Annotated in this window: 48 protein-coding genes, 4 pseudogenes and 2 CRISPR repeat arrays; of the genes and pseudogenes, 41 read left to right on the plus strand and 11 right to left on the minus strand. The window is 69.3% G+C overall.

The genetic code is table 11. From position 1 onward, the window contains the following. Positions 1-87: 87 nt before the first annotated feature. The 3 genes and pseudogenes from ACFYOH_RS40955 to tcmP form a co-directional block, all read left to right on the plus strand. Positions 88-564 (plus strand): annotated as a pseudogene (locus ACFYOH_RS40955) (transposase); the annotation flags it as partial. A 366-nt stretch (positions 565-930) separates the two neighbouring features. Continuing rightward, positions 931-1,278: a hypothetical protein gene (locus ACFYOH_RS40960; protein ID WP_388636461.1), complete on the plus strand. Its 348-nt coding sequence runs from the start codon at positions 931-933 to the stop codon at positions 1,276-1,278. Positions 1,279-1,540: 262 nt separating this feature from the next. Continuing rightward, positions 1,541-2,311: direct repeats of the CRISPR family, unit length 29 nt; unit sequence CTGCTCCCCGCGCCTGCGGGGATGGTCCC. Between the two features lie 320 nt (positions 2,312-2,631). After that, a CRISPR array of direct repeats spans positions 2,632-3,514; the repeat unit is 29 nt; unit sequence GTGCTCCCCGCGCCCGCGGGGATGGTCCC. A 429-nt stretch (positions 3,515-3,943) separates the two neighbouring features. Then, on the plus strand, positions 3,944-5,128 hold the full coding sequence (gene tcmP / locus ACFYOH_RS40965; protein WP_388636463.1) for a three-Cys-motif partner protein TcmP: 1,185 nt from the start codon (positions 3,944-3,946) through the stop codon (positions 5,126-5,128). Positions 5,129-5,166: 38 nt separating this feature from the next. On the opposite strand, the gene ACFYOH_RS40970 is transcribed toward tcmP, so the two are convergent. From ACFYOH_RS40970 to ACFYOH_RS40990, 5 genes are all read right to left on the minus strand, one after another. Next, entirely contained in the window at positions 5,167-5,913 is a 747-nt protein-coding gene (locus tag ACFYOH_RS40970) for a DUF5131 family protein (RefSeq protein WP_388636465.1), read from the minus strand. Between the two features lie 492 nt (positions 5,914-6,405). Continuing rightward, entirely contained in the window at positions 6,406-8,460 is a 2,055-nt protein-coding gene (locus tag ACFYOH_RS40975; RefSeq protein WP_388636467.1) for a hypothetical protein, read from the minus strand. 1,191 nt (positions 8,461-9,651) lie between these two features. Next, positions 9,652-10,335, minus strand: a complete 684-nt coding sequence (locus ACFYOH_RS40980) for a RibD family protein (protein WP_388636469.1) — start codon at positions 10,333-10,335, stop codon at positions 9,652-9,654. Positions 10,336-10,356: 21 nt separating this feature from the next. Further along, on the minus strand, positions 10,357-11,799 hold the full coding sequence (locus ACFYOH_RS40985) for a helix-turn-helix domain-containing protein (protein ID WP_388636471.1): 1,443 nt from the start codon (positions 11,797-11,799) through the stop codon (positions 10,357-10,359). A gap of 153 nt (positions 11,800-11,952) precedes the next feature. Next, positions 11,953-12,285, minus strand: coding sequence for a GntR family transcriptional regulator (locus tag ACFYOH_RS40990; protein WP_388636473.1), 333 nt, complete (start codon positions 12,283-12,285; stop codon positions 11,953-11,955). 186 nt (positions 12,286-12,471) lie between these two features. Here ACFYOH_RS40990 and ACFYOH_RS40995 point away from each other — a divergent pair, with 186 nt between their 5' ends. The 14 genes from ACFYOH_RS40995 (at position 12,472) to ACFYOH_RS41060 (ending at position 24,280) form a co-directional block, all read left to right on the plus strand. Next, positions 12,472-12,837 carry a hypothetical protein gene (locus ACFYOH_RS40995; RefSeq protein WP_388636475.1) on the plus strand — a complete coding sequence of 122 codons (366 nt, stop codon included), beginning with the start codon at positions 12,472-12,474 and terminating at the stop codon, positions 12,835-12,837. Between the two features lie 460 nt (positions 12,838-13,297). Beyond that, positions 13,298-13,738 (plus strand): hypothetical protein, encoded by a 441-nt coding sequence (locus ACFYOH_RS41000; protein WP_388636477.1) that lies wholly within the window; start codon positions 13,298-13,300, stop codon positions 13,736-13,738. 150 nt (positions 13,739-13,888) lie between these two features. Then, entirely contained in the window at positions 13,889-14,059 is a 171-nt protein-coding gene (locus ACFYOH_RS41005; protein ID WP_388636479.1) for a hypothetical protein, read from the plus strand. An 82-nt stretch (positions 14,060-14,141) separates the two neighbouring features. After that, positions 14,142-14,327 carry a hypothetical protein gene (locus tag ACFYOH_RS41010; RefSeq protein WP_388636481.1) on the plus strand — a complete coding sequence of 62 codons (186 nt, stop codon included), beginning with the start codon at positions 14,142-14,144 and terminating at the stop codon, positions 14,325-14,327. A 166-nt stretch (positions 14,328-14,493) separates the two neighbouring features. Continuing rightward, positions 14,494-14,802, plus strand: coding sequence for a WhiB family transcriptional regulator (locus tag ACFYOH_RS41015; protein ID WP_388636483.1), 309 nt, complete (start codon positions 14,494-14,496; stop codon positions 14,800-14,802). A gap of 100 nt (positions 14,803-14,902) precedes the next feature. Next, positions 14,903-15,148 carry a hypothetical protein gene (locus ACFYOH_RS41020; protein ID WP_388636485.1) on the plus strand — a complete coding sequence of 82 codons (246 nt, stop codon included), beginning with the start codon at positions 14,903-14,905 and terminating at the stop codon, positions 15,146-15,148. Between the two features lie 241 nt (positions 15,149-15,389). Further along, complete coding sequence (locus ACFYOH_RS41025) at positions 15,390-17,069, plus strand: DUF2637 domain-containing protein (RefSeq protein ID WP_388636487.1); 1,680 nt, start codon at positions 15,390-15,392, stop codon at positions 17,067-17,069. A 138-nt stretch (positions 17,070-17,207) separates the two neighbouring features. Next, positions 17,208-17,762: a hypothetical protein gene (locus ACFYOH_RS41030; protein ID WP_388636489.1), complete on the plus strand. Its 555-nt coding sequence runs from the start codon at positions 17,208-17,210 to the stop codon at positions 17,760-17,762. Next, the gene (locus ACFYOH_RS41035; RefSeq protein ID WP_351557744.1) at positions 17,759-17,962 is read left to right on the plus strand and encodes a hypothetical protein; all 204 of its coding nucleotides are present in this window, start codon (positions 17,759-17,761) and stop codon (positions 17,960-17,962) included. The genes ACFYOH_RS41030 and ACFYOH_RS41035 overlap by 4 nt, the downstream gene beginning before the upstream one ends. Positions 17,963-18,085: 123 nt before the next feature. Next, complete coding sequence (locus ACFYOH_RS41040) at positions 18,086-20,611, plus strand: hypothetical protein (protein WP_388636491.1); 2,526 nt, start codon at positions 18,086-18,088, stop codon at positions 20,609-20,611. Positions 20,612-20,622: 11 nt separating this feature from the next. Then, positions 20,623-21,051 (plus strand): conjugal transfer protein TraB, encoded by a 429-nt coding sequence (locus tag ACFYOH_RS41045; RefSeq protein WP_388636493.1) that lies wholly within the window; start codon positions 20,623-20,625, stop codon positions 21,049-21,051. A gap of 84 nt (positions 21,052-21,135) precedes the next feature. Further along, positions 21,136-23,430: a hypothetical protein gene (locus tag ACFYOH_RS41050; RefSeq protein ID WP_388636495.1), complete on the plus strand. Its 2,295-nt coding sequence runs from the start codon at positions 21,136-21,138 to the stop codon at positions 23,428-23,430. 41 nt (positions 23,431-23,471) lie between these two features. Next, positions 23,472-23,666, plus strand: coding sequence for a hypothetical protein (locus ACFYOH_RS41055; RefSeq protein WP_388636497.1), 195 nt, complete (start codon positions 23,472-23,474; stop codon positions 23,664-23,666). Positions 23,667-23,758: 92 nt separating this feature from the next. Further along, positions 23,759-24,280 carry a hypothetical protein gene (locus ACFYOH_RS41060; protein ID WP_388636499.1) on the plus strand — a complete coding sequence of 174 codons (522 nt, stop codon included), beginning with the start codon at positions 23,759-23,761 and terminating at the stop codon, positions 24,278-24,280. Between the two features lie 77 nt (positions 24,281-24,357). Here the strand turns inward: ACFYOH_RS41060 and ACFYOH_RS41065 are convergent, their stop codons facing one another. Continuing rightward, positions 24,358-24,576, minus strand: a complete 219-nt coding sequence (locus ACFYOH_RS41065) for a hypothetical protein (RefSeq protein ID WP_388636501.1) — start codon at positions 24,574-24,576, stop codon at positions 24,358-24,360. Positions 24,577-24,669: 93 nt separating this feature from the next. On the opposite strand from ACFYOH_RS41065, the gene ACFYOH_RS41070 reads away from it, so the two are divergent. The 3 genes from ACFYOH_RS41070 to ACFYOH_RS41080 all read left to right on the plus strand — a co-directional run bounded on the left by ACFYOH_RS41070 (position 24,670) and on the right by ACFYOH_RS41080 (position 26,731). Further along, positions 24,670-25,428 carry a hypothetical protein gene (locus ACFYOH_RS41070; RefSeq protein WP_388636503.1) on the plus strand — a complete coding sequence of 253 codons (759 nt, stop codon included), beginning with the start codon at positions 24,670-24,672 and terminating at the stop codon, positions 25,426-25,428. A gap of 294 nt (positions 25,429-25,722) precedes the next feature. Beyond that, positions 25,723-26,142 (plus strand): RRQRL motif-containing zinc-binding protein, encoded by a 420-nt coding sequence (locus ACFYOH_RS41075; protein ID WP_388636505.1) that lies wholly within the window; start codon positions 25,723-25,725, stop codon positions 26,140-26,142. A 31-nt stretch (positions 26,143-26,173) separates the two neighbouring features. Next, complete coding sequence (locus tag ACFYOH_RS41080) at positions 26,174-26,731, plus strand: hypothetical protein (RefSeq protein ID WP_388636507.1); 558 nt, start codon at positions 26,174-26,176, stop codon at positions 26,729-26,731. 235 nt (positions 26,732-26,966) lie between these two features. On the opposite strand, the gene ACFYOH_RS41085 is transcribed toward ACFYOH_RS41080, so the two are convergent. Continuing rightward, complete coding sequence (locus tag ACFYOH_RS41085; protein ID WP_388636509.1) at positions 26,967-27,734, minus strand: SDR family NAD(P)-dependent oxidoreductase; 768 nt, start codon at positions 27,732-27,734, stop codon at positions 26,967-26,969. Between the two features lie 360 nt (positions 27,735-28,094). Here ACFYOH_RS41085 and ACFYOH_RS41090 point away from each other — a divergent pair. The 17 genes and pseudogenes from ACFYOH_RS41090 to ACFYOH_RS41170 form a co-directional block, all read left to right on the plus strand. After that, positions 28,095-28,344: pseudogene (locus ACFYOH_RS41090) on the plus strand (hypothetical protein). Between the two features lie 113 nt (positions 28,345-28,457). Next, positions 28,458-29,036 carry a hypothetical protein gene (locus tag ACFYOH_RS41095; RefSeq protein ID WP_388636511.1) on the plus strand — a complete coding sequence of 193 codons (579 nt, stop codon included), beginning with the start codon at positions 28,458-28,460 and terminating at the stop codon, positions 29,034-29,036. Then, a complete protein-coding gene (locus tag ACFYOH_RS41100; RefSeq protein WP_388636513.1) occupies positions 29,033-29,374 on the plus strand; it encodes a hypothetical protein in 342 nt (113 codons plus the stop codon). Before ACFYOH_RS41095 ends, ACFYOH_RS41100 begins: the two co-directional genes overlap by 4 nt. Continuing rightward, on the plus strand, positions 29,371-30,312 hold the full coding sequence (locus tag ACFYOH_RS41105; RefSeq protein WP_388636515.1) for an AAA family ATPase: 942 nt from the start codon (positions 29,371-29,373) through the stop codon (positions 30,310-30,312). Before ACFYOH_RS41100 ends, ACFYOH_RS41105 begins: the two co-directional genes overlap by 4 nt. Positions 30,313-30,399: 87 nt before the next feature. After that, positions 30,400-30,579, plus strand: a complete 180-nt coding sequence (locus tag ACFYOH_RS41110; protein ID WP_388636517.1) for a hypothetical protein — start codon at positions 30,400-30,402, stop codon at positions 30,577-30,579. Positions 30,580-30,664: 85 nt separating this feature from the next. Then, entirely contained in the window at positions 30,665-31,054 is a 390-nt protein-coding gene (locus ACFYOH_RS41115) for a hypothetical protein (RefSeq protein WP_388636519.1), read from the plus strand. A 423-nt stretch (positions 31,055-31,477) separates the two neighbouring features. Further along, entirely contained in the window at positions 31,478-31,783 is a 306-nt protein-coding gene (locus ACFYOH_RS41120) for a hypothetical protein (protein ID WP_388636521.1), read from the plus strand. A gap of 104 nt (positions 31,784-31,887) precedes the next feature. Continuing rightward, positions 31,888-32,190: a hypothetical protein gene (locus tag ACFYOH_RS41125; protein WP_388636550.1), complete on the plus strand. Its 303-nt coding sequence runs from the start codon at positions 31,888-31,890 to the stop codon at positions 32,188-32,190. Between the two features lie 90 nt (positions 32,191-32,280). Beyond that, a complete protein-coding gene (locus ACFYOH_RS41130) occupies positions 32,281-32,958 on the plus strand; it encodes a GGDEF domain-containing protein (protein ID WP_388636523.1) in 678 nt (225 codons plus the stop codon). Next, positions 32,955-33,395, plus strand: a complete 441-nt coding sequence (locus ACFYOH_RS41135; protein WP_388636525.1) for a hypothetical protein — start codon at positions 32,955-32,957, stop codon at positions 33,393-33,395. The genes ACFYOH_RS41130 and ACFYOH_RS41135 overlap by 4 nt, the downstream gene beginning before the upstream one ends. After that, the gene (locus tag ACFYOH_RS41140) at positions 33,392-33,670 is read left to right on the plus strand and encodes a hypothetical protein (RefSeq protein WP_388636526.1); all 279 of its coding nucleotides are present in this window, start codon (positions 33,392-33,394) and stop codon (positions 33,668-33,670) included. Before ACFYOH_RS41135 ends, ACFYOH_RS41140 begins: the two co-directional genes overlap by 4 nt. A gap of 21 nt (positions 33,671-33,691) precedes the next feature. After that, positions 33,692-33,868 carry a hypothetical protein gene (locus tag ACFYOH_RS41145; protein ID WP_388636528.1) on the plus strand — a complete coding sequence of 59 codons (177 nt, stop codon included), beginning with the start codon at positions 33,692-33,694 and terminating at the stop codon, positions 33,866-33,868. Then, positions 33,865-34,722: a histone-like nucleoid-structuring protein Lsr2 gene (locus ACFYOH_RS41150; protein WP_388636530.1), complete on the plus strand. Its 858-nt coding sequence runs from the start codon at positions 33,865-33,867 to the stop codon at positions 34,720-34,722. Before ACFYOH_RS41145 ends, ACFYOH_RS41150 begins: the two co-directional genes overlap by 4 nt. Continuing rightward, positions 34,722-35,192, plus strand: coding sequence for a hypothetical protein (locus ACFYOH_RS41155; RefSeq protein WP_388636532.1), 471 nt, complete (start codon positions 34,722-34,724; stop codon positions 35,190-35,192). Before ACFYOH_RS41150 ends, ACFYOH_RS41155 begins: the two co-directional genes overlap by 1 nt. Next, complete coding sequence (locus ACFYOH_RS41160; RefSeq protein WP_388636534.1) at positions 35,189-35,374, plus strand: hypothetical protein; 186 nt, start codon at positions 35,189-35,191, stop codon at positions 35,372-35,374. Before ACFYOH_RS41155 ends, ACFYOH_RS41160 begins: the two co-directional genes overlap by 4 nt. 540 nt (positions 35,375-35,914) lie before the next feature. Next, entirely contained in the window at positions 35,915-36,292 is a 378-nt protein-coding gene (locus tag ACFYOH_RS41165; protein ID WP_384952492.1) for a nuclear transport factor 2 family protein, read from the plus strand. A 161-nt stretch (positions 36,293-36,453) separates the two neighbouring features. Beyond that, a pseudogene (locus ACFYOH_RS41170) lies at positions 36,454-36,759 on the plus strand (transposase); the annotation flags it as partial. On the opposite strand, the gene ACFYOH_RS41175 reads toward ACFYOH_RS41170, so the two are convergent. Further along, positions 36,751-37,074 (minus strand): hypothetical protein, encoded by a 324-nt coding sequence (locus ACFYOH_RS41175; protein WP_388636536.1) that lies wholly within the window; start codon positions 37,072-37,074, stop codon positions 36,751-36,753. The pseudogene ACFYOH_RS41170 and the gene ACFYOH_RS41175 sit on opposite strands and share 9 nt — an antisense overlap. A 542-nt stretch (positions 37,075-37,616) precedes the next feature. On the opposite strand from ACFYOH_RS41175, the gene ACFYOH_RS41180 reads away from it, so the two are divergent. Then, positions 37,617-37,961 (plus strand): hypothetical protein, encoded by a 345-nt coding sequence (locus tag ACFYOH_RS41180; protein WP_388636538.1) that lies wholly within the window; start codon positions 37,617-37,619, stop codon positions 37,959-37,961. Positions 37,962-38,130: 169 nt separating this feature from the next. Here the strand turns inward: ACFYOH_RS41180 and ACFYOH_RS41185 are convergent, their stop codons facing one another. Together ACFYOH_RS41185 and ACFYOH_RS41190 are read right to left on the minus strand one after the other, a co-directional pair. Then, positions 38,131-38,700 (minus strand): S1 RNA-binding domain-containing protein, encoded by a 570-nt coding sequence (locus tag ACFYOH_RS41185; RefSeq protein WP_388636540.1) that lies wholly within the window; start codon positions 38,698-38,700, stop codon positions 38,131-38,133. 50 nt (positions 38,701-38,750) lie between these two features. Next, positions 38,751-39,157 (minus strand): annotated as a pseudogene (locus ACFYOH_RS41190) (transposase); the annotation flags it as partial. Between the two features lie 216 nt (positions 39,158-39,373). On the opposite strand from ACFYOH_RS41190, the gene ACFYOH_RS41195 reads away from it, so the two are divergent. Together ACFYOH_RS41195 and ACFYOH_RS41200 are read left to right on the plus strand one after the other, a co-directional pair. Next, positions 39,374-40,639 (plus strand): ParA family protein, encoded by a 1,266-nt coding sequence (locus ACFYOH_RS41195; protein ID WP_388636542.1) that lies wholly within the window; start codon positions 39,374-39,376, stop codon positions 40,637-40,639. Continuing rightward, positions 40,636-41,760: a ParB/RepB/Spo0J family partition protein gene (locus ACFYOH_RS41200; protein ID WP_388636544.1), complete on the plus strand. Its 1,125-nt coding sequence runs from the start codon at positions 40,636-40,638 to the stop codon at positions 41,758-41,760. The genes ACFYOH_RS41195 and ACFYOH_RS41200 overlap by 4 nt, the downstream gene beginning before the upstream one ends. 218 nt (positions 41,761-41,978) lie before the next feature. Here ACFYOH_RS41200 and ACFYOH_RS41205 read toward each other — a convergent pair whose 3' ends face one another. Next, on the minus strand, positions 41,979-43,283 hold the full coding sequence (locus tag ACFYOH_RS41205; protein WP_388636546.1) for an MFS transporter: 1,305 nt from the start codon (positions 43,281-43,283) through the stop codon (positions 41,979-41,981). A gap of 45 nt (positions 43,284-43,328) precedes the next feature. Between ACFYOH_RS41205 and ACFYOH_RS41210 the strand changes: the two genes are divergently transcribed. Then, a complete protein-coding gene (locus ACFYOH_RS41210; protein ID WP_388636548.1) occupies positions 43,329-43,943 on the plus strand; it encodes a TetR/AcrR family transcriptional regulator in 615 nt (204 codons plus the stop codon). The last annotated feature ends 346 nt before the right edge of the window (positions 43,944-44,289 follow it).

A 44,289-nucleotide genomic window follows, 5' to 3' on the forward strand; every position in this document is an offset into this window, starting at 1 on the left:
TGCATTGGAGTTGGGAACAGATCTCCTCCGGAACCGCCATACCCTGACAACGAGCCCGCCCATGTAAAGCAGCACCTTGATTCTTTACGGCTTCATTACGCCCGAAATCTGCTGAGCCAGGTCCCGAAGTCTGCTCAGCCGTGGGTGGCCACCTTGCTGCGGACCGTCTTCGAACAGCCCGACACCGACGCCGTCCAAGCCCAGATGCGGCACGTTCTGGACGCGCTGGAGGCCAAGTTTCCCAAGGCGGCAGCCCACTTGGACGCCGCCCAGCACGACCTGCTGGCCTTCACCGCGTTCCCACGTGAGATCTGGCGGCAGATCTGGTCGAACAATCCCCAGGAGCGGCTGAACAAGGAGATCCGGCGCCGCACCGACGTGGTCGGCATCTTCCCCGACCGCACCGCCGTGATCCGCCTGGTCGGCGCGGTCCTGGCCGAGCAGAACGACGAGTGGACCGAGGCCCGCCGCTACATGGGCCGCGAACTCCTCGCCAAGGCCCGCCTCCACCCGATCGAGTCAGAAACCGACGACACCGTCCTGCCCACCGAACTCACCGCATAGCCTCAAATACGAGATCACCGAGTGGCCGTCGATACACCACTCCAGCGGACGTGACCGGGGATGGTCCCACGTTGGCACATCCGAAGTGACCGGGTCCATCTGCTTCTCCCCGCGCCTGCGGGATGGTCCCTTGAGTCCGACCTCGTCCTGCGCCTGGTACTTCGGCTTCGCCGAGCCATCCGGGGGCTCGGGCCCTTTCAGACCAAGGCGGGTCGGCAATCGTGTGGCGGGGCGGGGCTCGCCCGTGAGAGCCTGCGCGCATGCTGAACCCTTCATGGAGCGATGCCGCGTAAGTCGCCGGCAGCGGTGCGGGGCGCTCTTCGTTTTCACCCGCGCAGACGTCAGAGGTTCTCGGTGATTGATGGGGTGTCCGCCGCGACGCTGGGGGAAATCCAGCGTCTGGAACGGACCCGTGGCAGGCCGGGCGAGGTTGCTCGCGATCTCGCCTGGTGGAAGCAGCAGGCCGCAGAGATGTGCCAGCGTCGCTGGCATGGCCTTGGCTCCGGACCGTACTACTACGGCTATTACGGGTGTCCCTGCTGCGACTACGACCCGCCCGAGGGCCGATGGGGACTGGAGCGGGTACTCCAGTCTCTCTCCTCCCGGGGCCGCCGTGACTTCGCGGCAGTGGTCAAAGAGGTGGACGTCCGTGTCCTGGGCGCGACCTATGGCGGCGAACCCGATACTCCGGGCTGGTGGGAGCAACGGATCTGAACCGTGTCCCCAAGCTCTCGGCGTCTGCTACCCGCGCATGCGAAGACGCTCCAGGCTGCGGCCAGCCCTTGCGAGGCGCACTCGCTGCTCCCCGCGCCCTCGAGGATGGCTCTTTCCCTGATCACGGCCTGGTAGAGGTGCGCACTGTCAGGTCGGTGACCTGACACCGTAAACACGGAAGGGAGGTTCGCCCTGTATGCCGGAATCGGTGAAAGTGGTGAGACACGAGCTGCCAACGCGGTAAGAATGCAGGTCAGAGAGTCTGCTCCCCGCGCCTGCGGGGATGGTCCCCCTGAGCCGCGGGCAAAACGGCGTACAGGGCGCTGCTCCCCGCGCCTGCGGGGATGGTCCCGTCTTCCGGCGTGAGGTCGGACGGGGGCAGGACTGCTCCCCGCGCCTGCGGGGATGGTCCCACGGACTGCGTGGCTTCCCTACCTCGGCTGGTCTGCTCCCCGCGCCTGCGGGGATGGTCCCGACGGCCACGGCATCTGGGTGGCCGGGTCCATCTGCTCCCCGCGCCTGCGGGGATGGTCCCAACGACCGGCGCCTCACCGCCCGCACCTACAGCTGCTCCCCGCGCCTGCGGGGATGGTCCCTCGTAGTCCAAGACGTACGCCGCCGAGTCCATCTGCTCCCCGCGCCTGCGGGGATGGTCCCCGCCATGCCCGCCTGCGTCCCATGGCGCAGAACTGCTCCCCGCGCCTGCGGGGATGGTCCCGACACCCGGAGCTGCCCGCGGGCCTCCGTCGTGGTGCTCCCCGCGTTTGTGGGGATGGTCCCCGATGCCAGCCCACCGTCTGGCTCAGGCTCGCGTGCTCCGCGCACCCGCGGGGAAGGGGTCTGCTCCCCGCACACGCGAGGATGGTCCCTGGTACAGGGTGAGGGCCTGCGTGCCGGTGGTCTGCTCCCCGCGCCTGCAGGGATGGTCCCCCTTCTGGGTGTCGGCGGCGGCTGAACTCGAGCGACGCTGAGACTGGGGCTCGCTCGATCTCTGCTGGCGTTGTGTGCTCCCCGCGTATGCGGGGATGGCCCCTGCCGTAGTGGGCGCAGCGGCTTGTCGGCGACGGCTGAAAAGTGGACCAGAGCGAACCCAAGCGTCGGAAGTGGGTCACGATTCACACGTCGCCGACAGCGGCTGGGACCAGTGCTGCTCCCCCGCCTCTGGGGATGGTTCCCCGTAGCTGCTGCACCACCACTTGCGGCCGCAGCGGGAGCTGCGGATCGGGGGCGGCGTGTCCGATTGCTCCTCGCACATAGGCGGCAGGCGAATCGGTGCGTTTGCTCTCTATGCCGGGATCGGTGAAAGTAATGAAAAGCGAGCTGACTGTGCAGTATGAATGCAGGTCAGCAAGTGTGCTCCCCGCGCCCGCGGGGATGGTCCCACTCTGCGAAGTCGAGCCGTGCCAGCGCTGAAGTGCTCCCCGCGCCCGCGGGGATGGTCCCTACGTGGAGCACGTCAGCAGCTGGGCCACCCCGTGCTCCCCGCGCCCGCGGGGATGGTCCCTTTTGCCTGGTCACCGGGTGCGGCAAGGCGTGGTGCTCCCCGCGCCCGCGGGGATGGTCCCCACGACCGAGAGTTCCGCCTCGGCCGACACATGTGCTCCCCGCGCCCGCGGGGATGGTCCCCGTCGGCGGAGTTTCGGGAACTTCGGCGCAGCGTGCTCCCCGCGCCCGCGGGGATGGTCCCTCGCCGGCACGCTGGCGTGGGGCTTCGATACGGTGCTCCCCGCGCCCGCGGGGATGGTCCCCGTTCGTCGACTGCACCACCAGCGAGGTGCTGGTGCTCCCCGCGCCCGCGGGGATGGTCCCCCGGGCACGCTCCTGGAGATCCAGGGCGCGCCGTGCTCCCCGCGCCCGCGGGGATGGTCCCGCACGCGCATGAATGTAGTTCAGGGCCAGGGTGTGCTCCCCGCGCCCGCGGGGATGGTCCCGCCTTCGCGGCGGTGTCGTAGGCCTTGCCCTGGTGCTCCCCGCGCCCGGGGGGATGGTCCCTACCTGATCGGCTGCGCGCCGCCCAGGATGCTGTGCTCCCCGCGCCCGCGGGGATGGTCCCACGAAATCCCGCCCGGCCGTGCTGTAGCTCGCGTGCTCCCCGCGCCCGCGGGGATGGTCCCTCGCCAACGACTACCGGCCACAACGGAACGGGGTGCTCCCCGCGCCCGCGGGGATGGTCCCGTCACCCAGGCCGGCGTCACCGGCGACACCGAGTGCTCCCCGCCCGCGGGGATGTTCCCTCACGGCAGCCGAGGAACGGCTGGGCGAAGCGCTGCTCCTCGCACCCGCGGGATGGTCGCACCGTCGTCGGCCCGAAACTCTGCGGCCCGTGCTGCTCCCCGCGCGAGCGAGGTTGAACCGTCCCGGACTCGCCCGGCGACTTCGGCGTTGTCCTGCTTCCCTCGCGAGTGGGGCGAACCGTCGATCGAGCAACCCTGGTCGCCGCGCCAGGCATTGCCCGATCAGTCAGCCCGTCCAGTCCGGCGCCCAGGCCTCCCCATCCGGCTCATGCAATGCGGTCCGAACTGGATTCCTCTCCTGTCAAACCGCCTCAGCCCGTAGGTGTACACCGGCGTGCTCCCTGACTCGATGGTCCTCTTGCCGGGTATGGCCCCGTGGCTGACTATGCGTAATGGGTGGGTAGTTGAGTCGTGGCGGAGTGGGGGGGCGTATGTCGACGGGTACCGACGGGGGCTACTGGGCGGACAAAGCGCTGCCAAGCGTGTTCAAGCACGATCTCCTCAAGCGGTATCTGCCGCAGTTCGGCGGGATGACCGGCACACAGTCCCACGACAAACGCGTGGTCTACCTTGACGGGTACGCGGGCGAAGGCCGCTACGAGAACGGCAAGCCGGCATCCGCGGAGATCGCGCTGAGGGTCGCCTCGTACCTGCGCGGCAAGCCTGGGTTGACGCTGGAGTGCTTCTTCTGCGAGCCCCAGGCTAAGTCGTTCGACCGGTTACAGACGGTCGTCCAGCAGTACCTGGCCCGCGGCGTAAGGGCACACGCCAACCGTGGTGAGGTCGACGGAGTCCTCGACCAGGTCGTCGAACGAGCCGTCCGGGAACCGCTGTTCCTCTTTCTGGACCCGTGCGGATTGGTCCTGCCGCAGGACCGCCTCGTCGATGTCCTCGCGCGCAAACGCCCGCAGAAACGGCCGGCAACCGAGTTGCTAATGAACTTCAGCATGATGGCCGTGTGGCGCCTGGGCGGGCACGTCCGCTCCCCCAAGGGCAACGAGAAGTCACTGCAGCGGTTCGATGACGTGTGCGGCGGGACCTGGTGGCGGGAGTACTTCGCCGACGCGGTGGCCTCCCGCGACAAGGACGATGCGGCCGAGGACGCGATTGAGGCGGTGGCGGCCGAGTACGCCCGTCGTCTGGAACGGCGCACCGGGATGCTCGTGCAGTCGGTGCCGGTGTCGCACTCGCCGCGCAAACGGGCCGTTTACCGGTTGGTGTTCGCTACCCGCAGCCCGTACGGCCTGTGGGTGTTCGGGGACGCCGTGGCCCGCGCCCGGGCCACGTGGTGGGAGACGCTCGAGGAGCGCGAGGACGACGACGGGGGGCTGTTCACCATGGCCTCGGTGACCCGCCCGGATCCGAAGGAAGTCGAAGCCAAGGCGGTGCCGGAGATCGCGGAAAACCTGGCGAAACTGCTGTTGCGGATCCGGCGGCCCGTCAAGGTTGTCGACCACACCCTGGAAATCTTCGGGGCCTACTACGGGCAGGTCACCGAGCCGGTGGTACGTCAGGCCGTGCGGCTCCTGCACGAGCAGGGCCGGACGCCCAGCAACGGGGTGGGCGTGAAGAAGACCCGCGAGATCACCGTCTATCCCGGCAACCTCGCCGCCTGACGTTGTGGCCCGGGCCCGGGCCACAACGGACCGATCGGTCAGGCCACGGCCGGCAACGGCATCTGGTCCCAGGTCCGGCCTTCCAACAGGCGGCCTCCGGCCTTCGGAGTACGGCCGCCCCACTGCTTGAAGAAGAAGGCAACGCCGGCGTCCTGGCAGGTGTCGCGGATCTGGGTGACCCAGGCTTCGTCGAGTGGCCGGTGTCCGGGACCGGACTCGCCGCCGGCGATCACCCAGTGGATACCGTCCAGACGCAGACCGGGCAGCGGCCCCAGCAGCGGCTCGCAGGACAGGAACCGTACGATCGCGGGAACCTCACGCAGATCGTCGACGCGCGGCAACTCCTTCTCGGTCTCCACCGACACGCCCATCCAGAGGTTGGCGGGCCAGTCGAGCTTCGGGGCGACCTGCCGCAGGCGCCGGCCCCGCTTGGTGAGGACCTGGTAGGTGTGCTGCGGAGTGTCGGCCATGACCTGGAAGACCTGACGGACAAAGCCGAGCGGCACCTTCGCGTGGAACAGGTCGGACATCGAGTTCACGAACACCGTCCGCGGACTCTTCCACCCGTACGGAACGTCCAGGGCCTCCGGGTGCAGCGTGACACCGAAACCCGGCCCGGACGTACGGGGATCACCATCGTTCTGGTACTTCGCCGCGCCCATCGCCTTCAGTCGCTTGGCCAGGGTCAGCGCGTAGCAGTTGTCGCAGCCGGACGAGACCCGGTCGCAGCCAGTCGTCGGGTTCCACGTCGCCTCGGTCCACTCGATCGAACTGCGGTCGCTCACCGGTCCCCTCCAGCCCTCACGTACGCGGCCTCACCCCTGCAGGCAGCCGCGGCGTGCTGCCTAACGATGCCCTCCAGGCTGGGACACCCCGCTAGGAACGCCGGTATCCGCATGCTCTCGATCGACTCTCGTAACTTCACGTCGCAATCCTCCCTTTCAGGAACCTAGTGCTTGTGTTCGACCACGGTCGACACGGTCGCCGCTCTCCCGGCCGCGCTCTCTGACCACCTGCGGAAACAAGCTGCGACAGCTGGGCGTCACGCCGTCTGCACCAGGCGCTGCGGCACCGCTTGGAGGCTGGCCTTCTCCCTGCGGGCCCGGCGCAGCGCGGCGATTCGGGTGGCCTCGGACTCCAAGCGGCGCTGGTCAGGGGCTGCTCGATTGGGGCCGGCGCGTCGTCCGGAACGATGTCCGGCTCGGGGAACACGCGGCGGCGCAGCTCGCACATCGCGGCGATCTGCTGCTCCAAGTCGCCCCCGCTCAGCTTGCCGCTCATGCCGACCCCCAGGGCGTGTAGCCAAGGTCCAGGTGCCCAAGGCCGGACAGGCGCTGGACCTGGTCCACGAACCGGCCGGTGAACAGGCGCCTCGCCGACACCTCGCCGTAGCGGTCGATATGGTCGAACACGACCTGGTGGTCGCAGGCAGCGCGCGTGCGCCACTCCAGGACCTGCTCACGGGTCAGTTCCTCGAGGACCATCTCCTGGTCGACGACGTCGGCCTCCGGCTCCGGCGCGGGATCGGCGGGCGCCGGGCGGGGGCCGGGCAGCACGACCGGGGCCAGACGCGCAGCCTGCTCACCGGCAGCCGTCCGCGCAGCCGCTGCTTCAGCGCGATCCTTGGCGGCCGCGGCCTTCTGGGCGCACTGCTGCTCCCACCGCAGCTCACGGGCCCAGGCCTGGGCCGTCACGGCCTCATGCAGCCGCCGCTCGGTCGCCGCACGGCGCTCCTGAAACGAGGCATACGGCATCGCGGCGTCGACAGCGGCCGCCACCGTGTGGCGCTGATGGCGCCGGGCGTCCCGTTCTCCGTCGCAGGTCGCGCACGATCCGCCGGTATCCAGCCGCAGTCCTTCGTCGCAGCGCACGTCGCCGCATTCCTGCCGCTGGGGCAGGCCCCGGCCGACCAGCCAGCCCACCGGGTCCTGGATCGGCCCCCCCAGTCGCATCTGGTCCTCCAAGCGCCGGGCAAGCCGGTCGGCGAGGACGTTAGGCGCGGCGGTCCGGCCGACCAGACCGCTCAGCCTGGCCAACTCGGTCCGGGTGGCGGCCTCCACCAAGCGGCGGCCGGCGGGACGCTCCAGGCGCGCCCACACCAGCCGAACCGGAGCCAAGATAACCCGCAGGTTCTCCGGCGGCAGCGGCACCCTCCCCCGCTGCCGCCTGCCCTGACTTGCACCGTCCAGGACCCGCACCTTCGTGCCGACCACCGGCCCGCACCCTGAGTTCTTCCTGGTCGTCACCGGGGACTCCTGCTGCTGTTCCCCGCGTAGCGGGCCGCCCGCACCGCCGTCCAACGGCAGCCGGATACCGGCCTTGCTGGCGACGGCCAGTTCCTCGCGCTCGCGCGCGCACTCCGGCCGATCACCGGACCCACCACGGCCTTCGCCGGAAAACCCACCAGAGACAGTGGGAGAAGAGACAGCCGTACGCAGAGAAGAGTGATCAGTGTGAAGGGCTGCCGCAACGTCGGGCTCTGTTACACCCGCCTCCTCAACTACCCGGAGGCCACTGACCTGCTGCTTGGCAAGCGAATCCGAGGCCTCACTACCCTCTGCTGCAACGTCGCGGTCTGAACAATCGAGGTGGAAGGCGGTCGCACGGTCCTCCGATGCAACGCTGGCACCGCGCTGGCCGTGCGCGGCGGCGACCGCCGGTACGATCAGCCGCGTACGGTGCGCGAGACCGGAGGCCGTATGCACTCGGACCCGCTGCACCAGGCGCCGGTCCTCCAGCCGTTCCAGCACCCGCTCCCCCGCCGACGCCGTACAACCCAGCAACCGGGCCACCGTAGCCGCCGCGCGGCCGCGCTTGGTGTCCACCACACCGCCGCACTGCCGCACGCGTCCGGTCTCCCGGGCCGCCAGCACCAGAAGCAGGAGTGCCAGCCGGTCCGTCGCCGCGCCCCGGCCGGTACGCGTACCGATCAGCCCGGCTGGCGTGACCCGGCCGTCCCGATGCGTCCAGCCCGGAGCCATCACGGCCTCCACCAGCCGCAGCAGCGTCGCGAACTCTTTCTTGGCCAAGGCCAACGGATGCCCGATCACGCCCTTCGCAGCCCACAGTGGCCGCACCTTGCACTCCAGGCCATTGTCCTGGCCGTACTCGCCATGCGCCGTGTCTACAGAGACCACGCCGGACCGGCGCAGCACTGGTAGCACATCAGAGGCGACGTACGACGCGGACAGCCCGAGCCACCGAGCCAACTCGCCCGCACGGATCTCCACCACACCCGTCTCTGAAGGCGTACGCGCGGCCAGCACCACCACCGCCAACCGCACTGCATCCGACATGCCCTCCAGACCAGGCACGTCCAACAGCACGCGCACGGCACAACTTAGCCGGGCACGAGCATCGCGCCCCAGAGCCAGCGGGTGCGCCGGGCCACGGTCTGTTGCCACCGGGCCGGCCTGTCGGGGAACCGACCGCAGCTGACGCCTGGGCCTCTGCCCGACGTACCTGTCGATGACCTCGGGCAGCGAAGCGGCTGACGCCACCACGGCGCTCACGCGGGCATCCCGACGACACGCACACGCGGCGCCTCGGCAGGCCGCTCGCATGGCGAAATGGCTGGTTGAACGGGAAACTGTGACCGGATAGACGCCGCAAAATACGCCAACCGGGCATGGATGGGCTGACAAAGGGCAGCACGATGCTGCAACATGAGTCGTGCCTCTTTCTTGATGAGGAAGAAGGCATGACGAAGGGGCCTTCTGACCACTTCGTGGTTCGGCAGAACCGAAGATCGAACTGCTCGACCGGCGGCAACCGGATGGGCAATCCCTTCAGGGGGCGGCAAACCTCCTGGTGGCAGATGGGGCGCCATAGCCTCGGTGACGGCAATCACCGGGGTGGCCGGGCGTCCCGGCGGCTCGAAGCCCCGCTCAGCGGGCGCCGCCAATCGTGCCTACGCCATCTCGTCCCCTTCCAGGGCAGAGGTGCGCCCGTACGCGGAGTGGTACGGGAAGACAAAGAAGGCACCCAGCCGGAGCGACGTACGAGCCATCGCTGCCACGGCGGGTGCCTTGGTGTGTGTCTGTCGGAGGGTACGGGTACCCTGCATCACGTCGAGACCTTCCCTGGAATAGGTCTTCGGCATGGGATCTGGGAGCGCCAACTCCTGAAGTCCCACAGGGTCCGCGAGCGCTACCTCGCGGGCCCTTGCCTTTTCCGTCGTTCTTTTGTCCCGGATACGGTACATCTCCGGGATCACGATCTGACACCCCGGTAGAGCTCGTGTTGCTCTGCTTCTACGCCTCTTGACACGGCGCCAGCTGAGCAGCTACCGACCTATCTGTAGAGGGTGGCAACATGCAGCCGCGCGTCGTCTTTGGACACCTTGGCGAGTGCGGCCTCCTCTGGTGGATCGGCCTCCCTGGAGTAGCCGATTGCCAGCTTGTGCCGTCCTCCCTCGTGATGGTTGCCCCGACTGAGTAGGCACCTGCGACCGGAGGGCACAGCGTGGCCAGGTCGGACGCGCTGTATTCAGCGCAGGTCGTGGTCTCGGTCGAGGGCGTACATCAGGCGGTGCGCTCCTTGGGGGCATAGCGGACGAAGACGACGTCGCCGATCGCCCTGACCTCCAGGACCTTCATCCGGGCCGTTGAACCGCCCGGATAGTCGGCGGCCCCCAGGAACCGTGCAGCCTCGGGCTGGCCCACGAGCAGCGGGGCGATAGCGAGGTGGACTTCGTCGGCGAGGTTCTGTGCCATGAGCTGGGTGTGGATAGTGCCGCCGCCTTCCACCATGAGCCGCTTGACGCCGCGGCGGCCGAGCTCATCGAGGACCAGGCCCCACTCCAGCTCGGGGCCGACGCTGACGACGTCGGCGAGGTCGCCCAGCGTGGCGCGCACCTTCTCCACGGCACCGTCGACGGTGAGCACGAGCTTTTCGCCGCCGTGGTGCCAGAACTTGAGGTCGGCGGACAGGTCGCCACTCGCGGTGACGGTGACCTTCAGCGGGTACTCGGGCTTGCCGTGGGTGATCCGCTGGGCGCGCCGTTCGTCGCTGTTCACCAGCAGGCGCGGGTTGTCCCGGCGCATGGTGTTCGCGCCGATCAGGATGGCGTCGGACTCGGCGCGGACCTGGTCCACGCGGTCGAAGTCAGGCTCGTTGGACAGGCGCAGCCGGTCGGGGCTGGTGTCGTCCAGATATCCGTCCACCGACATGGCGGCGGAGAGGATGACGTACGGGCGCGTGGTCATGGAATCGGTGATCCGTTTCTCTCAGGCTTCGTGGGCGAGGACGGCGTCGAAGTTCTCACGGAAGGTGGACACCTCCGGCTGGCGCTGCCACGGGGCCAGCGACCTGTCGAGGCGGACGAGTTCACGCATGATCCGGCCGGAGCCGGTGTCCTGCGCGACGGTGAGGGCCTGGAGGCCGACTGCGGCGGCCTCTTCCGGCGAACCGGCGCCGGCGTGGGCGACCGCCGCGCGGGCGAGGTAGACGCCCCGGTCCCGGTGGTAGCCCTCTGGCAGGGTCTCGATGGCGCTAGTGAAGACCTCTGCGGCCTCGGCGTGCTTTCCGAGCACCTCCAGGCCTTGCGCGCGGTGAACTTCGACGTACTGCTCGTTCAGCCACACACCCCAGGGGGTCGTGTCGCTGGAGACGCGATCGAGGGCGTTGCGGACGTCGTCGATCGCGCGCTCGCTGTCGGTGGACTCGCCTCGGAGCGCGTGGCCGTAAGACTCGTAGGTTCGTGCCACCGCAGCGAGGCGGCTACGGGGCCGCGCCATTCGCTGTGCGGCCTCAGCCAGGTCAACGACGTCGACCAGGTCCCGCTTCTCCCCGGCGAGCTGGGCCTTGCGCGCCATCACGTAGGAGGTCAGGTCACCGTCGCCGACGGTGTGGCTCCATTGGAAGGCCCTGTCGAGCCAGAACTCTGCGCTGTCGAAGTCGCCTAGGTCCTGGTAGAGCCAGGAGGCAAATTCCGCGTACTGGGTCTGGAGTTCCATCAGAGCCTGGCGGTCGACGCCCTTGGTATCGCGGCGCAAGACCTTGATGGCGTCAATGTGCTCGCGCACGGCCGCGATGGCATGCCTCGGGCCCAGCAGGTTGTCGTTGTCGATGAGCAGTCGGCGAGCGAGCTTGAGGTGCTCGACGGGCGTGCCGCTGTAGGCGGCCGCAGACCGTGCGGGCCGCTTCAGGCTCTCCACAACAACAGAGTCCGCAGCCGCCGGCGTTGCTACGCCGAATGCAGCTGCTGCACCCAGCCCCAAACCACCGCGCAGCATCGCGCGTCGATCCAGTGCCACGAACACCACCGATCCATCTCGTAGACGAGCGGGGACAAAGATCCCCTCATGATCAGACGCTGCCTGCTGGGAGGCAGCGCTGGCCAGCCCGATCGACGCTTCGGATACATGGGGAGCCGAAACGGATACATGACCGTTCGCGGATACAGCGGATACATCCGAGCGGATGTGCTCCCACAGATCGACCAGAACGCCGCCAGCGTCAAGTAACGAATCGACGACTTCGACTTCCTGTCGATGCTTCGGGAACCGGGTTCCGTCCTCCCATTTCTGCAGCTTGGAGTGCGACATGAAGGCTTCCTTCGCTAGGCCGCGCAGGGAGTAGCCCCGGGCATCCCGGAACTCTCGAAGCGTGTAGCCGAAGCGGTGCGCGGGTGACTGATTTGGTGTCAACACCTTTGGCCGCTGGCCCACTTGCTGCCCCCTTCATGTCTCCACTTGGTGTATCCGGCGGCTGGATACGCGGTCGATCTAGAACTCGCTCCGTGGCGGGGCCTACAACTTTGCTAACGAAGTTGAGCCCGTCAGGAAGGGACGAACATGCGCAACGTGACGGCAGGAAGGACGTCAGTCGCTGCGTCCCTTCTCGATCCTTTCGAGGCGTGCGGACAAGTCGGCCACCTGCTCCTCAAGACGCCTGAGCGCGCGGGCTGTCGAGTCTTCGATGGACTCGCTGGCCGTCTCGGTGACGAACGATCCGCGCCCCTGGTGGGAGTAGATCAGTCCGGCTGTCCGCAGCTCAGCCAGCGCTCGCTGGACGGTGCCCGGTGCAACGCCGTACTCGTCGGCCAGCTCACGAGTGCTCTGCAACTTGGTGCCGGCTGTCAGCCGTCCCGAGCGGATCTTGTCGCGTACGTCCTGGACGATTCGCTGGTACGGCTGCACCGCCTCGTTGCTCATGAGCGACATCGTAGGTCGACCCTCTCGACATAGCTAGCTTCCATAGCTTCATCAACGAACCGCTTGACATGCCGTGAACTGTATCAGCTAAGTTAGGTATCACGATAAGGTGGGCTGATCGGAAAAGCCCACCTGCCACTGGCCGGGATCACAACCAGACCGAACACCGAAGGGAGCTCTACCCCCATGAATGCCACCCACCGCTCCGCCATCGAGGTCTTCGACGTCGAAACGCTCGCGCTCCTGAAGGCGGTTGAGGTGCCGCTTCCCGAGTTCGTCGGCCTGGACCTGGATGTGGCGTTCGATACTCCGCTGGAGATGTACGAGGCTGACGAGCTCCCCCACGAGCGCCTCGTGGGTCTGGCCGATGATGCGGCGCTGACCGCGATCCAGGTTCGGCACGACCGACTGATGGCGGCCTCAGACATCACCGCGTACGACCCGAGCATCACCGGCTGGGTTCGTGAGCGCCTGGTCGACGTGCTCCTCCCCTACGCCACGCAGCTGCGCATCGCGCCGCCGGCCGCCGCGCCCGTGCCGCTCGCGGCCTGATCGTCCCGCCGGGTCCATCTCGGACCCGGCTCTCCCACCCGGAACTGTCCCAGGGCGGCGCCGGATGAGGGAGCCGGACCCACAGTCCCCTCCCGCAGTGAGTCGTCCGCCCTTCGGGGCGGCCGGGGTCGAGAGCTCCATCAAACTCCCCCGGGCTTGACCGCACGACGACCTGCGAGCACGTCGCAGCGCTGTGCGCTGTCTGTCCTGCGGGACGCCGGCCTTGCCGAGCGGCCTGGAGGGCGGAGAGAGCACCGCGACGCGCCCCCTGCCACTCCGAACATGAGGAGTTCACGTGCCTGCTTCGCCCCATACGCGCACCGCTCGCCCCCGTAGGAGCCGGACCCGCTCGCGCACTATCAGCCCCCGCCCGGCGCTCGTCATCTCTACCCTCAAGCCCCACCAGTACGACCTGCGCCCTGTCTGCGCGTCGCTGATCTGCCCCGACTGCAAGACGTGGGTGCCGATCACCGGCATCCAGGCCACCAAGCAGAAGCTGGTCCCGCACGACACTGGCCGTGCGGGCAAGGACCTGGCGGTCCGCTGCCAGGGCAGCAACCGCCTGGTCACCGTCGACGTCGCCTTCGAGAAGTGGCAGGAGCGCCTGGAGGACGGCGGCGCCGAGACCGCCAGCCGTCGCCGGACCACCGTGCTGCGCAAGCCGAAGGTGCAGCCCGCCCCGGCCGTCAGTCAGATTGCCGCCCGGAAGCAGGTGCCGGCGGAGGATGAGCCGGGCGACGGCCGGCCGCTGTGGCTACTGCGCGAGATGAAGTGGGCGTCGACCGAGTCGGCGGTTCGCGAGGCGGACGCCCGCCGCGCCCAGCGGCCCGCTGGTGACGCGCCGCTGGGCGCACCGCCGGTCCCGCTCACGACGCTTCACCCCCAGCGCCCCGCGCGCTGACCAGACCCTGCACGAACGACCGCGGCCCCGGCCATCCCGAGCGATCGGGGAGGCCGGGGCCGTGGCCGCTCGTACGAACGGCCAGAACAGCACGACAGCCCCGGCGACTTGAGACCCCCGGGGCTGTCCAGGACCTGACTGGAGGACCTGATGCAGCACAGCATGACATGGACCGCCAAGCAGCCGCGGGCCGGGATCATCGACGACATCGAGCGCGAGGACGACTCCAAGGGCTACGAGCCCGAGGACGCCGCCCGCCTCGAAGTCACCCTGCTCCTGCCCGCCGCCCCGGCGCTCATCGACCTGGAGGCGGCGGCATGATCCTCTGCCTTACGGACGCCGAACGCGCTGAGCTGTCGCGCAAGAACTCGGAGCGGAACAAGGTCGGAGAGGACCACCGCCGATGACTCAGCCTCAGCAGGAGAGCCTCTTCACCCGCTACATGAAGGCGTTCGAGGACTCCGAGCAGCACACCAGCAGCTGCGAGCCCTGCCAGAACGGTGAGGAATGCCCGCAGGGCGCGCCGCTCCATGAGCGGTTCGCCCGGCTCCAGGACGCCTACCGCGAGCGCCAGCTGAAGCAGCGCTGACCCCGGCATTGCCCGTCGTCCCCGCCCCTCGCCGGGCGGGGCCGGCGGAGAGCGTCGGGATGGCACCCCGCTCCGGCCCTCCGGCCGCACCGCCAACACGCCAACAGCCCCAGGGCTCGCACCCCTGGGGCTGTGTCGTACGCAACGGACCTTCTGGGAGGCCCTGATGAATCGCTCTTCCATCGTACGCGCCGCCTACGCCCCCTCCGCCGATCTGCCGGTCAACACCAACTGGCGCGAGCACGGAGCCTGCACGCGGGAGGACCCCGAGCTGTTCTTCCCCATCGGCGACACCGGCCCGGCGCTGCTGCAGATCGAGGAGGCCAAGGCCGTCTGCCGTCGCTGCCCGGTGCTGGAGACCTGCGGCAACTGGGCGCTGGAGACCGGCCAGGCCCACGGGGTGTGGGGCGGGATGAGCGAGGGCGACCGCCGCCGCATTAAGCGCGGTGCCGCCCGAAACCGCGCCGCTTCCTGATCCGCTCTGGCGGCTGCCCGATCCGCCCGCCTCGGCTCCGGCCGGACGGACGGTGAGGAGAGCCGGACAGCCCGGACGAAGTGAGTCGAGGGAGGCCCCTATGGCCACGACGATGACCCAGCTCCAGCCCGGCACGGAAGCCGCTGCCCAGGCGTGCGCCTTCGCGATCTTCGGCAGCGACATCCCGCCGATCGGGCCCGAGGACTACGAGGGCAGCTGGCGTACCGCCCTGCACGTCATCGCGGATGAGTGGGAGGGCGAGGGCCGTGTCGAGCGGCACGCCGCCCGAACCGCGACCGCCATCAACGACCTGCGCCGCCACGGAGCTCAGCTCCACGAGAGCTGACTTCGCTCCCGCATGGCGGGAGCCGACGGCAGTTTCGAGCCCGCTCCGCAGCACGCTCCCAGACCGGCCTCCCACCTCCTGGGCCGTCCGCCTTCTCGAGCGCCGCGAGCGGGTAGAGCCGGTGTCTGTTTCGCGAGCAACCACCTCCACCGGACCACGGTTTCGGGAACGCACGCTCGCGTTTCGGGAGCACCGGCCGCTGTTTCGACCCCGCCCTGAATGACCCCTTCCGGAGGTCCCCATGAGCATCACCGAAGTGCCGCAGAACGCGGCGCCCGACACCCCTGTTTCGCGTCCGCCGGTCGCCGCTTCGAGCGCACCGGCGGAGACTTCGGAAGCGCCCTGGAGCGTTTCGCAGACGCAGAAGCGGAAGACGATCAAGCCCAAGCGGGACCGCTTCACGGCGGCCTTGCCTTACTTCGCGGCCATTTTCGGCACGCTGGTCGGCGCCATCGGCTTCGCGACGTCCTACCGGACGCTCGCCAACGTGGCGCTGAGCTGGGGATTCGGCGAGGACCTGGCGCGCTGGTTCCCCATCGGCGTGGACGCGTCGATCCTGGCGTTCCTCGCGCTGGACCTGTACCTGATCCTCAAGGGCATCCCGTGGCCGGTGCTGCGCATGGCCGCGCACGGGATGACCGGCGCCACGATCTGGTTCAACGCCTCCGCCCAGGGCGATATCAGCGCGGATCCGGTCAAGGCCGCCTCGCACGGTGTCATGCCGGTCCTGTTCGTGATCGGCGTGGAGGCCGCCCGGCGCCTGTTCATCCAGAAAGCGCAGCTCGAAGCGGGTACGGCCACCGACCGGATCCCGCTGCACCGCTGGATCCTCTCCCCCATCGCCACGCCGCGGTTCTACCGCCGGATGCGGCTGTACGGGGTCACCTCCTACCCGGAGATGATCCGCCGCCAGCAGGCGCTCATCGCCTACGAGCAGTGGCTCAAGCGCAAGTACAACGGTGACCTGAGCAAGGCCAGCGACGACGAGAAGCTGCCGATGAAGATGGCGGCCTACGGCTACACCGTCTCCGAGGCCCTCGCGCTGCCTGAGCAGCAGGAACGCGAGGCGGAGAAGCGGGCGGAGGAAGCCGAGCGCCGGCGCCTGGAGGCGGAGACGCGCCGGGAGCTCGCGCAGAAGAAGGCGGAGGCCGACCGGCTGGAGGCCGACGGCGAGCTCGAGGCCGTCCGCGCCCGGGTGGAAGGCCAGACCGCCCAGGCCCGCGCCCACGCCCGAGCCCAGGCCAGCGCCGCTGAGCGGGCCGCTGAGCTGGAGGAAAAGGCGATGGAGACGGCACTGGTCGCCGAGGCCCGCGCCCGTGAGGCTGAGGCGCAGCGCAAGGAGGCCCAGGAGCGCGAGGCCAAGGCTGCAGCCGATGCCCGCGCGGCCGAGCTGGAGCGCCTGGCAGCGTTGAAGCGGAAGGAAGCGGCGGAGGCCGACAAGGTCGCCGCGGCGGAGGACCGGGCGATCGAGACGGCCAAGATCGCGGAGGCCCGGCGGCGTGCCGCCGAAGCCGATCGGGTCGCTGCCGAAACCGAGGAGGCCGCTGCCGAGGCGCGTCGCCGTGCCGCCGAAGCCGACCGGCTGAAGGCGGAGGAAGAGGAGCGCGCGGCCGCCGCTCGGGCCAACACGCAGGCCGCCCGGGAGCGTGAGGCCGAAACCGAGTTCCGTGCTGCCGAAAGGCGGCTCGCCGCCGCCGAAATCGAGCGGCGCGCGGTCGAAATTGAGGATGCCGCGAAGCTCACCCCGCGCGAGCGGGCGGTGCGCAAGGTCGCCCGGATGATCCTGGCGGCCGCCGGCGGCGTCGCCAGCCAGCTGCCGCTCGCCGACATCCAGCGCGAGCTGGAGGTCTCCCCGGGCACTGCCTCCGAGTACCGCCAGGAGGCCGCCGGCCTGATCGCTGGCGGCTACCGCCCCGAGTGACCTGCACGAACCGCTGTTTCGACGGTTCCACCGGCCCCCGAGACGGAGTCAGCGCCTCGGGAGCGCGGTGAAGGCGCCGAAACGCCACCCCGAACCCTGCCAGATCCCCCCGGCCCTGAGAAGGAGAAACCCCAGCTCATGGATATCAACGCGCTGTTCACCGATGAGGGCCTGCGGGCTTTCACGTCCACCGTCCGCGACCAGCACATGAAGGACGCCACGCAGTACGGGCAGATCGCCGACATCGTGCGCCGCCGCCTGGAGAGCGAGAAGATCGACGGCGACCGGTGGCTGTCCAAGAAGATCCGCGCCTGGAAGGTGTCGCGGCAGGTAAGGGCCATGGAGAAGGCGTCGAAGGATGCTGCGTCGGCGGCTGAGGCGCTGTACGCGACCTACAAGAACGAGGTCCTGGAGCTCCCTGAGCGCCGGGCGGTGGCGGCGGCCCGGAAGGCTGAGCGCAAGCAGAACCGCCAGGTCGCGGCCGGTGCTGCGGTCGCGAAGTCGCTTCAGAAGTCGGTGACCTCGCTGACCGGCGGCCCGACCGAGGTCCCGGGCCAGATGCAGGCGAGGCCGGCGGAGTTCGTCTCCCCCGACAGCCCCTGGGGACAGTGGCCGATGGCGGTCGGCGGTGACCAGGTCCGCCCGACCCGCACGATCAACGACTACTTCCCGAACGGAGGCGAGCGGCGTTGACGACGCCTCGGCAGACGCAAAACCGCGCGAACCACTGGAACGCGCGGATCCAGGCTGCCAAGAGCGACCAGGAGCGCGCCGGGGTCTGGTACGACGCGTGCCGGACCCTGGCCCGCCAGGCCGAACGCGACGGCAAGCCGGACCTGTGGCGCGCGCTCACAGCGACGCTGCACGACTTCTACAAGCGCAACGGAGGGTGACGAAGTTCTTCTTCATCACCGCTTCTACTTCGCCGCCCGGCAGCCCCCAACGTGCGCGCGTGTCGTGCGCGCGCGAGGGTGCACCGGGCGGTGACCGTCTGTCAACTCCGAGAGGGAGACGTCATGGCCGACGACGACGGCCCCAACAACCTGATCCACTTCCCCCGCGTGGGCTACACCGAGCCCACCGACCCCCCTCCGGAGACGCCCGCCCCGGCCCCCGCCGACGTGCCGTTCGCGGCCCCCGCCGACGTCTCCGAGGACACCTCCGAAGCGTTTGCACCCGCGACGCGGCCCTCCCCGCTGGACACGCTCACGGCCCTGGCCGACCCCGGCCTGGGCGCCCCGTTCGCGGGTGACTCCGAGCCGGATCAGGCCCCCGCTTCGCCGGGCGCCATGGTCCCTGCGACTTTCCGTTCGGAGGCGGCGCAGCCCGTCGCGCCGCGCCTGGGCGCGCTGTCGCTGGCGGCGATCCTCGCGGTGTCCGTGGCCGCGATGCGCGGCATCCACACCGCCATCTCCGGACGGCGGGAGTCGCGGGAGCAGCGTGAGGCGGTCGCAAAGACCGCGTCCACGGCCAAGGACAGCCCCTCCGGGGGCGGTTCGAAGAAGCAGCTGCAGCCCAGCCACGAATGGGGCCGCAAGTCCCTCCAGCGCGGCCCTGGCGGCCCGTCAGGCCGCTCCGGCGGCTTCGGTCCGGGCAGGTCAGGGCGGGGCGGCAGCGGGCCGTACAGCGGCTCGGGCGGGGGCAGGCGCAACGCGCCGACGACGACGAAGTCGCCCAGCAGCTCCGGCGGCGGTTCCGGCCGCGGCCGCGGCGGCCGCGGAGGCGGCTCCGGCTCGGGCGGCAAGGGGTCCGGGATCAACTCGCCGCGCCGCAACTCGCAGGGCGGCGGCCTCAACCTCAAGAAGAACAACCGTGGCCCGGGCTCCTCCGGCTCTGGCGGTTCGGGAGGCTCAGGCGGCAGCAAGGGCCCCGGGTCATCGGGCGGCGGTTCGAGCACGAACCGCAGGCGCGGACCGGGCAGCACCGGTTCCGGCGGGTCTGGCGGTTCCCTCGGCGGAAGCGGCGGAAGGAAGCGCGGGCCCGGCGCCTCCGGGCCGGGCACCGGCAAGGCCGGCCCCGGCAGCAAGAGCCCCGGCAAGGGCTCGGGCACCGGGGCCGGGACGGGCGCAGCCGGCTCGAAGGGCACCGGCACCGGCACTGGTAAGGGCACGGGCCCCAAGAGCGGGACGAAGAAGTCGCCGCGCGGGACGACCGGCCCGTCCGGGATCCTGCGTAAGAAGCCGGGCACCACCACTTCCGGCACCGGCCCGAAGACGAAGTCGAAGGGCCCGGGCAAGACCGGCCCCGGTTCCTCCGGCCCGGCGCCGACCGGTGAGGGCGGCAAGAAGGGCAAGGCGAAGTCCGGCAAGCGCGGCGGCACGGGCCCGGTCGGGCCACTGCCCAAGACGCCGGGCGGGAAGTCCCGCAAGGGCAAGAAGGTCAAGCTCACGCCGGGCATCGCGCACGGCACGTTCGCGGCGATGGACAAGTACGGCTGCCGCTGCGGCAAGTGCCGCCGCTTCAAGCGCGAGTACAACCGGAAGGTCATCGGAGCCATGAAGTCGGCGGCCCGCGGCCGTACGACGCTGGGTGAGGCGATCCACGAGACGGCGGAGAAGCGCCTCAAGCGCCGCCGCAAGCGGATCTACCCGGTGATGACGAAGGTCAAGGTCAAGAAGCCGAAGAAGAAGACCGGCCCGAAGACCAAGACCGGGAGCACCAAGCCCTCCGGGCCGGCCGCTCCCACCGGTCCGGCCCTGAAGGCACCGGCCAAGGGCGGCAGCTGGAACACCGCCAAGGCCCGGGCCCGCAAGCGCGCCCGGATGCGGACGCGCCCTGTCGTCACCGTGCCCGGGACCACCCCGACCCCGGCCGGCGGGACGTCCCCGAAGCCGACCGCGCCCACCGCGCCCCCGCCCCCGACGGTGACCGCTCCCGCCACCGCGCCCTCCGCGGCTGCCGGTGGCACCACGGCACCCGGCGCGGGGACGGTGCCGGGCACCGGCGAACCGCGCCTGTCGCCGTTCGAGGCGCTGGGCATGGCCACGGCGGTGTCCGCTCCGGCTGGTCCGATCACAGTCGAGCGGGCCGACTCCCCCCGACCCGCACCGGCGAAGCCGAGCGCGGGCCTGCCCGCCGGCACGAGCACGAAGGAGAACAGCGTGAGTGACGCCTGGCTGGCGAAGTACGGGGACGCCGCCGTCGCGGAAATGTCCTCGGAGCACCAGACCGAGGCCACCCTCGACGACACCCTCGACGTCCTCGAGGAACTGACACAGCAGTCGTTCAAGGCGCACGAGACGTGCAAGAAGCTCGCGGCCAAGGCGCGAGAGATCCGGTACGACCTGGACGAACTCGCCGCCGACCTGCGCTCGCGCCACAACGTCATCGGACGCCTGACCGGCGCCGCGATGGCCAAGCTGGCGGAGTCCATGGAGGTCCTGGCCCGCAAGGCCGACGAGATGTCCACGAAGTCGCTGGCGGCGGCGGAGCTCTCCGAGACGGTGGAGAACGCGATGTTCGACGCCTACCGGCCCGTGCAGCAGGCCACCGAGGACGCCGGCCTGCTCGTGCCGTCCGCACGCGTCCACAACGAGGGCTGAGGAGAAAGAAGTTGAGTGACAACCTCCCCGCCATCCCCGGGGTCGGCGGCGGCGCCAGCAGCGGCAACGGCTTCCTGGCCCTGTCCGGCCGGACCGCCCAGCTCGCGGCCGCCGCGCTCTTCCTCAAGGAGGGCATGCACCTGCTCAAGGCGCACATGCGGGCCAACGCCAACGCGGCCAGCCGCCTGTCGGAGATGTGCGACGCGGCCGAAGTCGAGCCGCACTTCACCTCGCAGATCATGGATGTCTCCACCGCCCTGCACGGGGTCGCGGAGGCCTCCGGCGAGATGGTGAACGCCGCCGACCGCGTCGACGCCGACGCCCGCGGCTTCAACCAGGCGCACGACACCGAGTACCGCGGCGTGTACGAGGCCGTGAACGGCTCCGGCGTCCAGCAGGCCAAGCCCGGCTTCTACCGGCGCACCGGCCGCCGCCGCTGAACAAACCCCACCACCCCACCGAGGGGCCGCGCCCGCCACACCGGGCGCGGCCCCTCCTGCTTCCCGCCCCTGAAGGAGGCTGTGTTGAGCACCATCGACCAGGCGGCGCCGGCCGCCGACACCCCCAAGAGCGTCCCGGGCCACGTCATCTACCGGCGCGTCCTGGCCGAACGCACCTCCTACGCCCTCGCCGCCGCCGGAATCACCATCGGCCCGCAGCTGGACGACTCCGTGCTGTCCTACCTCGCCAGCGGCGGCCTCGCGGCAGGCACCATCGCCTGGCTGTACGCGAAGACCAAGGACCCCGACCAGGGCCTGGACGTCATCACCCGCGCGCAGCGCTCCATCCCGTTCCTCACCGCCGCCGGCACCTACCTGGCGAACCTGATCACCCCCGGCTTCAACTGGTGGGAGGTCGTCGCCCCGGCCGCCTGGGCGGCGCTGATGGGATGGATGGCCCCGCTCACCCGCAGCGCGGGCCTGGTCCTGGAGCCCGCCGAGCACCAGGAGCAGACCGCCGACGGCGGCCTGCGTGAGCCGGTGACGTACGAAGAGTTCCTCGCCGCGAAGTGGGCACAGGCCACCGGCGGCGACACCCGCCTGGTCAACATCCAGTGCTTCCGCCCCGACCGGCCGGACTTCGAGGCCGTCATCGTCGCCCAGGCCGGGAAGGCCGTCCCCGCCTACACCGAGACGCAGCTCGCCGCCGCGTTCGACTTCCCCGTCGGCACCGTCACCCTGCGCCCCGTCCAGGGCTCCGGCCCCGGCCGCATGCGGGTGATCGCCCGCCCCACGACCGAGGACACCGAGCGGGCCGCAGAGGGACTGCGCGGCTTGTGGGAGACGGCCGTCTCCAAGCCCGGCGGCGCCGCCCCCGGCGTGGAACTGATCGACCACCGGGCCGAACCCCACCGGATCGTGCTCCTGGTCGCCTCCCCTCCGGGCAAGGAGATCCGCCTGCCGCACACGGCGATCTGCTCCGCCTTCGGCATCGACGACCCCTCCCGCCTCGTGATCGAGACGGACGGCATCCGCATGGGCGTCGTCTCCGTCTACAAGACCAACCCGCTGATGAAGGTCCGCAAGGCCACCGTCGACGACCTGACGATGGACGAAAAGGGCCGCATCACCATCGGCATCTGCCACGACGGCAAGCCCGCCCGGATGCGGCTGTGGGACCCCAGCCAGGGCGCCCTGCGCGGCATCACCGCCGGCGTTACCGGCGCGGGCAAGTCCGTGCTGCAGAACCTGATCCTCGCCGCGGAGAAGCGCTCCGGCGTCGTCTCCTGGGTCGGCGACGTCCAGGGCGGCATGTCCCTGCCCGAGGCAGAGGGCCGGGTCGACTGGTTCGCCAAGGGCCCGGTGGAAACGCTGATCATGCTCACGGTCGCGCACGCAGTCATGAAGTACCGCGAGCGGATCTCCAACGAGATGGGACGCGGCGACTTCGCCCTGGGCAGGCCGTGGCCGCTCCTCAACATCACGCTCGATGAGATCAACCGCCTGCTCTCGCACCCCGATGAGGACATGCGGAAGCTGGCGGCCTACCTGATCGCCGACATCCAGAAGACCGGCCGCAAGGTCGGCATCGGCATCCGGCTCGCCGTCCAGTCCCTGCACCTCAAAGACCTGGGCGACGACGACGCGATCCGCCAGCAGGGCAAGGTCGGCGCGCTGTTCCTCATGCGCACCGCATCGTCCTCCACCAAGGAGATGGGCCTGGACGGCATCGCCCCAGCCGGTTTCCAGATGGAGAACATCCCCGCCCGGATCTACGAGAACGGTCAGATCGAGGCGCTGTTCTCCGGAGCGGACGACGAGGACGGCGAGTCCACCGCGGGCATGGCGTACATGTTCCTCGACGGCCGGGCCAAGTTCATGCGCACCTTCTTCGCCCAGAAGGTCGACGGCGTCTACCCCGACCTGATCGCCCTGTACGGCGAGGACCCGCCCACCGGCCTCACCGACGGCGAGGCCAACGTCGCGGCCGCCGCTGCCGAGCTCTACACGCTCCGGCACAGCAACCCGTACGCCGACTGCGACACCCTCACCCAAGCGTTCGGTGGCGAGAAGAAGAGCGCCGGCGTCAGCACCCCGTCCGAGCCGACCGGCACGGAAGGCGACGGCGGCGGCGAGGCTCCCGCACCGTTCGGTGCACCTTTCGGGTCGCCGTTCGGTGCGGACCCGGACCCCGGTGAGGAGCCCGGCCTGCAGGACCAGATCTACGCGCTGCTCGCCGACGGGCCCATGAGCCTCAAGGAGCTGCGTGAGGCCCTGCCGAACTACGAGCCCTCCAGCGTCAGCAACGCCTGCACCCAGCTCAAGGCGAAAGGCCTGGCCAAGCCGGTCAAGCGCGGCGTCTGGCAGCGCGACAACTGACCACCGACCACATCCCAGCTCACCGAAGGAAGCCGATCACCGTGGCCCTGTCGATCTCCCTTGTCCTGCTCACCGGCGTCATCGTCGTCGTCCTGTGGCGCCTGGGCTACCTCCGCTTCTGGCCCACCCTCACGGTCGCCCTGTTCGGGTTCAGCCTCGCCTCCACCGGCATCGCCCCGGCCATCCGCAACGCGATCGCCTCCGTGTCCGGCTGGATCTCCCACATCTCCTTCTGACGACCCCGCACCGCTCCCCGCCCCGCACCGCGCCCTCCCCGCCACCCACGGCAGGGAGGGCGCCGTGCATCTGCCCCGAAACGGAGAACCTCATGGACTTCCACCCCACCGCCGGCCGCCCGATGTCCGACTCCGAGGCCGCCGCCGAAGCCAAGCGGATCCTCGAAATGGAGTTCCGGCCCCAGCCCGAGGCGCAGGTGCGCCACTTCCCGACGTCGTTCCGCGACGACTCCCCGCTGCCCGCTCACGGTGACGCCCCGCCCGTGCCGCAGGAGGACAAGCGGATCGTGCCTGCCTGGGCCGCCGGGATGGCGGTTGCGAGTATCGGCGTTGGTGCCGGGTCGACCGGTCTGGGCTGCGCGGCCTGGCTCCTGTTCAGGGGCCTGTCCCTCGTCAGCGTCCCCGGTCTCGAGCGCTTCGCGCTCATCGTCATCGCCCCGTTCGCCGGTCTGGCGATGGTGCTCACCGCGGGCGGCGCGGCCATCGCCAAGGCGAAGGCAGGCAGCACGAGCACGACGAACGTGTACGAGGGCTCGGTCGTGCAGAACACGCAGATCAACAACACCAGCCACCAGCGCGGGATGTTCTCCCGCACCCGCAACGACGTCCGGTGAACTCCGGGCTCCCTGCCTCGTACCCGACTCCCGCCGCGTGTGGGCTCGGGTGCGGGACAGGCCGTCCGGCCTCGCGGTCACTCGTAGTCGATCCAGATCCGGCCGTTCTCATCGACCTCGGCACCCCGGATCTGCCCGTCCACGATCGCGCCGTTGATGACCACCTCGACGTCGTAGTCCACGTCGATCCACAGCACGCCGTCGTCGTCCGTGAACGCGGGCCAAATCTGCCCGTCCGTGTCCACGACCTCATCGAAGACGACTTCCTCCGGCTCATCACGGGTCCAGAACCCCATCGCAGCCGCCTCCCCTCTCCCGGGCCCCGTTGCTCACAGCTTGGCCCACTCGCACGCTCCGTGAACACCGCATCGACAACAAGGAGTTGCCCCTTGCAGTCCAACGACAACACCCGCCAGGAGCTCACCTACCTGCCCGTGCCCTTCCCGAAGGCGCCGCCCAAGGAGCCGAGGTTCGCCGCGCTGCGCGCCTGGTGGAAGAAGGCGTGGGAAGAGGACGGTGTCCTGCATGCGATGTGGGAGGCCGTCCTCAGCGCCCCCGAGGACGGCCTTCGGTACATGGCCCCCTGGATCCGCGCCGTCCTGGTGGTGGCCAGCCTCTCCTTCGTCGTGCTGATGGCCAAGGCCGCCGGCGAAGTCATCCTCCAGGCGCTGCACCAGCTGCTCACCGCCGTGCCCAAGGTGCAGGTCGGCGTCGATACCTCCAACGGGGTGTTCGCCGTCGTCGACCAGCCGGTGCGCACGTACATCGCGCAGCACTCCGCCGGCCTGCCCATCGCGGCTTCCACCGTCTACACGCTGTGGCTGCTCACCGGCATCGTTGGCCTGGTCCTCGGCTACCTCTCCCGGAACAACGGGGTGCGCGCGATGTGGGCCGGACACGGCGCAGCCACCGTGTGGATGGTCTGGTCGGCCACTTCGCACACCAGCCGTCCCGTCGCCGCCGCGCTGGCCGTCCTCGCCTGGACGTTCCTGTCTGCGTTCGCGATGCGCGGCCTGTCCCTGCGCCGCCGGTTCGTCGCCGGCCGCCCGGCGAAGGTCGTGGTCCGGCCCGAGGTCCACGTCCCGGTGCCGGTTCCGGCCGCACCCGCCGACGACCACCCGCACCAGGGCTGCCCCTTCCGGGACTGACTCCGGTCGCTCCGCCTGGTCCTCGCCCACCCGACGCGGGTGGGCGAGGACCAGGCGGAGCGACCGGCCGCCTCGCAGCGCGCCCGTCGACGAACCACTGGCGGGCGTGCTGCTTGCTGTCCACCGACATCTGGAGGAACCGCTCGTGCTCATCCCCCGCCCGCGCCACCGGATCGGCCGGCCCCGCCCGCAGCGCCGCGGCCCCCGCCACCCGCACCGCCCCCAGCAACTGCCCGGCGCCTGGATCAGGTGATGCCCCGCCCCCGGAAGAGGCGCCGCCGCGAGGTGAAGCGAGTGCCGCGCAGCACCGCGGCCTTGCCGGAGTACGACCGCAGCGCCGTTCCCGAGGGCCTGGTCACGCGCAGGCAGTTACGGGCGCTCAACCTCAGCCCCGGCGGGCACGGGCCGGTGGCGGTGCTGCGCTGCAAGGCGTGCTCCTACCGGCCCGACCAGGCGTGCATCCATCCCACCCTGGCCTGGCTCTACAGCGTGGAACTCGCCCGGCCGAAGCGGACGCCGACACTCGCGCAGGAATGGGCGCTGGACCGGGCGATGGCCGCGAGGTCCACCTGTCCCCGGTGCAAGCGCCGGTACTACTTCTGCCTCCCGCTGCGCACCCAGGGATGCTGCGACCCCTGCGACAAGGGCTACGAGCCCAGCCCCGACACCTACATGACCTCCCCGGCCCCGGCCGGCCACCGGCTGGCCGCCTGATCAACCACCCTCCCGAAGGAGAAGCCACCGCATGGCACTGAGCCTGTTCACCCGCCGCCCCGCCGTACAGGACCCGGCGACCTGGACGCCGCCGGGCACGATCGTCGTCCAGCGCTACCGCAACATCGTCGGACCGGCCGAAGGCGCGGTCGTCCTCGTCTACACCGCCGACAGCAACCGCCGCAGCGCGTACTTCGCCACCGCCTGCCTCGGCTGCACCTACCGCGCCGCCAGCAGCGACCGCCTGTCGCGGCTGACGGAGAAGACCGCCGCCGACCTCGCCAACGCCCACGCGGCCGGCTGCCGCGCGATGAACTGCGGCGTCCCGGCCGCACCCGACGACACCGAGGCCGCACAGATGGTGCGTTCCCGGCTGCGGGGACTGCGCCCGCACCGCACCACCAGCCCCCACTACGTCCACCTCACCGACTTCCACGCGGACCGCGTCGACCTCCAGCGCGACGACAACTTCATCAAGCAGACGATGGTCCAGCTCACCCAGAGCGAGCCGCACTTCCTCACGTCCCAGCCCAACTCCAGCGGCACCGGGACCCAGTTCCTGGTCCAGCCGCACCCGGCCCGGACCTGACCGTGCGCGCCCGCACCGCCGTGCTCCTGGCGGCTGGCTGTGTCAGTTTCTGAGGGAGTCGTTTCGCTGTGACTTCGGGAGTCGTTTCTCGGGGAGCGGCGTGATCAATGTCAGTGACTTTAGGTGTCGCTCGTGTGCTGTGGGGCCGCCCGCTTGGTCACGATGAGAACCAGACCATCCCATTGGGTGGGCAGCGCGCCGCCGAGGCCGACACGGCCTGCGCCGACCTGCGATTTCACGTGCTCGGGAACAGGGGCCCGCCCGCCATGAGGCCGCCGTCGACCACGAGAATGTGCCCGGTGACGTAGCTCGCCTTGTCCGAACCCAAGAACTGGACAGCCTCGGCGATCTCCTCCGGGGTGCCTGCCCGGTGCATAGGCAGCACCGAATCGACCGCGTCACGCGCGGTGTCGTCGCCGGTGAACCGGTCGTACATGGCGGTCCGGGTGTAGCCGGACGCGACCGCGTTGACCCGGATACCGTGGGCGGCGCCTTCGAGTGCGGCCGCCTTGGTGATGCCGACGACGGCGTGCTTGCTGCCGACGTACAAGGTCGCCCCGGGGTAACCCATCAGGCCGTAGCCGGAGCTGACGTTGACGATGCTGCCGCCGCCCTGTTCCCTCATGACCCGGAACTCGTGCTTCAAACACAGCAGCGTTCCCTTGACATTGGTGTCGAAGGTGGCCTGGTAAGCCTCGTCGGTCACCTCGGTGACAGGGCCGGGTGTTCCCTCGGTGCCGGCGTTGTTGAAGGCGACATCGATCCGCCCGAATCGCGCGACCGCACGGTCGACGAGGTCCTTCACATCGGCGTCGAAACGGACGTCGGCACGCACGAACTGCGCCGGGGCGCCGAGGCCGGCCAGCTCCCCGGCAAACTGCTCACCCACGTCCTCGTGGCGACCGGAGACCACAAGGTTCGCGCCTTGACGTGCGTAAGCCAAGGCGGTGGCGCGGCCGATACCGGTGAGCGCGCCCGTGATGAGGACGACGGGGTCAGACACGTCGAGGGTCCTTCCTGCAACCACTCAGGTGAACGGCGGGCAAGCGGTTCGGAACCCGCACGACACTGGGTCCCTCTTCGGGCCGGGGCGTGTCTACCCGGTACGGCCCGCACGGAAGATGTCCCAGTCGGACGACAACCGCATCGGACCCAACCGCCGTATCCATCGAACGGCGGCACTCAATGGCCCATATGGCCCAAGGACGGCAGCCGGGACAGGCGACCCGAGAGCGGTCACGCAGGCGGGAGGCGAACGCCGCAAGCCCCCTGGCGACATCAAAACAAGCTGACACCGCAAACTCGCTTAGCCAGTAACTCCCACGGTCACATCGAAACGACTTCCGCGGTCACGTACAAAGCCATGGCGGCCGCCGTCGGCGCGGCCGTCCTCACGCTCAAGGCCAGCCGCTGGCAGCTGTACGCCGACCGGCACCGCATCGAGCTGACGCCCCGTCCCCCGCCGCTCCTGCCCCGACTGCCGGGGCGCGGGCGGCTGGTGGGTCGGCGGCGCGAACCCGGAGATGGAGGCGTGCGGCTGCTGGGCGGACCGGCGCGAGCTGCGCATCCGGCTCCTGCCCGTCCCAGCCTGGCCGGACGAACCCCCGTTCTGAACGACCCGACCCCGGCCACACCGGCCGGGGTCGGGACCGCCGAGTGGCCGAGCATCGGCAAAGGGCCGGCCACCCCGCTCCCTCACCCTCTTCGAGATCAGGAGACCTCCAGCATGCCCCGTCTCACCACCGAGCGTCTGGCCCTCTTCGGCACTCTGCTGGCCACCTTCGGCGAGCTGCATCCCCTGTGCGACCACTGGGTGCAGGGCTCGAAAACGGCGATGCGCAAGCGCCTGTACGGCGAGGACCGGGTTCACGCCGACGGCTCCCCCGCCACGCCGGACTCCACCCGCCCGACCATGACCACCAGCGCTCTCGGCCGCCGTGCGGTGGCCTGCCACGTCGCCTCGTACACCGCCGTGCAGCTCGGGGCGACCGTCGCGATCACCCGGGCGTTCGGCTACCGCGTCACGCCCACCGCGCTGCTCGCCGGCGCGGCCATCAACGCCGGAACGCACGCCGCGATCGACCGCGGAGCCGTTCTGCTGTGGTTGGCCAAGAAGACCGGCAAGACCGGATACATCGAGCACTGCAAGGCCGCCCGCGTCGACGATGACGGCAAGGCCACCTCGGAGCTCACCGGGCCGGGCAGCGCGTGGATGGAGCTGGATGCGGCCCTGCACCGCTCCATCGGCATCGTGGCCGCCGCCGTCACCACCTGGCTCTTCACCCGCCCCCGCGCCCGCTGGTGAGCCGGACCCGCCTGGAACGCGTCCGCGCATCGGTCGGGATCGCCTCGCTGGCTCTCCAGCAGATCGAGGACGACCTCAGCGCCGACGACGTCGACCAGGAGGAGCTCGCCGCGATCCTGCGTGAGCTCATCGAGGACACCGACCCGCCCGGCGGGTTCATGGCCTGCGTCGCGCAGCTGCTCACCGCTGCCGCGAAGCGAGCCGAGCAGATCGAGCCCGACCGCGACGGCGACGCTTCCTGCCCGCTGCACGAAGCCGCCGACCTGCTCACCGACCACGCCGGGCAGCGCCTGATCTGGGCTGCCTGCGCCCTTGATCCGCAAGGAGAATCCGCATGACCGAGCTGATCTACCCGGAGATGCCCGAGCACAGCCTGGTGGTCCTCATCGGCCCGTCCGGCGCCGGGAAGTCCACGATCGCCCGCACCTGGCCCGCCTCGCAGGTCCTGTCCCTGGACGCGCTGCGCGAGACGGTCAGCGACGACGCGGGCGACCAGGACGCGACCGGCGACGCCGTCGCCGCCCTGCACCTGCTTCTGGAGGCGAGGATGCGCCGCCGACTGTTCACGGTCGTCGACGCCACGAACGTCTCCCGTGAATCCAGGCAGCCGCTGGTCGCTGCGGCCAAACGGCACAACATGCCTGCCATCGCGGTCATCGTGGCCACCCCGGCCGACGTCTGTGTCGCACGGCAAAGGCCGCGCCCGGCCAACCGCACTGTCCCGGAGGACACCGTCCGCGCGCAGCACAAGGCGATGGTCCACTCCCACCAGTCGCTGCGGGCGGAGGGCTTCAACGAGGTCCTGTTCGCCGACTCCCTGTACCGCCTGGAGCCGTTCCTGAAGCGGCTCTCGCACGTCCGAGAGACCGAACTCGGGCGCGACGGCAGCGAGGGCCTGGGCGATCTGCTGCTGGTCCGCCGCTTCTTCGGCCCGGAGATCCTGCCGCTGTGGCAGTGGCGGCCGGGCTCGGAGCTAGTGACCGGCCGTGACCGCGTCGCGGAGATCCGCCTCGGGCAGCAGTACCTCACCCTGGCGTTCCGCGACGACGTCGACGGCGAGGGCGACTTCGGCTTCGACGTCCTGCTGCCCTGCCCCTTCGACCCCGAGTGCGCCGGGCAGGCGTGGGCGCCGGTCTACTCGATCACCGACCTGCACAAGGCGCTGACCGGAGCCATGGACAGCGACCCGGACATCGTCTGCACCGTCCACGGCGGCTTCGACGACGTCAACCAGGAGAAACAGGATGAATTGTATTTGATGCAACACACCTCGTGACGCCAGCACGGCCGTTTGTGCTGGCTGCGGGCACGGGGTCGCGTCAGCGGTCGGAGGGTCTCCGGTCGCTGACCTGCACCCTAGAACATGAATCTGCACGGCCTGCCGGGCGTCAGCAACACGGCCATGATGGAAGCGATCACCGACCTCCCTCCGATCGTGGTCAGCGACCTCTTCGGCATCCACCCCAACACCGCCTACGCCTGGGCTCAGTACGCCCAAAACAGCTGGGCTGAATACCTCGAAGCTGTTCAATCCACCGACTAGCCGCCGCGACTTCGAGGACCGATCTTGGGCACCTTCGTTCTCGTCTCCGCAGGCCCCCCTTGGACCGCACCACCAGGAGGAACCAGTGTCATACCCGCGACTGCTCACCCCCGAGGAGAAGCTCGCCGACGCGAAGAAGCTATTGAGTCTCCCGCCTATCGTTGCGATCTGCGGCTCCACCCGCTTCATGACCGAGATGAACGAGGCCGATCTGCGGGAGACCGCAGCCGGGCGGATCGTCGTCAAACCGGGCTGTGACATGAAGTCGCCGCACGCACTCTGGGCCGATCCTGTCGAGGGCGAGGAGTTGAAGGCTCGGCTCGACGAGCTGCACCGGTCGAAGATCCGGCTCGCCGATGAGGTGCTCGTGGTCGGCGACTACATCGGAGACAGCACCCGAGCCGAAATCGCCTACGCCCGGTCGCTGGGCAAGCCCGTGCGGTTCACGCACCCCGAAGTCGACCCTGGCGCCTGACCGCCCGCCGCCCCCTCGGCAACCAGGGCCGGCAGCCGCCGCCTGACCGTGTCGCGGTGGCTTCGGCCACCGCCCACTCCACACCCTCAGCAGGCATCTCGTGGAATTGATCATCTAGCTTCCGGGCCGAATAGCGCAGGGTTGGAACACCGACTCTTCCCCAGTCGCCGACGACCAGGACGACGACCCCGAGGGCCGCACGGACCTGGAAGCACAGCTCGCGGACGCGGTCGCATGAGCCGCGCCGCCGACGGCCCCCACCCGCACCCGCTCACCCCGGCCGAACTGCCGACCGGGGATGTCACCTGCCGATCCAGGGCGGAGCCGCGGGCCTCGCCACGCACCGCCGCACCGTCCACACCCACGCCGGTGATCCCCGGCGGCCCATCACGATCCGGCTCGACTACTGACCTGGAGGCCCCCGTGACCACCCAGACCAAGGCCGACACCTTCGCCGCGCTCCGCGACTGCTTCGCCGCCGACCTCGCCGCTCTCATCGGCGACCAGTCGCAGCGCGGCACCACCGCGAACGCCTTCATCGACCTGGTCGAAGAAGTCCGCGACGTCCTCGGCGCCTCCAGCCTCGGCAACTGGCAGGACGCCAGCGAGGATCTCGACTCCGCCCTCACCTACCTCACCGACGCGCTGACCAGCCCCGCCGGTGACCAGCCCTCGCTCCTGCCCTGGGCGCGCACCCACCTGCGCGACGCCATCGCCACGGCCGGCTGAACCGCCAGTTGAGCGCACTCTGTGCCGCCCCGGCCCCGCACCTCGAGGCCGGGGCGGTCGCAGTGTCCCCTCAACCCCGGACAGCCAGGAAGGAGATGGACGTCATGCGCCTGCGGATCTACGAGGTCGACGTCCCCATACACGACACCAACCACCCCGACCGGCGCGGTGTGCACGTCTTCACCGGCGAGGCGGACTCCCCGGCCGCGGCCCTGCGTCGCGCCCATGAGGTGTACGACGCCGCGCTCGCCGCACACAACGCCGGACTCGAGATCCCCGGCAAGCAGCCGGACAGCTGGACGGCGCTCGGGCTACGGCCCGGCTGGGAGCTGGAGTGGCCTGCCGCGAAGGCCGGCCTCTGGCACAACCCCGTCAGCTGGAGCTGCCGCAGCGACTTCGCGCTGTAGCTCCGCCCCGGGACAGGCGCCGAAGGCGTCCAACCAAGCCGCCTGTCCCGGGCCTCCAACCCGTACGAGACGAGAGGGAGAGATCCCAGTATGGACTCCGTCCTGCGCGTTCAGGGCTGGATCGGCCCGCGCACACTCCTTCTGACCACCGCTGCCGTGCCGTTGACCGGCTGGACCGTGCACGCCATTACGCTGCACAAGCGGCTCGCCGCGACCCGGAAGGACCCGCTGACCGGCCTCCTGCGCCGCGACGCCTACACCGCCCGGGCCCGGCGGATCCTGGCCCGCCACGGCGACGACGCGGCCGTGGTGATGGTCGACGCCGACCACTTCAAGCGGATCAACGACACGATGGGCCACGCGGCCGGCGACACCGTTCTCGCGGCCTTCGGGACCCGGCTTGCCGCGTGGGCGGGTCCGCGCGCCGCCGTCGGCCGGCTCGGCGGCGATGAGTTCGCCGTCGTCCTGCGCCTGCCCGCCGACCGCCGGGAGCAGCGCCTCGCCCAGCTGGTCCGGATGCTGCACACCCCGGTCACCGTGGATGCCGAATGGGCGGTGCCCGTCGCCGCCTCGGTCGGCGCCGCGACCCCGGACATGACTGGCAGCCGCGACCTTTCCGTGCTGCAGCGGGCCGCCGACGCCGCCCTGTACGACGGCAAGCACTCCGGCCGCGCGCACCTCGCCAGCAGGGAGCACGCCACGGTCCCGTCCACCAACGGGCGCCGGGCCGGCCGTCCGGGCACCAGCGTGTGGGGGCAAGCAGCATGAGCCCTGTCACCTTGCCCGAGGGCGACTGGATCCGCGGCATCAGCATCCGGCAGCCGTACGCGGCCTGCATCCTCGCCGGTGCCAAGACGGTGGAGAACCGGACCACACCATGGCGGACCGGATGGGTGCTGCTGCACACGAGCAAGACCATCGACCAGCCCGCCCTGCGCACTCCGCTGATCGCCCGCACGATCCGCGGCCGTGGGCTGATCACGGGCGCCGTGGTCGGTATCGCCCGGATCACCGACTGCCACGCGGACCCCGAAGGACAGCCGCTGTGCTCGCAGTGGGCGCACCCGGGCGTCTGGCACCTGGTCCTTCAGGACGTCCAGGAACTGCCCCTGCCCGTCCCCGCACGCGGACAGGTCGTGCCCTGGAAGCCGTCGCAGGACCTGCTGGACCGCGTGTTCCAGCAGCTGCCCGGCTTCCGGCCGTGACCCGCCCGCGAGGCAAGAAGCCGCTGTTCGAGCCGGGACTGATGCCGGCTCCCGGCGCCCTCCTCGAATGGCGCGACAGCCAGCACTTCGACCGCTGGCAGGACCGCCCCTGCGTGCTGTGCGACAAGCCCACGCCGATCCGCTCCCGCTACGGGGAGCCCGTGCACAAGGCGTGCGCTGAGGACTGGATCGCCGCGAACCCCGTTGAGGGCCGCCTCGGCAGGTTCGCCTCCGACATCCAGGCCAAACGCCGGCGCGACGACGACCACGCCTGACCCCTCCTACTGGAGGCCCCCATGAGTAGTACCCCACAGCACCACGCCGACCACGCCCTCGCCTACCCAGAGCCTCCCGCTCACCCGAACTGGCGGCGACGTGGCACGGCGAAGCTCCGGCCGCTCACCCCCGACCAGCAGCAGCACAACCGCGAGGTCCTGGACCTCGCGCTGCGGAAGCCGAGGGCGGCGGCATGACGACCGACTGGCAGCAGGCCCTCGCAGCCGAACCCCGCTCTCCCCAGCCCAGCCCCCTTCAGGAGCTCGCCGCCGCGGCCCGCGTCACCGCACGCAACGCCGGCGACAAGCACGACCTGGCCGAACTCCTGGACGCGATCGCCGCACCCACCGACGCCGACACCCTCACCTCGCTCCTGCCCTACCTCCCCGACACCGCCACCGGAGAACGCATGACCACCCAGGCCCCCAGCGCCAACGCCTACGCGGCGGTCGCCGCCGACATGCTCAACCGCGGCGACAGTCCCGACCAGGTCCGCACCACCCTTGGGCTGTCCGACGACGAACTCGCCGAAGCCGTCCAGCAGGCGGAAGCCGGGATCGCTCAGGAACTCGGCACCACCCCGGACGCGGACGGGGGCCCCACGCACGGCACCAACTCCCCCAAGCCTGAGGCGCCCGACACCGTGGCGGCGACGCGGGAGGTGGGGATCGAGGCACTGCTGGTCTGGGGCGAGCAGCACGCCGCGAAGGGCGTGCAGGCCCTCGCCGCCAAGGCCCGCACGGCCCTGACCGAACTCGCTACGAGGAGCGACGCCGAGCACGCCGTTTGCGAAGCCGAAGGTCGCGTCAACCGGCTGGAGCGCGAACTCGCCCGGGCTAGGGAGGAACTGCGGCGGGTCAAGACCGGCAAGTCCACCCCGGCCGCCGTCCCGGCGCGTAGCGGCAATTACAGCAGGGAGCAGCTGACCGCGATCCGGGCCTGCGCACGGGCCAACGGCTACGAGGTCGCCGACCGGGGCAACCCGGCGAAAGCCGTCATGGACGCGTACCACGCCGCCCACCGCACCAACCCGCTGACGGAGGCGCGCTGATGGACACCAAGCCCCTCGCCATGGACGGCTACCTCGACACCGTCCCCGCACCCGGCGACGCCCCGGGTACCGCCCGTTTCCAGCTGATCGTCTCCCCCACCGACGACGCCATGGACGACGTCGTCTGGTCCTGCACCACCGGCGACCCCCGGATCGCGTACGTGCTGCTCACCGAGATCCGGCCCGGCGACCTGTTGCACGTTTCGGGCTTCCTCACCCAGCCCGACAACCAGGCGGAGCCCGCCCGTCTCACCGTTGATGCCCTGGAGGTGCTGGCCACCGCACCGGCGCGGGCGCTTCAGGAAATGGTTCTCGACAGGTTCGGCGACTACATCGTGGTGTTCGACGCCGACACCGACGCCGTCCCGGTCTTCACCGCGCTCGGGCAGTGGGTCGGCATGGCGGCAAACCCCGACGCCATCGGCACGCTGATCGAGATCCACGAGCGCGTGAACGGCGGTGACGCGTGACGGCCACGCCCACCACGCAACCCCGCACCGTCCTGGAGCGGTTCCCCGCCGAAGGCCCCCGCGGCTCGTGGCCGGCGGAAGAGTACGCCGCCGCTCAGCGCGCCCAGGGCGCCGATGCCCAGGTCGTGATGGACCTGCCCAGGGACCAGTTCCTCATGGTCGCCGACACCCCTACCGAGTAGCACCCCCGGAGCGTCGCGCCCGTCGCCATGTGGGCGCGGCGTTCCGGCGTCTCGACAAGGAGCACGCTCTTCATGACGGATCCGGCACCGTCGTGCACGCAGGTCAATGGCCAACCGAGTGGAGGGGATGCCCGTCAGCCCGAGCGCTTTCCGTGACTGTTTGGATGGCAGCCTGCAAAGTTGCCCATGGCGATACACCTTGCGCGCCGATTCCTCCACTGGAGGACACGGCAGCAACGGCTTCGTCGAGTGTTTCTGCTGCTTACTGAAGACGTTGGAGCTGACTCCTTCCGCAGCAGGTGGTCAGTGAATGAAGCCAGAACTGGGCCTCAACCAAGTCGTCAAACCACTCGCGGATGTGCTCCTTCGCAAGGACGCTGCCACCATCGGCGTTGATCTTCGACCGGCGGTATGCAGCTCTGAGTAGATAGCGGAGCGGGCCGTCATACGCAGCTAGTGCGCTGTGACCGGGATGGTCCACCGTGATCGGAGGGCGGCTCGCGGGACGAGCGCACGCGCAACGGCTGGTATTACTGGGGCATGCAGGAAGAGACGGCACGCTCCGCGATCGACACGTTCATCTCCGCGTTTAACGCCTCGGACGACAGCTATGTGACTGCCCTGCTCTCCCAGGCCCTGACCTCAGACGTGGTCTTCTGGGGGCCGTTGGGTCGCAGCGAAGGAATCGTGGCGGTCGAGCGGTTCGTGCTGGACATCCGGCGCCATCCGGCGGGGACCGGCACGATGGTGCGCTGCTCAGCGGTGGACATGCCTGACGAGTGGGCGCGGTACCAGTGGGTCTTCACCACGCCGGATGGAGGCCCCCGCCTGGCGGGAACGGACGTCGTCCATCTGCGGCGGAGCCTCATCGACCAGGTCATCGTCTTTGCGGGGGAGATCGAGCCGTCCGCCTCCTGAGTCGTCCTTCTGTCGCTGTCCTTCTCGTGAACTTGTCCCTTTCGGCACTCCGGGGCTGCGGTTCGCGGTCGGTCCGGCTGCGGCGTTGAGGGGGCGTCCGCCCCAGCGGATGCCCTTCTCGCTGCGGATGCGGGCGCGTTCCTTGCGTTGGGCGCAGCCCCTTCCCGACCGCCGGCCACCTCGCCGCATACGCCGGACTCGCCCCCGCGACCCGCAGTTCCGGGTCCTCGATCCGCGGCGAGCAACCCTCCCGCAGGGGAAGCAGGCAGCTCAAGCGGGCCTTCTTCCTCTCCGCGTTCGCCGCCCTGGGCGACCCGGCATCGCGGGCCTACTACGACAAGAAGATCGCGCAGGGCAAGCACCACACCCAGGCTCTGCTCTGTCTTGCCAGACGGCGGGCCGACGTCCTCTACGCGATGCTCCGCGACGGAACCTTCTACGAACCCCAACCCGCCAGCTCAGGCTGAATTGCCGAGAGCCCGCCGTGCTTCAGTCCACAGCCGCTCGAACTCCTCCGCGGAGATCTCGGCCGCCTGGGGCTGGTCCCGCCAGCCGTCCATGGGGCCTTCGGCGAGAACGCCGAACTGCCGTTCATAGCGGGACATCGCCGCGAGATCGTCATGATCACGCAAATGCAGGACCTCTTCCAGAGAGGCCGCCGTCACTGGCCGCGAGTCCTGCCCCCGGACCTCGACCTGCCGCGCTGCCCAACCTTCATCATCGGCCTCGAAATACAGCCACAGATCTTCGTCCTCGTAGTAGGTCCGGAACCAGGTCGTCATGCGGCAATCCTGACCCACGACCTTGACCAAAGAGATAGGGGCACCCCCGACGCCCGCGCCCCGGAACGCGGACGCTCCGCCGAAGGACAGCTTGCCGATGACCCCGTCGCCCCGGTCCTCACCACCCTGACACCGAGACCGCCCTCACCAGCACACTCCAGTGCGCCCGCACACGAAGCCACGGCGCCTGGACCGACCCGTAATGGCAAGTGGCGTAATCACCTCATGGAGCGGGGTGGACACCGGTCAAGCGGCAGGCGGGGTGATTACGTCGTAATCACCTGGCTCGGGATCCTGACGCGTCACCAGGTGGCGGCGACTGAGGGGGAGACGGAGCCGCCGATCGGGTCCGTCTCGCGCTGCCTTGCTCAACTCACCGTCGACTGGAGGCAGGCAGCGCCTCTCGGCTGCAGACGTCACCTCCGCAGGGCCGGTAGTACCAGGCATCGTGGTAGTGCACGTGCGGCCGGAGGCGCTGGTGTGGGTGATTACGACGTAATCACCGTCCTCCGCCCGTCAGTGGTGATCGCCATCATGGGGATATGACCAACCCGAACCTGACCACCGGCAGTATTTGGCGGCTCCACCACGGCGACCAGGAGATTGCCCGGCTGACCGTGACCGGTACCGACATGCCTTGGACTCACGCCGAAGTCGAGACACTTCCTGGCTTTGAAGACTTCCGTCCCCTCTTCACTGAGCAAGAGCGGGCTGTCGAAGAGGAAGAGTGGGAGCAGGCCGACGCCTGCTTCACCCAGATCCGCAGTGTGCTCACCATGACGTTTCCCGACGGCAGTCCGGTCGCTGAGTTCGTGCTGCACATCTGCGACGACGGCACCGCCGGCTGGCGCTGGCACGACGAACCCTTCGACGCGGTGAACCAGTGACACGCTGGGTCCGCTGCTTCTGGGACGAGGAAGCCACGTGGTTCTACTTCGAGTTGGACACCGATGGGTACGTGATCCGGCAAGTCGGGTTGCAAGAGCCCGGGGGAAGGCATGGTGTTGAGGCAGGAACTTGCCCCTTCATCACGCAGGCGACTGGTGCACCTGGGAGTCACTGGTGGTTCGGTGAGCCTTGCCGTCGAGAGAGCGAGAGCCTGCGCCGCTGTCGGTCGATTGCGGTGACGACGATCGTGACCTCGTCGCCAGCCTGGACGACATCCGACGGGGCCACCACGGGCGTCGACGTGAGCTCTTGTAGGTGGACCAGTCCCTCAATTCCGTCGGCGACCTGGACGAAGACGCCGAATGGGACCAGCTTGGTGACCCGTCCATGCAGTTGCTGTCCCACTGCAATGCGGTCGGCGAACGCCTGGAAGGGGTCTGGCTGTGTCGCTCGCAAGGACAGCCTGGCCTCCAGGTTCGATGTGTCGAACTGGAGGAATTCACATGAAACACGCTGCCCGACCTGCACGACGTCCGAAGCTGATTCGAAGCGCGACCAGGACAGCTCGGCGACCGAGATGAACCCGACGCCAGGGAAGATCGGGTGGTCGGGGCCGTCGTCCAGCGCCACGAACACGCCGAACCGTTCGATCGCTGTGACAGTGCCGGAAAGAAGGTGGCCACGGTGCAGTGATTCCAGGAACGACCAGAGTTCGGGGTGCTCAGACGGTCCGCCCATGCCGCCCAGTCTCTCATGAGGTGCTGTGCTCTGGCTGGGACGTGGGGCCATGCTGCGGTCTTGGAGGGGCGTCCGCCCCAACGGATGCCATTCTCGCTTCGGATGTGGGCGCGTTCCTTGCGTTCGGCGGCCGGGACGTCGCGGTCGTGGGCGTTGGCGTTGCGCCACCGCATCTAGGCGTGGCACGGCCGGGTCTGCACGGTGTGGTTGGGGGTGATGGGAGTTGGCGATGGTGAACTGCCTCAGCGGTCCGAAGTAGGCCTCGATGGGGTTCGACCCAGGTGGCGTAGGTCGGGGTGAAGCACAACTCGACCTTGTTCTTCTTCGTCCAGCGTCGGATGTCGGCGCCCTTGTGGGCGGACATGTTGTCCAAGATCACGTAGATGGGGGCGCCGTCGGGCCGGGCGGCCCGGATCGACTTCAGCGCGGTCAGCGTGTTGGCAACCCCTTTACTACGCGGTCCGCTATACCAACTCCGCCCCAGATGCCTGATGTCCTACCAATCCACTGCATGGTGTTTAGGGAGTAATCGCCTGATTCGCACCGGGAAGCGAGGATCCAGCGGCCAGTGATTACGACGTAATCACCCGGCGCTTGAGCTCGGGCGACATCAAAGGTGCCTAACTAACGTGTCGATGCGGCAAACGATCAAGGACGTTAGTATGGTGTCCCCATGAGTTCGCCAGCCACCTCCAGCGACCGCGAGAAGGTCGTCTCCAAACTGCCGGGATGGCTCCGGCAGAACCTCAAAGTCAGAGCCGCTCAGCACGGCGTCGAGATCCAGGCCGCGGTCGAACAGGGCATCAGGGACTGGTGCAGCCTGGCGTCCGCCACCGCGAGCGTCGACACCTCCGGTGCCGATTCGTTCTCCACCTTCCTGCCCCCCGGCCAGTGGGAGGAGTTCCGTCAGATCGCCACTGACCGGCGTGTCTCCCTCGTCCAAGGCCTGGCCCAATCCATCCAGCTGTGGCTTGACACCAACCCTGCCCCGCACGTTGAACGGCCTGAGATCACCCGCCGCATCATCGTGTGCAACCAGAAGGGCGGGGTCGGTAAGACCGCCATCACCGCCGGCCTCGGTGAGGCGCTCGCCGAAGACCCCAACCGCCTCCACCCCGTACGCGTTGCCAAGGCCCTCACCAAGGCTCTGCGGGCGAGTGACACCCAGGCCGACGAGGCGGAGCTGCAGGACTCCCCGTTCGACATCGAGAACTTGCCGGGCCCTGGCCAGAATGTGCTGCTCGTCGACTTCGACCCGCAGTGCCACCTCACCAACCAGCTCGGCGCCACTCCCCTGCCGATGAACGGCGACAGTCTCACCAACCACATGGCGGGTGATCCCAAGGGCGACCTCCGCGATCTCATCGTCGCTGTCGACGACGAGACCTTCGGCGGCAGACTCCATCTCCTGCCCGCCTGCCACGACGCCTTCCTGCTGGACGTGCGCCTGTCGGCAGTACGCGCCCGGGAAGCTGCCCTGGAGCGGGCTCTAGCCCCACTCGAAGCCGATTACGACGTAATCATCGTCGACTGCCCGCCCAGCCTCGGCCTCAGCATGGATGCCGCCGCCTACTACGGCCGGCGCCGTGACGGGGAGAAGCCCGGCCAGTCCGGTGCCCTGATCGTCGTCCAGGCCGAAGACAGCTCGGCAGACGCCTACGAGCTGCTCACCACCCAGATCGACGACCTCCGCAACGACCTCCAAGTCGATATCGACTACCTCGGCATCGTCGTCAACCTCTACGACTCCCGCCGCGGCTACATCGCCACCTCGTCGCTGCAGGGATGGGTCGACATAAAGGATCCACGAGTCGTCGGACTCATCGGCGACCTCAAGGAACAGAAGGAAGCTGTCCGAGTGAAGCAACCCCTGCTGTCGTACGCGCCCAAATCACAGCAGGCCGTCGGCATGCGAGCCCTAGCTAGGGAGGTCATGTGAGCAAGGCCGACCAGCTCGGCGCCGGACGCTTCGGCGGGGGAGTGCGCCCGGTCAGCGCACGGCGCCAGGCCGTGGCCGCCGCCACCGGGGTCCCCACCGAAGGCGTCGCGGCCCCCACGGAACTTCCCGTCCACCGCATCAGCCTCAACCCCGACAACCCACGCTCCGCTCTCGGAGACCTGACCGACCTCGCCGGCAGCCTGAAGACGCACGGGCAGAAGCAGGCGATCACGGTCATGAACCGTGACGCCTACATCAAAGCCAACCCCAGCCAGGAAGCCGCACTCGAGCCCGACACCACTCACGTCGTGGTTGACGGCAGCAGCCGCCTCGCTGCCGCCCGCGAAGCTGGACTTGCCACCATCAAGGTGATGGTCAGCGATGACCAGGGGGCCACGTCCGAGGAACTTCTCGAGTCGGCCCTCGTCGCGAACATCCACCGGCAGGACCTAGAGGAGATCGACGAAGCCCGCGCCCTTCAACGACTGTTGGCCATTCACGGAAGTCAGCGAGCCTTGGCCAAACGCCTCCACCGCTCCCAGGGCTGGGTGTCGCAGCGCCTGGCCTTGCTCAACTTGACTCCCGAACTGCAAGCCCGCATCGGCGAAGAACCCATCGACCTTCTGCGCGCCGTCGGCAACAAGCCGGCTGACCAGCAGGAAGCCGCTCTGGAAGCGATGAAGGCAGAGCGGGCCCGGAAGGAAGCAGAACGGATCCGCACAGCCAAGGCCCAGCCCGAGCAGACCGTAGACGAACGCTCGGACACCAGGGAGGCAGGTCGCGCTGGTGATTACGCCGTAATCACCAGCGAGCCGGAGCCGGAGCCGACACCGGCCCTCGAAGCGGAAGCCGCTGCCCCTGACCGGCCTTCGGCCCCCACGCCGACGCAGGATGAGTCGCCCGCCAACGAGCAAGGGACAGTCACACCATCCGTTCCCGTACAGACCACCGCAGTCGAGGCGATGGCTAGTGCAGGGCATCAGCAGCCGAAGAAGTTCCCGTATGAGGACGGTCTGTTTGCGGCACACCTGCTGATCCACAAGATGCCGCCAGACGAGTTCAACAAGTTGGTGGACCTGCTTATCAAGCACAGGAATGACCAAGCCGTCCATACCGGTTGATCCCCGCCACAGCCGCTGGGCGGCTGAGCGACTTCGCAGGAAGTCGGCACGGCAGAGGGCTTACCCCAGTAACGGGTCAGCCCTCTGCCATTTCGCGCTCGGTCAGAGTTGGGCACGTCGGAGGACGAGCCAGACGCCAGACGATGCGCGAAGCGCCGGGCGGTGTATCTCCCCGCGCCATTTACTTGTCAGCAGGGCGCACCCTGTTGCGGTGCGGCTCAGCAGTCACTCTCAGGTCCGGTCGCTTGTGTATCTCCTGTGCGTCGTCGTGTCGCATGGACGTTTGATGCCGTCTTTCTACGGGGCGTGGGGGTGGCGCTGGGGCGCATGCTGACCAGGCTGGCGACGAGCAGCAGAGCGCTCCCGATGTAGAAGGGGGCACGAAGCCCGAATGAGTCGGCTTCGAGACCCGCGAGGGCAGCGCCGAGCGTGGTTCCGGCACCGATGACCATCTGGTAGGCCATGCCGACGCGTCCCAGTAAGTGAGTCGGCACCATTGCCTGGCGGACAGACACTGCTGTGACGTTCCATGCCAGGTTCGCGGCTCCATACGTGGCAATGCACGCTCCGGCGATGAGGCCCGAGGAGGCAGCGCCGGCGGCCACTGCGGTCCCAGCAGTGGCCGCGGCAGTCAGCCGCAGAACTCTCGGGGTTCCGAAGCGGGCGTTGAGTCGAGGCGTCGCCGTTGCCCCCGCTACTCCTCCGATTGCGAAGGAGGCGACCAAGAGGGCGAAGCCGATGCTGGTCAGACCCAGGATCTGCCGGGCGTAGAGCACCAGAATGGCGATGAGGCCGCCGCCTACAAGGTTGCTGATCGCGGACGTCAGGCAGAGGCGACGCAGCAGTGGCTGCTGCCAGAGCCAGCGCACCCCCTGAGTGGTGTCACCGAGCAACCTCCTCCAAGGGTTCGGTGCGGCTTGTGGCTGTGGCCGGAAGTCTCCGCTCAGCATCAGGGCCAGTGCGGCAGCGGCCGCGAAGGAGACCGCATCGACGGCGAAGGGAAGCGCGGCAGCGATGCCGAAGAACAGCGCGCCCAGGGGGGTGCCGAGGAGGGTGTCGGTAATGAGCGAACCGGACTGCAGACGGGCGTTGGCGCGCGTCAGCTCAGGGGAGGCGACCAGCGACGGCACGATGCCTGACCAGGCTCCGTTGTAGAGGGTCTGTCCGAGGCCGAGGAGGAAACCGATGCCGGTCAGCAAGAGGACTGTCATTCCGTGCGCTGCCACCGCGATGGCGAGTGCCGCGACGATCACGGTTCGGGCGGCATCGACGACCCACAGGATGCGGCGACGGTCGAAGCGGTCCGCTATGGCGCCCGCGAGGAGGCCGAACAGCAGCAGGGGCAGTTGTTCGGCTACGTACACGAAGGCGACCTGGCGAGGGTCTGAGGTGAGCTGAGCCGCGAGGAGCGGCAGAGCGACGAAGCGGATCCCGTCACCGAGGCCGGAGACCGTGACCGAGGCCCAGATGCGCTGGAAGTTCGGCCCGAGCTTCGTACGGGAGGTGCCCCTGGATAAGAACATGAACTAGACTCTGGTTCGTGTTTTGGGGACATGTCAAGGAGTTCGATGGCTGAGCAGGTGAACAAGCCGCAGCAGCAACGCAGTCGAGAGAAGGTCGCCCGCATCCTGGAGGTGACAGCTTCTCTGTTGGAGACGACCTCCTACGACGATCTGGGAACCAAGCTGATTGCTGCCGAGGCGGGCGTCTCGGTCGGCGTGCTGTACCGGTACTTCGCTGACAAGGAAGCGATCATCGCCTCGCTGGTGCGCAGTTGGCTGCAACTGGATGTGCAGATCGCCGAGCGGGTCACAGCCGAGCCCCTGCCTGAACGCTCACAGGACCTGCTGGAGAAGCTGGTCACCGCCTACGCCGACCGCTTCCGCAAGGAGCCCGGCTACCGCCGGGTCTGGTATCACGGACCGCGCATCGCGTCGCTGCGGGCCGACACCCAGCGGACCGACCAGGAAATCGCGGACCGGGTACACGGGGCGCTCGTCCGCGGGTACGCGATGCCGGACACTGACGAGTCGCGCCGTCGAGGCCGACTTGCTGTCGAGGTCGGAAGCAACCTGCTTGACCTCGCTTTCCGCGATGATCCCCTGGGGGACTCGGAAATCCTTGCCGACGCAGCACTGATGATGGATCGATATCTCTTCGCGCCATCGACCAGCTCGCGTTGAGGCCAGCCACTGCCACGACGATCTCGGTGCGGTGTCGTGCCGACTCATCCCTCTGTCAGCGGGCACGAGGCCGCTACGGGGCCGGGGACCATTGCTGGTCTCCGGCCCCGTTTTGGTTCGCATATCCGTGCTGGGGACACGCAAGCGCCTCGGTCCCGCCCTGCTGACGATCGATGACGCAGAGCGCCTCGCGAACGTCCGCACCCAGGGCACCCAACTCGGCGGTGGACAGCACGATCTGACCACCGCTAGTAGGACTCCGTTAAGTTGCTCTGGCTCTTGGGTTTGGGCTGGTGGTGGATGTTCTGGGCAGGGGGCGGTGGCAGGTGGTGCAGGTGCCGGTCCA

This window comes from Streptomyces sp. NPDC007856 (assembly GCF_042868225.1).
GTDB lineage: Bacteria > Actinomycetota > Actinomycetes > Streptomycetales > Streptomycetaceae > Streptomyces.

Bases quoted from the DNA above. Each gene is read 5' to 3' on its own strand.
- tcmP (WP_388636463.1), top strand. From the start codon at position 3,944: ATGTCGACGGGTACCGACGGGGGCTACTGGGCGGACAAAGCGCTGCCA.
- ACFYOH_RS40980 (WP_388636469.1), bottom strand. From the start codon at position 10,335: ATGACCACGCGCCCGTACGTCATCCTCTCCGCCGCCATGTCGGTGGAC.
- ACFYOH_RS40990 (WP_388636473.1), bottom strand. From the start codon at position 12,285: ATGAGCAACGAGGCGGTGCAGCCGTACCAGCGAATCGTCCAGGACGTA.
- ACFYOH_RS40995 (WP_388636475.1), top strand. From the start codon at position 12,472: ATGAATGCCACCCACCGCTCCGCCATCGAGGTCTTCGACGTCGAAACG.
- ACFYOH_RS41005 (WP_388636479.1), top strand. From the start codon at position 13,889: ATGCAGCACAGCATGACATGGACCGCCAAGCAGCCGCGGGCCGGGATC.
- ACFYOH_RS41010 (WP_388636481.1), top strand. From the start codon at position 14,142: ATGACTCAGCCTCAGCAGGAGAGCCTCTTCACCCGCTACATGAAGGCG.
- ACFYOH_RS41015 (WP_388636483.1), top strand. From the start codon at position 14,494: ATGAATCGCTCTTCCATCGTACGCGCCGCCTACGCCCCCTCCGCCGAT.
- ACFYOH_RS41020 (WP_388636485.1), top strand. From the start codon at position 14,903: ATGGCCACGACGATGACCCAGCTCCAGCCCGGCACGGAAGCCGCTGCC.
- ACFYOH_RS41025 (WP_388636487.1), top strand. From the start codon at position 15,390: ATGAGCATCACCGAAGTGCCGCAGAACGCGGCGCCCGACACCCCTGTT.
- ACFYOH_RS41030 (WP_388636489.1), top strand. From the start codon at position 17,208: ATGGATATCAACGCGCTGTTCACCGATGAGGGCCTGCGGGCTTTCACG.
- ACFYOH_RS41040 (WP_388636491.1), top strand. From the start codon at position 18,086: ATGGCCGACGACGACGGCCCCAACAACCTGATCCACTTCCCCCGCGTG.
- ACFYOH_RS41060 (WP_388636499.1), top strand. From the start codon at position 23,759: ATGGACTTCCACCCCACCGCCGGCCGCCCGATGTCCGACTCCGAGGCC.
- ACFYOH_RS41065 (WP_388636501.1), bottom strand. From the start codon at position 24,576: ATGGGGTTCTGGACCCGTGATGAGCCGGAGGAAGTCGTCTTCGATGAG.
- ACFYOH_RS41080 (WP_388636507.1), top strand. From the start codon at position 26,174: ATGGCACTGAGCCTGTTCACCCGCCGCCCCGCCGTACAGGACCCGGCG.
- ACFYOH_RS41095 (WP_388636511.1), top strand. From the start codon at position 28,458: ATGCCCCGTCTCACCACCGAGCGTCTGGCCCTCTTCGGCACTCTGCTG.
- ACFYOH_RS41105 (WP_388636515.1), top strand. From the start codon at position 29,371: ATGACCGAGCTGATCTACCCGGAGATGCCCGAGCACAGCCTGGTGGTC.
- ACFYOH_RS41110 (WP_388636517.1), top strand. From the start codon at position 30,400: ATGAATCTGCACGGCCTGCCGGGCGTCAGCAACACGGCCATGATGGAA.
- ACFYOH_RS41125 (WP_388636550.1), top strand. From the start codon at position 31,888: ATGCGCCTGCGGATCTACGAGGTCGACGTCCCCATACACGACACCAAC.
- ACFYOH_RS41130 (WP_388636523.1), top strand. From the start codon at position 32,281: ATGGACTCCGTCCTGCGCGTTCAGGGCTGGATCGGCCCGCGCACACTC.
- ACFYOH_RS41135 (WP_388636525.1), top strand. From the start codon at position 32,955: ATGAGCCCTGTCACCTTGCCCGAGGGCGACTGGATCCGCGGCATCAGC.
- ACFYOH_RS41145 (WP_388636528.1), top strand. From the start codon at position 33,692: ATGAGTAGTACCCCACAGCACCACGCCGACCACGCCCTCGCCTACCCA.
- ACFYOH_RS41150 (WP_388636530.1), top strand. From the start codon at position 33,865: ATGACGACCGACTGGCAGCAGGCCCTCGCAGCCGAACCCCGCTCTCCC.
- ACFYOH_RS41155 (WP_388636532.1), top strand. From the start codon at position 34,722: ATGGACACCAAGCCCCTCGCCATGGACGGCTACCTCGACACCGTCCCC.
- ACFYOH_RS41165 (WP_384952492.1), top strand. From the start codon at position 35,915: ATGCAGGAAGAGACGGCACGCTCCGCGATCGACACGTTCATCTCCGCG.
- ACFYOH_RS41175 (WP_388636536.1), bottom strand. From the start codon at position 37,074: ATGACGACCTGGTTCCGGACCTACTACGAGGACGAAGATCTGTGGCTG.
- ACFYOH_RS41180 (WP_388636538.1), top strand. From the start codon at position 37,617: ATGACCAACCCGAACCTGACCACCGGCAGTATTTGGCGGCTCCACCAC.
- ACFYOH_RS41185 (WP_388636540.1), bottom strand. From the start codon at position 38,700: ATGGGCGGACCGTCTGAGCACCCCGAACTCTGGTCGTTCCTGGAATCA.
- ACFYOH_RS41195 (WP_388636542.1), top strand. From the start codon at position 39,374: ATGAGTTCGCCAGCCACCTCCAGCGACCGCGAGAAGGTCGTCTCCAAA.
- ACFYOH_RS41205 (WP_388636546.1), bottom strand. From the start codon at position 43,283: ATGTTCTTATCCAGGGGCACCTCCCGTACGAAGCTCGGGCCGAACTTC.
- ACFYOH_RS41210 (WP_388636548.1), top strand. From the start codon at position 43,329: ATGGCTGAGCAGGTGAACAAGCCGCAGCAGCAACGCAGTCGAGAGAAG.